Source organism: Pedobacter sp. HDW13 (genome assembly GCF_011303555.1).
Classification (GTDB): Bacteria; Bacteroidota; Bacteroidia; order Sphingobacteriales; family Sphingobacteriaceae; genus Pedobacter.
Window position 1 is genome coordinate 1441790 of sequence record NZ_CP049868.1, and the last position, 57671, is coordinate 1499460.

49 protein-coding genes, 2 tRNA genes and 2 pseudogenes (2 of these 53 running past the window's edge) are annotated in these 57671 nt (G+C 40.0%); 19 read left to right on the forward strand and 34 right to left on the reverse strand.

The features are described 5' to 3' along the window. The 9 genes from G7074_RS05985 to G7074_RS06015 all read right to left on the reverse strand — a co-directional run. On the reverse strand, positions 1–242 hold the beginning of the coding sequence (locus G7074_RS05985) for a cellulase family glycosylhydrolase (RefSeq protein ID WP_205944163.1). It extends 1339 nt beyond the left edge of the window; only the first 242 of its 1581 coding nucleotides appear in the window; the start codon lies at positions 240–242; its stop codon lies beyond the left edge, outside the window. A gap of 187 nt (positions 243–429) precedes the next feature. Beyond that, a complete protein-coding gene (locus G7074_RS27560; protein ID WP_255456784.1) occupies positions 430–1398 on the reverse strand; it encodes a glycoside hydrolase family 30 beta sandwich domain-containing protein in 969 nt (322 codons plus the stop codon). Continuing rightward, on the reverse strand, positions 1365–1832 hold the full coding sequence (locus G7074_RS27565; protein ID WP_255456785.1) for a hypothetical protein: 468 nt from the start codon (positions 1830–1832) through the stop codon (positions 1365–1367). The genes G7074_RS27560 and G7074_RS27565 overlap by 34 nt, the downstream gene beginning before the upstream one ends. Positions 1833–1920: 88 nt before the next feature. Continuing rightward, positions 1921–3447 carry a RagB/SusD family nutrient uptake outer membrane protein gene (locus tag G7074_RS05995; protein WP_166207401.1) on the reverse strand — a complete coding sequence of 509 codons (1527 nt, stop codon included), beginning with the start codon at positions 3445–3447 and terminating at the stop codon, positions 1921–1923. A gap of 12 nt (positions 3448–3459) precedes the next feature. Further along, entirely contained in the window at positions 3460–4491 is a 1032-nt protein-coding gene (locus G7074_RS26525) for a TonB-dependent receptor domain-containing protein (RefSeq protein WP_205944164.1), read from the reverse strand. Between the two features lie 125 nt (positions 4492–4616). Continuing rightward, entirely contained in the window at positions 4617–6581 is a 1965-nt protein-coding gene (locus G7074_RS26530; RefSeq protein WP_205944165.1) for a SusC/RagA family TonB-linked outer membrane protein, read from the reverse strand. Positions 6582–6843: 262 nt separating this feature from the next. Continuing rightward, positions 6844–9762: a triple tyrosine motif-containing protein gene (locus G7074_RS06005; RefSeq protein ID WP_166207404.1), complete on the reverse strand. Its 2919-nt coding sequence runs from the start codon at positions 9760–9762 to the stop codon at positions 6844–6846. A 285-nt stretch (positions 9763–10047) separates the two neighbouring features. Then, positions 10048–10710 carry a GDSL-type esterase/lipase family protein gene (locus G7074_RS06010; protein WP_124561643.1) on the reverse strand — a complete coding sequence of 221 codons (663 nt, stop codon included), beginning with the start codon at positions 10708–10710 and terminating at the stop codon, positions 10048–10050. Between the two features lie 207 nt (positions 10711–10917). After that, entirely contained in the window at positions 10918–13011 is a 2094-nt protein-coding gene (locus tag G7074_RS06015; protein ID WP_166207407.1) for an FUSC family membrane protein, read from the reverse strand. A gap of 409 nt (positions 13012–13420) precedes the next feature. Between G7074_RS06015 and G7074_RS27835 the strand changes: the two genes are divergently transcribed. The 8 genes from G7074_RS27835 to G7074_RS06055 all read left to right on the forward strand — a co-directional run bounded on the left by G7074_RS27835 (position 13421) and on the right by G7074_RS06055 (position 20006). Beyond that, on the forward strand, positions 13421–13567 hold the full coding sequence (locus G7074_RS27835; RefSeq protein WP_124561641.1) for an AHH domain-containing protein: 147 nt from the start codon (positions 13421–13423) through the stop codon (positions 13565–13567). Then, positions 13548–13709 (forward strand): hypothetical protein, encoded by a 162-nt coding sequence (locus G7074_RS06025; protein ID WP_158674091.1) that lies wholly within the window; start codon positions 13548–13550, stop codon positions 13707–13709. Before G7074_RS27835 ends, G7074_RS06025 begins: the two co-directional genes overlap by 20 nt. Positions 13710–13724: 15 nt before the next feature. After that, positions 13725–13943 (forward strand): hypothetical protein, encoded by a 219-nt coding sequence (locus tag G7074_RS06030; protein ID WP_166207410.1) that lies wholly within the window; start codon positions 13725–13727, stop codon positions 13941–13943. A 262-nt stretch (positions 13944–14205) separates the two neighbouring features. After that, the gene (locus G7074_RS06035; RefSeq protein ID WP_166207413.1) at positions 14206–15285 is read left to right on the forward strand and encodes an FISUMP domain-containing protein; all 1080 of its coding nucleotides are present in this window, start codon (positions 14206–14208) and stop codon (positions 15283–15285) included. A gap of 380 nt (positions 15286–15665) precedes the next feature. Further along, a complete protein-coding gene (locus G7074_RS06040; protein ID WP_124561638.1) occupies positions 15666–16316 on the forward strand; it encodes a DUF4279 domain-containing protein in 651 nt (216 codons plus the stop codon). 41 nt (positions 16317–16357) lie between these two features. Next, positions 16358–16714, forward strand: a complete 357-nt coding sequence (locus G7074_RS06045) for a hypothetical protein (RefSeq protein ID WP_166207416.1) — start codon at positions 16358–16360, stop codon at positions 16712–16714. Between the two features lie 65 nt (positions 16715–16779). Then, positions 16780–17187, forward strand: coding sequence for a hypothetical protein (locus G7074_RS06050; RefSeq protein ID WP_205944166.1), 408 nt, complete (start codon positions 16780–16782; stop codon positions 17185–17187). Between the two features lie 71 nt (positions 17188–17258). After that, positions 17259–20006, forward strand: a complete 2748-nt coding sequence (locus G7074_RS06055) for a DEAD/DEAH box helicase family protein (RefSeq protein WP_240916474.1) — start codon at positions 17259–17261, stop codon at positions 20004–20006. A 238-nt stretch (positions 20007–20244) separates the two neighbouring features. Here G7074_RS06055 and G7074_RS06060 read toward each other — a convergent pair whose 3' ends face one another. The 4 genes and pseudogenes from G7074_RS06060 to G7074_RS06080 form a co-directional block, all read right to left on the reverse strand. Next, positions 20245–20607, reverse strand: coding sequence for a hypothetical protein (locus tag G7074_RS06060; RefSeq protein ID WP_124561636.1), 363 nt, complete (start codon positions 20605–20607; stop codon positions 20245–20247). 164 nt (positions 20608–20771) lie between these two features. Continuing rightward, positions 20772–23218 (reverse strand): annotated as a pseudogene (locus G7074_RS27840) (outer membrane beta-barrel protein). A gap of 80 nt (positions 23219–23298) precedes the next feature. Further along, entirely contained in the window at positions 23299–25041 is a 1743-nt protein-coding gene (locus G7074_RS06075; RefSeq protein ID WP_166207425.1) for a PspC domain-containing protein, read from the reverse strand. Positions 25042–25058: 17 nt separating this feature from the next. Next, positions 25059–25394, reverse strand: a complete 336-nt coding sequence (locus tag G7074_RS06080) for a PadR family transcriptional regulator (RefSeq protein ID WP_124561633.1) — start codon at positions 25392–25394, stop codon at positions 25059–25061. Between the two features lie 395 nt (positions 25395–25789). On the opposite strand from G7074_RS06080, the gene G7074_RS06085 reads away from it, so the two are divergent. Both G7074_RS06085 and G7074_RS06090 read left to right on the forward strand, forming a co-directional pair. Next, positions 25790–27244 (forward strand): amino acid permease, encoded by a 1455-nt coding sequence (locus tag G7074_RS06085; protein WP_124561632.1) that lies wholly within the window; start codon positions 25790–25792, stop codon positions 27242–27244. Between the two features lie 227 nt (positions 27245–27471). After that, positions 27472–27636 carry a hypothetical protein gene (locus G7074_RS06090; RefSeq protein ID WP_158674090.1) on the forward strand — a complete coding sequence of 55 codons (165 nt, stop codon included), beginning with the start codon at positions 27472–27474 and terminating at the stop codon, positions 27634–27636. 15 nt (positions 27637–27651) lie between these two features. Here the strand turns inward: G7074_RS06090 and G7074_RS06095 are convergent, their stop codons facing one another. The 6 genes from G7074_RS06095 to recO all read right to left on the reverse strand — a co-directional run bounded on the left by G7074_RS06095 (position 27652) and on the right by recO (position 31558). Continuing rightward, positions 27652–28548: an NAD(P)/FAD-dependent oxidoreductase gene (locus G7074_RS06095; protein ID WP_124561631.1), complete on the reverse strand. Its 897-nt coding sequence runs from the start codon at positions 28546–28548 to the stop codon at positions 27652–27654. 68 nt (positions 28549–28616) lie between these two features. Then, positions 28617–29243, reverse strand: coding sequence for a class I SAM-dependent methyltransferase (locus tag G7074_RS06100; protein WP_166207428.1), 627 nt, complete (start codon positions 29241–29243; stop codon positions 28617–28619). 84 nt (positions 29244–29327) lie between these two features. Continuing rightward, entirely contained in the window at positions 29328–30239 is a 912-nt protein-coding gene (locus G7074_RS06105) for a UbiA family prenyltransferase (protein ID WP_124561629.1), read from the reverse strand. 299 nt (positions 30240–30538) lie between these two features. Continuing rightward, positions 30539–30616 (reverse strand) — tRNA-Val (locus tag G7074_RS06110). A gap of 45 nt (positions 30617–30661) precedes the next feature. Next, positions 30662–30739, reverse strand: a tRNA-Val gene (locus G7074_RS06115). 93 nt (positions 30740–30832) lie between these two features. Next, the gene (recO, locus tag G7074_RS06120) at positions 30833–31558 is read right to left on the reverse strand and encodes a DNA repair protein RecO (RefSeq protein ID WP_166207431.1); all 726 of its coding nucleotides are present in this window, start codon (positions 31556–31558) and stop codon (positions 30833–30835) included. Between the two features lie 121 nt (positions 31559–31679). Here recO and G7074_RS06125 point away from each other — a divergent pair, with 121 nt between their 5' ends. Further along, positions 31680–34031 carry an RND family transporter gene (locus G7074_RS06125; protein WP_240916476.1) on the forward strand — a complete coding sequence of 784 codons (2352 nt, stop codon included), beginning with the start codon at positions 31680–31682 and terminating at the stop codon, positions 34029–34031. Positions 34032–34066: 35 nt separating this feature from the next. Here the strand turns inward: G7074_RS06125 and G7074_RS06130 are convergent, their stop codons facing one another. The 9 genes from G7074_RS06130 to G7074_RS06170 form a co-directional block, all read right to left on the reverse strand. Further along, positions 34067–35923 carry an STN and carboxypeptidase regulatory-like domain-containing protein gene (locus G7074_RS06130; protein WP_166207434.1) on the reverse strand — a complete coding sequence of 619 codons (1857 nt, stop codon included), beginning with the start codon at positions 35921–35923 and terminating at the stop codon, positions 34067–34069. A 3-nt stretch (positions 35924–35926) separates the two neighbouring features. Continuing rightward, positions 35927–36883 (reverse strand): FecR family protein, encoded by a 957-nt coding sequence (locus G7074_RS06135; protein ID WP_166207437.1) that lies wholly within the window; start codon positions 36881–36883, stop codon positions 35927–35929. 4 nt (positions 36884–36887) lie between these two features. Continuing rightward, a complete protein-coding gene (locus G7074_RS06140; protein WP_124560454.1) occupies positions 36888–37454 on the reverse strand; it encodes an RNA polymerase sigma-70 factor in 567 nt (188 codons plus the stop codon). 51 nt (positions 37455–37505) lie between these two features. Further along, positions 37506–38297 carry an SDR family oxidoreductase gene (locus G7074_RS06145; protein ID WP_166207440.1) on the reverse strand — a complete coding sequence of 264 codons (792 nt, stop codon included), beginning with the start codon at positions 38295–38297 and terminating at the stop codon, positions 37506–37508. 204 nt (positions 38298–38501) lie between these two features. After that, positions 38502–39506, reverse strand: a complete 1005-nt coding sequence (locus G7074_RS06150; RefSeq protein WP_124560456.1) for an SDR family NAD(P)-dependent oxidoreductase — start codon at positions 39504–39506, stop codon at positions 38502–38504. 1 nt (position 39507) lies between these two features. Further along, a complete protein-coding gene (locus G7074_RS06155; protein WP_166207443.1) occupies positions 39508–40182 on the reverse strand; it encodes a DUF6134 family protein in 675 nt (224 codons plus the stop codon). Between the two features lie 136 nt (positions 40183–40318). After that, positions 40319–40687 carry a glyoxalase superfamily protein gene (locus G7074_RS06160; protein ID WP_124560458.1) on the reverse strand — a complete coding sequence of 123 codons (369 nt, stop codon included), beginning with the start codon at positions 40685–40687 and terminating at the stop codon, positions 40319–40321. Between the two features lie 311 nt (positions 40688–40998). Next, positions 40999–41271, reverse strand: a complete 273-nt coding sequence (locus tag G7074_RS06165; RefSeq protein ID WP_124560459.1) for an isoleucyl-tRNA synthetase — start codon at positions 41269–41271, stop codon at positions 40999–41001. 3 nt (positions 41272–41274) lie between these two features. Continuing rightward, positions 41275–41457, reverse strand: coding sequence for a hypothetical protein (locus G7074_RS06170; RefSeq protein ID WP_124560460.1), 183 nt, complete (start codon positions 41455–41457; stop codon positions 41275–41277). 84 nt (positions 41458–41541) lie between these two features. Here G7074_RS06170 and ileS point away from each other — a divergent pair, with 84 nt between their 5' ends. From ileS to G7074_RS06205, 7 genes are all read left to right on the forward strand, one after another. Next, entirely contained in the window at positions 41542–44943 is a 3402-nt protein-coding gene (gene ileS / locus G7074_RS06175; protein ID WP_124560461.1) for an isoleucine--tRNA ligase, read from the forward strand. Positions 44944–44973: 30 nt separating this feature from the next. Beyond that, positions 44974–45357, forward strand: coding sequence for a TraR/DksA C4-type zinc finger protein (locus G7074_RS06180; protein ID WP_039481375.1), 384 nt, complete (start codon positions 44974–44976; stop codon positions 45355–45357). Then, entirely contained in the window at positions 45357–45959 is a 603-nt protein-coding gene (locus tag G7074_RS06185) for a lipoprotein signal peptidase (RefSeq protein ID WP_124560462.1), read from the forward strand. The genes G7074_RS06180 and G7074_RS06185 overlap by 1 nt, the downstream gene beginning before the upstream one ends. A 192-nt stretch (positions 45960–46151) precedes the next feature. Then, the gene (locus G7074_RS06190; RefSeq protein WP_166207446.1) at positions 46152–46823 is read left to right on the forward strand and encodes a hypothetical protein; all 672 of its coding nucleotides are present in this window, start codon (positions 46152–46154) and stop codon (positions 46821–46823) included. Beyond that, positions 46820–47386, forward strand: a complete 567-nt coding sequence (locus G7074_RS06195; protein ID WP_124560464.1) for a hypothetical protein — start codon at positions 46820–46822, stop codon at positions 47384–47386. Before G7074_RS06190 ends, G7074_RS06195 begins: the two co-directional genes overlap by 4 nt. Continuing rightward, positions 47383–47928, forward strand: a complete 546-nt coding sequence (locus G7074_RS06200) for a DUF4269 domain-containing protein (RefSeq protein WP_124560465.1) — start codon at positions 47383–47385, stop codon at positions 47926–47928. The genes G7074_RS06195 and G7074_RS06200 overlap by 4 nt, the downstream gene beginning before the upstream one ends. Before the next feature lie 185 nt (positions 47929–48113). Continuing rightward, a complete protein-coding gene (locus tag G7074_RS06205) occupies positions 48114–48797 on the forward strand; it encodes a DUF1080 domain-containing protein (protein WP_124560466.1) in 684 nt (227 codons plus the stop codon). A gap of 110 nt (positions 48798–48907) precedes the next feature. Here G7074_RS06205 and G7074_RS06210 read toward each other — a convergent pair whose 3' ends face one another. From G7074_RS06210 to G7074_RS27025, 5 genes and pseudogenes are all read right to left on the reverse strand, one after another. Next, positions 48908–49267, reverse strand: coding sequence for a DUF2809 domain-containing protein (locus G7074_RS06210; protein ID WP_166207448.1), 360 nt, complete (start codon positions 49265–49267; stop codon positions 48908–48910). A gap of 106 nt (positions 49268–49373) precedes the next feature. Beyond that, the gene (odhB, locus tag G7074_RS06215; protein WP_166207451.1) at positions 49374–50600 is read right to left on the reverse strand and encodes a 2-oxoglutarate dehydrogenase complex dihydrolipoyllysine-residue succinyltransferase; all 1227 of its coding nucleotides are present in this window, start codon (positions 50598–50600) and stop codon (positions 49374–49376) included. Positions 50601–50697: 97 nt separating this feature from the next. Continuing rightward, positions 50698–53493 (reverse strand): 2-oxoglutarate dehydrogenase E1 component, encoded by a 2796-nt coding sequence (locus G7074_RS06220; RefSeq protein WP_124560469.1) that lies wholly within the window; start codon positions 53491–53493, stop codon positions 50698–50700. A 258-nt stretch (positions 53494–53751) separates the two neighbouring features. After that, complete coding sequence (locus G7074_RS27845; RefSeq protein WP_370526639.1) at positions 53752–54348, reverse strand: FAD-binding domain-containing protein; 597 nt, start codon at positions 54346–54348, stop codon at positions 53752–53754. 240 nt (positions 54349–54588) lie between these two features. Beyond that, positions 54589–55025: pseudogene (locus tag G7074_RS27025) on the reverse strand (deoxyribodipyrimidine photo-lyase); the annotation flags it as partial. Positions 55026–55194: 169 nt separating this feature from the next. Between G7074_RS27025 and G7074_RS06230 the strand changes: the two are divergent. Continuing rightward, positions 55195–56100 (forward strand): TIGR01777 family oxidoreductase, encoded by a 906-nt coding sequence (locus tag G7074_RS06230; protein WP_166207454.1) that lies wholly within the window; start codon positions 55195–55197, stop codon positions 56098–56100. A 669-nt stretch (positions 56101–56769) separates the two neighbouring features. Here the strand turns inward: G7074_RS06230 and G7074_RS06235 are convergent. Further along, positions 56770–57671, reverse strand: partial view of a hypothetical protein gene (locus G7074_RS06235; protein WP_124560472.1) — the 3' portion only. The gene runs 370 nt beyond the window's last position; 902 of the gene's 1272 nt are visible here — the last part of the coding sequence; its start codon lies beyond the right edge, outside the window; it ends in the stop codon at positions 56770–56772.

A 57671-nucleotide genomic window follows, 5' to 3' on the forward strand; every position in this document is an offset into this window, starting at 1 on the left:
TTTTCGAGCCAGGTATTTTTACCGGCTACCGGCTCCTGATCAACAGGTAAGGTATAAATATTATAATGCATGGGCAACCGGATCGAGTTAAAACCCCAGCGTTTCATCGAGTCTACATCTGTTTTACGCATGTGGTTAGCTAGCCAGACGTCGTAAAACTCCTGCGTTTGCTTCGGTCCCATTAGCTCCGTTATCCTTTCGCGGATGCGGTATTGCTGCGCTTCTTTATTAATTTTAAGCATGTAGCCTTCCTGCAACATCCAGCCCCAAGACCAATGCCACGCAACAACACATTCCGGCCCTGGCCATCAACAATTTTTGTGCCCGATGCTTTTAAAAAACCCTGACTAAAACCGGTAATTGAAATGCTGCTAAAGAGAAAAATATATAAAAGTGATTTTTTTAAAAACATAGTTGAGACGATTGATTTTACCAGAGATAAGTGGCTACCGCGCCCTTATCGAGCGTTGCAGCGTATGTTTTGCCGTTCTGACTGATGTTAAATGCAGCAGCATCTTTGCCTGTATTGGCCACAACAAGTACATATTTACCATCGGGCGTTTTAAAGGCAACATTGGCCAAACCGTTTAATTCGTTAGACGCAATGCGTACCGAGCCAGGCCTCACAAATTTCGAAGCATGGGCAATAGAAAAATAGGCCAGGTTCCGGCTATAGTTGTCACCATTAATGGTAACCGCGCCCTGGCACATCGAACAACCTCCTCTATCGGTATAAGGCTTGTTTTGCGGATCGGCAGCAAGGTTCCACTCCAGCACGTTTTTGCTCCAGTTGCGGGTAGCGCCAATAATTAAGCGTTTTACCGGGTTAACGATATTAATGGTTGCCGCATCAGGCTGTTCTACCACCATTTGCTCAGAGAAGTAGATATTTTTATCGGGATGGGCGTTGTGCACATCGGTTAGCGCTTCGATTTTACCACCATACAAGTGAAAGGCAGAGCCAGCTATGTATTTCTTTGCTGCCGGATCATCCAAAATACTGATTGGATAATCGGGCCGGTCGGCATTGTGATCGTACACAATAATTTTAGTTTTAATATTGGCTTTTGCGAATGCTGGGCCAAGAAACTGCTTTACAAAAACAGCCTGATCTGGTGCTACCATAAGTAAGCTGGGGTTATTACCCGGATGTAAAGGCTCGTTTTGCACAGTAATGGCATCGATAGGAATACCTGCCTTTTGCATTTCCTGTACATAACGTACAAAATATTTGGCATAAGTACCATAATATTCAGGTTTTAGCATACCGCCGCGGGCATCGTATGTTGTTTTCATCCATAAGGGAGGAGACCATGGCGAACCCATAATTTTTATTTTAGGGTTAATGGACAGGATTTCCTTCATTACCGGAATAACATCTGCCTTATCTGGTCCCAAATCAAATTTAGCCTGCTCCAGATCGGTTCGCCCTCGGGAAGGTCGTTGTAAGAAAATACTTTTTCGTTTAAATCGGATGCGCCAATACTTAACCTTATGTAACTTACCCCAATGTTGGTACCATTGGTTGCAAACAGTTCTTTAAGCAAAGCTGCCCTTGCCGGTGCCGACATTTTAACGATATGCTGGGCGCTTCCGCCGGTTAAGGCATAGCCAAAACCATCAATACTTTGAAAAGTTTCTTTATCGTTTACAAAAATGGTGGGCTGCTTATTTTTAGCAGTGACCGGGTTTAAGCCTGTAGCTTGCCGGGTAAATAAGGCTGTACGGTCGGCTTTCGTTAACCACACCTCTGGCTGGCTTTGTGCCATAACAGCTGCCGAAAAAGTAAAAGCACAACCCATTATGAGCCCAAAGGACTTGGTGAATAGCATATAAAAAAGATGAGCTGATAAAAAACAGGAAGAAAGACTTTGCTTTCTCCCTGTAACAATTAAACATTAAGGATATATAGACGGGAATTTATTTAGAGCCGCCCCACTCTTTACTCTGTAAAATTTTAGAATTGGCCAATTCTCTTTCCGGAACGGGTAATATTTCATTTTTACCTGCAACAAAACCTTTTGAAGAGAGTTTTGAAGCGGCAAGACCCCAACGTACCAGATCAAACCAGCGTTGGCCTTCTGCAGCAAGCTCAATCCTTCTTTCCTTCATAATGTTATCTATGGTAACCGCAACCGGATTTAAGCCAACCCTCGCCCTAACAGCATTAAACATGATGTAGGCTTTAGTACCGGCACCAACTGCTGTGCCACTTTTTAACAAGGCTTCGGCTTCCATCATATAGGTATCGGCCAAACGGATTTCGTACATGTTTTGGCCAAAGTTTAATTCCAGCTGACCTACAGCTGCTTTGGTTGAGGTACGGCCTGCAAATTTTTCGACAAAGTAACCAGTATTGGCGTTGGCATGTTTATAGCTTACAATACCCGCTTTTTCTAAACTGTCTAAATTGGCAACAGTAGGTTTATTTCGTGGATCGAAATGAATTAAATCGAAAAATTCTTGTGTAAACGGCATTACGCTCCAGCCCGAAACATAATCGGGAGCCTGTGCAGCAATTTTTGGCACATAGTTACGCGGGCCAACCAAAATGCCCATAACGTTACCTTCGCCGCTACCCACATTGCCCCAACCCATGTTTGAGGTGGTATTGTAGGCAAGCTCGAGTATAGATTCGGAGTTGAACTTATTGGTTACTTTCCACAAATCGGCAAAGTTAGGCAGCAATTTATAACCATAGGTACTTGCACCGGGTGCTGCCCCATTTACCAAAGCAAATTCTGATGCCGCCTGTACCCATTTCTCCTGCCATAAATAAACCTTACCCAAAACAGCATGTACTGCACCTTGCCCTAAACGCCCGGCTTCTGCTGTGGGTATGGTAGCAGGCAAAGCTCCTAATGAAGCATTTAAATCTGCTTCAATCTGTTTGTAAACATCGGCAGGTGCTGCTTGTACCACATTGTACATGTTATCCTTATCTACAGGCTCTAATAAAAGCGGCACATTTTTAAAAATACGTACCAAATCGAAGTAGAAGATAGCACGTAGCGCTTTGGCTTCTGCTATATACCTGTTTTTGGTGTTGGCATCCATGCCTATACCTTCTATTTTCTTCAACAACACATTTGCACGGTATATGCCAGTAAAGCCTTTGCCCCATAAATAACTCGGCGCACCCGAAAGTGAATTTACGGTATAGTTATTCATGGCCTGTAAATCGCCCAAATCGGAAGGCGAATCGCCCCCGGCAAAGTGATCGTCAGAGCCCGAAGCAAAAATATTTAGCTTGGTTAAATAACCCGACGACTGATTGCCCAACTGATCGTAAACAGCCACTAAACCATTAAAAGCCTGTTGTTGGTTCACGTAATAACCGCTCTCCAGAATACGATCTCTTGGGTTTACGTCCAATTGTTTTTGGCACGAAACCAATTCCTGACTTGCAACTAAAAGCGCTGCATAAAATAAAATATTCTTTTTCATCTTCTACTTAAATTAAAATGCAACATTTAAACCAACCATAAATGAGCGTGCCTGCGGATAAACACCCCTGTCTACTCCCAACACGGTACCACCGATTTCTGGATCGTAGCCGCTATAGTTGGTAATGGTCCAAAGGTTTTCGCTCATTAAATAAACACGGAGTTTCTGTGCGCCAATTTTTTGTGTAATTTTTGAAGGAAGATTATAACCAATCTGAAGGGTTTTCAATCTGAAGTAATCGCCCTTTTCAAGATATTTTTTAGAGAATTTGGTATTGTTTCCGTTCGGATCGTTTTCTACCACTCTTGGAACTGTAGTAGAAGGATTGTTAGGTGTCCAGCGATCTAAGATCGAATGCTGCCAGTTGGCATAAGTCACATCTAGACGTCTTAAGCCCTGGAAAATCATGTTACCTGCAACACCGTTTCCGAATATAACCATATCAAAACCTTTGTAGGCCAGGTTTACGGTTACACCATAGGTTAATTTAGGTAGCGGACTGCCAATGTAAGTCCTGTCCGATCCCGAAATGGTTTCATTGCCGTCTAAGTTGGCATATTTAATATCGCCTGGTTTTGCTGTTGGCTGAAGTATAGTGCCTGCCGGACCGCGGTAAGCATCAATTTCTGCCTGCGTTTGGAAAATACCCAGCATTTCGTAACCATAAAATTCGTTAAACGATCTGCCTAAACCAGTTCTGGTAAAGTTACCCATGGTTTGAAACGATTGAGCGTTATCTTCGATAAAGCTTTTGCCAGGCAATAATCTGGTTACCTTGTTTTTTAAGGTAGAAAGGTTTGCGTTAACACCCAGGTTAAACTCGCCGATCCTTTTTTTGTAACCAAGCTCAAACTCAAAACCTGTATTCTGCATATCACCCACGTTTTCTGCCGCACCACCTGCTGCACCAACATAAAGTGGTATATCTGGTGTTTGTAAAACGCCCACAGTTTTTTTCTTGTAATACTCAGCCGATAAACTGAAATCGTTAAGCAAGGTTAAATCGAAACCGATATTGGTTTGGCGGGTTTCTTCCCACTTCAAATCAGGGTTTGAAAGTGCAGCAGGACTCCATCCAATGGTGCTGATATCAGTAGTACCGAAAGAGTAGTTACGTCCGCTTTGTACCAGCGCAATGTACCTGAAATCGCCAATTGCATCGTTACCGGTTACCCCGTAACCCCACGGATTTTTAAGAAGTTGATGACTTTATTTTCTTTCCAGAAACCTTCTTTGCTCGGTACCCAACCCAATGAGAATGAAGGGAAATAACCAAATCTGTTGTTGCTACCAAAGCGGGATGAACCGTCACGGCGGATAATACCAGTAAATAAATATTTTTCATCATAATCATAAGTAACCCTGGTAAACAACGAGTTAATGGTATGTGGTGTACCATCGCTACCATCGCTGGTTCTATCGCCGGCAATTGGCTTATAGTTCATATTGCCCTGATAAAAATCGGTTGCAATTACGTTGGCAAAGTTTACGTTAATGCCACGGTTGTTGTTATCCAGATAATAACCCTGACCTAAAATGGCAAATGCATGGTGTTTACCAATGTTTTTGGTATAACTCAGCGTATTTTCCCAGTTATAATTTAACACCGTATTTATTTCCCTGTAAAATGATGCTTTATCGTTTTTATTAGAAGATGTTAAATAAAACAATGGTGTAAAACGGTCTTCGCCGTAGAAAGCTACTTTAGTTCCAAGCGATGACCTGAATTTAAATTCGGATGTTGGCTGGATTTCGGCAAAAACGTTACCTACAATATTATGGTCCCAGGTATAATTGCCCAAACGTGTTTGCATGTAAGCCAGTGGATTACTCATTTCCTGCCCTACAACCGAAGATAAACCGTAAGGAAAACCTGTAGCCGGATCTTTTAAAACATTGGGTAAGGTATAAGGTGAAGCACCAATAATTGCTGCATTGGTTTCAATTGCAGGTGTAATTGGATCTAAGTTAATTGCCGAACTCAATGGCCCGCCAAACTCACTGTTGGTGTTACCTAAACTGCTTGATACTGCATGGCTATAACCCATGTTTTCGCCAAAGGTTAACCATTTTGCTGGTTTAAACGTAGTGTTAATCCTTACGTTGGCCCTGTTCCATTTAGAAATAGGACTGGCCACAATACCATCCTGATCGATATAACCGAAAGAAGTGTAATAATTGGCTTTGTCGTTTCCACCAGAAACACTGAATTCATGTGTTTGTCTTCTGGCATCGTTGTTAAAAATTACAGACTGCCAGTCGGTTCCTTCGCCAAATGCAGCCGGATTTGTATAAGGCGCTGCTTTACCAGCGTTTACTGCCGATTCGTTTCTGATCGTGGCATACTCAGTAGCATTTAACAGATCTAATTTTTTAGCTGGTGCCGAAGTACCATAAAAAGCATTGTAGTTGATGTTTAAACCACCTGTTTTACCTTTTTTAGTAGAAATGATAATAACGCCGTTAGCTGCACGTGCACCATAAATGGCCTGCGAAGCGGCATCTTTTAACACTTCAATGGATTCGATATCCGATTGGTTCAGGTAGCCTATACCGCCGTTATCAACAATTACCCCATCAACAACCCAAAGCGGATCGTTATTACCTGATGATGCAAATGAAGTGTAACCCCTAACCCGAACGGTTGAAGAGGTACCCGGCTGACCGTTACCACTAGCAATGGTTAAACCAGATGTTCTGCCTTGTAATGATTGCTCGATCCGGTTAATTGGCATGGTTTCCAAATCTTTGGCTTTTACACTTGAAATAGATCCCGTTACCACACTTTTCTTTTGCGTACCGTAACCTACTACAACCACCTCAGTTAAGTCTTTCGAATCGGCAGTAAGCGTTACATTAATACGGCCACCTGCTGGAACAGTTACCGTTTGCGCTGCCATACCAATTAAACTGATGGTTAACTTTGCCCCTACCGGAGCCTGAATGGTAAATACACCATTGGCATCGGTCGATGCTGCTTTTGTAGTTCCATCTAACTTAACTGTTACGCCTGGTAATGGTGAACCATTTTGCTCTGTTACCTTTCCTGTAACTGGAATGTCTTGTGCCAATAAGGCGAGCGGAAAAGCCAGGAGACAGTAAATGAAGAATACGAATGTAAATCTTCCTCTCATAGAAATTAGTTTTTAGTTAATGATATTTGGTTAGTTCATGAACACAGTCTTATTGGCTGCTGTTCATAAATCAAATCTAGAGGCGTGAGGAGCAATAGCACAATTTACCACTACTACACCAACCATACACCAACCCTCAAACGGGCTAAAAAACAGAAAAAAAGGGCCTACATAAGCCCTACAACAGAATTGTAAAAAACTGTCTTACAGCTATTTAAATTTTTTAACAAAAAAAGTCAACAATTGTAACAAAAACACCGGTTTAAGGCGTTTTTTGGCGTGCTATTTCGATCAGGAACTCGTATAAATTGGTTTCGGGCTTTAGCTGAAGCTTCTTTCTTAGGCGATAACGGCCTACTTCGATAGCCTTAATGGTTACATTCATCAGCTGCGCCATTTCTTTTGAAGAAAGGTTCATAGATAAATAAGCACAGAACTTCAGATCGTTCTGGCTCAGATCGGGATAAAGGTCTTTAAGCCGCGTAAAGAACTCGGTGTTTACGTGGTTAAAGTGCACGCTCATGTGATCAAGCTCCTGGTCTTTCTTTTCTACATCTTTAATCAGCCTGATCAGGTGCCTGAAACTTGGCGAGCTTTCGTTAAGATCGTGGTTTTTAATTACGGCCGATATTACTTCTTTAATTTTGGCCAGCACCTTGCCACGCTGTACCAGGTGCATGGTCATGGTCGAAAGTTCTTTGTTTTTATAATTTACATCAGCTTCGAGCTTTTCGTTCTGGAGCCTTACAATTTCTTTTTCGTTCCTATCCAGCTCCAGCTGGTGCAAGTAGCTCATTCGTTCCTGTTCCTTAATGTGTTTCTTTTTTTGCCACCTGATAATCAGTCGTAAAGCCATGACAATTAAGATCAGGTAAAAAATCCGCATCCAAATGGTATTGTACCAGGCAGGCAGTACTATAAAAGTATAGCTCACCACTTCCGATTCGTTATTTACCTCTGTACTGGCCTTAATATTAAAGGTATATTTTCCGGCAGGTAAATTGGTATAGTCTTTTTCGCTTTTAGTACCCCATGCCGACCATTCGCTGTCAAAGCCGATAAGCTGGTAACTGAATTTAATATTCTTATCGTGCTCAAAAAGTGTAGAGGCATACTCGAAATGGATCGAATTTAAACTGTAAACGTATTCGGGTATCTCGTGCAGGTCCTGCTTACCCACAATAGTGCCCTTGTTTACAAAATAGCCCCCAAAAACCACACTGTCTTTATTGCCCATTAATTTAACAGTGCCCAGCACTACATTTGGCCGGGTTATATTCTGAATGTATTTTTGGTAGTTGATGTGATAAGCCCCTTTATTAGCCCCAATAAATATGTTTTTGCTATCGGGTGTATATATCGATTCGAAACCACCAACCACTTTGCCATTTAGCTCGGGTAAGTATAAAATACTGAAGGCATTTTTGCCCTGGGGCCTGTGAAAATCGATTACCCCTACCTTTTTGTTGGTAACAAACCAGATATTGCCGTCGTTATCTTCTTTGAGGTATTGAATGGGAATTCCATTTAGTGCCGAACCTAACAACTTAAACCGGATAAACTTTTTACTTGCAGCATTGTATTCAAAAATACCGCTGGTGGTTGCAATTACTACCCTGTTTTTAATGTGGAACACGTAATTATAGAGCTTTGTAGGCAATCCATCCCGATCGGAGAATAACATAGTACGCAGGATGCTTTTATGATCGGACTTTAGTTCTATTTTATACACGCCATGATAAGGGTGCGAAGCCCAGATCTGATCGGGATTATTATTATCGGCAACAATAAAGCGCAGGGTTTCGTTAATTCCAGCAATTTTACCACCACTAACAAAGCGGTTTCCATTATAGGTTATTTCCTGCAACCCAGCGTAGGTACCGGCTATAACTTCTTTGCTCGGATAAACATTATCCATGGTTTGGTACATCCAGGTGCCAATCAGGCTGTAAAGCGGGGTCGCGATATTATCTTTTACCAACAGGGTACCGTCTTCATGTGCCATTAGCAGCTGGTTGTTAATTTCATCCAGCCCCCACACCTGCCCTTTGCTGTTCTTTACTTCCTCAAAATTGGCCGGCGAATAGCTTAAATCGGGCATAGCCGTATTAATTTTTGCCCTGTACAAACCATTAGAGGTACCAATGTATATAGACTGATCATATTTACGAAAAGCGTAACTGGTAATTTGCTTATTGCGGTCGGGGAAAATGCTTTTAACGGCACTGTTTATGGCTACATAGGCAATTCCATCATCGAGGGCCAGCCACATGTTCTTATCCTTATCGAGCAGTATTCCCCTTACATTATTGTTTTGTAAGCCTTCTTTATAATTGTACTTCTGCACTAGGTTGCCCTGCTTGTTCATGATGTACACCCCGCCAGAAGTGGTGGCCACACCATATAAATCGGGACTGATTTGAGTGGTAAAATAAATCCGTTCGTTTAAAAAAACCTGATCTAAACTGGTTTTTAAAGGCTTTAACTGATGGTTAACCACAAGAAAGAATCCCTTTTTTAACATCGAAACCAATAAAGTATCGCCACCATAAGGCAGCACCGCTGTAATACCCGAGCGGTTTAAAGCACTGTCTACACAAAATGGCTTCCACATCTCATGGTCGTAAATCATCAGTCCCGAATCAGAAGATTGCGAAAAAACCTTGCCTCTTGCAGCGCCCATAAATAGCCAGGTGGTATTGGTTTTATAGCTTTTAATTACCCCGTCTTTATAATGCAAAATAGCATGTATCGACCTAAAAAACACTTCATCGCGAACGATAGAAACGCCCCAGATATCGGCCAGTTTCCGCATGTTTTCTGGCAACAGGTTTAGCAGCGAAGTATATTTTAAAACACCTTGTGCATTGGGATAGAAATAACCAAATTCATCCTGACCGCCTACATAAATGCGGTTTTTAGAATCAATGCCCACCGAACGGACCGAAGTAAAGTTGGGTAACCTGAACAGGTTCCAATAGCGGCCGTTAAAAGTAAGTAAGCCCTCGTTGTTACCAAAATAGAGTATCCCGTTTTTATCTTGCTCTACATCCCAGTTCTGAATACCGCCATTGTACTGCTCGTTATTGTAATTTACTACCTGCGGAATGCCCAATAATACCTGGGTTCGGGCACAATAAGCAATTAGCAAGAATAATATAGCTAGTAGAGGTTTCTTCATTTAGGTTAGGGGACGGTTAAAACGCAATAATAAATATATAATTTTAATTCCGGTTAGCCGTGTTTAGATTTCGACCTCAGATTGCCTGCTTGCGCGCATACTATTGGTCGGGATTTTTAATTCCGGCCAGAGACATGTCACCTAAGTCCATTTCCGCTTGCGCGCGTTTCTAACGCGTGAAGAAATAGCTTAACGATTTTATCGTACCAATCATTTTTTACCCCCCTCAGACACCTAAGAACACCCAAGTTTTCTGCTTTAGTCTTTTTGCTTTAAGCTTTCAGTTTAGTCTTTCAACAAGTGTGGCTTAACAGCTTTTTTCCAGATCGCGTAACCGGCGGCATTCATGTGCAGCATATCGCCAACAAACAGTTCGGGACGCAACTGGCCATTTTTGGTGAGCATTAATGGGTATATGTTAACAAATTTGGTATTGGCTTCGCCAGCAAAAAACTTTTGGATTAAAGCGTTTGAGGCTACAGCTTTCTCTTTAAATTTATCGCGACTGGGACTGGGTTTAATCGAAATATATACAATAGGTACTGTTGGCAATTTTGCCCTGATGGCTTTGTATAGGTTAATGGTTCGGTTCAATACCGTATCGGGTGTTACAGCATCGTTAGGCAGGTCGTTTTCGCCTACATAAAGCACGATTTGTTTAGGTTGATACGGAAAAACAACATCGTTTAAATAATAGGTGATGTCGTTAATTACTGCGCCTCCAATTCCGCGGTTTAAGGCATTGTATTTAGCAAAAAGCTGAGTACAATCGTCCCATTTGCGTATGGATGAGCTTCCTACAAAAAGTACGGGGTTTACAGGTGGCTTATACATTTGATCGTACTTTTTAATCACCTGAACATCATCCCAGAAATTGGGTTTGTTTTGGGCAAAGGCTGTTAGGGTTAAAAAAGAGAGGCAAAGCAGAACGAAGGATAATCTTTTCATATTATTTTGTATTAAACCGGGCACAATATAGCATTATACCGGTGGCGGTGGTTAAATCAAACAAATTTATTACGGCTGTTTTATTGGGGTTGCTACGGATACAGGGATTAGACACGGAAAGAACAGAGAAAAGCACAGAGGGTACAAAGTATAATAGATATAAGGGCGCAAAAATCATCCGTGTTACACCGTGCACCTGTGTCTGTTTTAACCGCAAAGTACGCTCCGTGTCACAGCCTCATTAAAACCCGCTGATAAAGCGGCAATATGCGCTAGTTTTTGTGGAGTAGAGTGCTCATTGTAAAGCTCAGTTTCGGCCATTGGCAAAACTTTAATTTCCTTTGCATTACCGCCATCTGGCCCGCCTGTTAAATCGGCTACAATCTGCCCTACCAAAAGCAAATCGGTTTGTTCTGCCTTGTGGTTAAGCGAAAGGTATATTGAGGTAATGATGGCATTGATCTGGTAAATGGTAGATTGGACACCATAAAGTCCGTTAAAATCGATGTGTTTCTGCATGGGCTCCTGCCGGGCCGATTCGATCGCCTCGCTCAATGCCGACAAGCTCAGATTCGCATTTTTACGAGCCATACGCGACTGATTTTCATCGCGTTCGGCCCTGTTTTGAATGGCTACCTGCAAATAATTACGACTGGCCTGCGATGCGTTGACAATTTTAGCCTTCAGCTGAAGGCCATCCCATATCGGAAACAGGTAAGTGGCAAAAATGGCAATTACACAGCCCATCAGCGTAAACATAATGCGATCATGTACAATATGATCGAAATGCCCCTGATAACTACCCAGTGTTAAAATTACTGCAGGGGTAATAAACAGTACGCTAATGGTGTAGTTTAGACGGTTAAAAGCATAAAAGCCGAGTAAAAAGATTACCGAAAAAGATAGCAGCACCACCGGGCTTTTAACCAGATAAACCAAAACCAGGCCAATAGCCACCCCTCCAAGGCTTCCTTTTAAACGTTGCAGGTTGCGTTTCCAGGTAATCGAAAACTTGGGCCTTGCCACAATCACCAGCGTTAAAAACAGCCAGTAACTATATTTGCTGGGTTCGAGCTGCCAGATCAATAAAAAGCCAAAAAGGAAACAGATGGCCAGCCGCAGCGAAAACCTGAATATCGGCGATTTTAAGGTAAGATGTTCTTTAACCGAAAAGCGGTCGCCGGTAATAAACAAGGGGTATGCAATGGTATCGCTCAGTTCCTGTAGGTGTTTTTGGGGCATGCGCTCATTACCTCGTATCATTTCGATAATGCGTACAATATCGTTCATGTTGGCCATTACTTTGAGTACAATGAGTCGCTGGGTTTCGTTTAAACGTTCCAGCTCCTGTAACAGCAGTACCCGGTTTTGGTGGTAGGCCATATTGGTGGCTACCTCGCCTTTGTAAGCTTTGGCCGAGCGCACATGTCGCCCCAGTTGCTCCAGTTCTTTGGCTAAAAGTTCAATTAGTGTGGCAATCAGTTGCAGGCTTTGGCCCCCATCGAGGGTTTTGCGTACCAGGCCATAATCGTAATGCACTGCATTTAACTGCTCGTATAAATCGATCAGCAAACGGGCCCTTTCTAACAGCAACTGCCCTTTTGCATTATTGGGGTTCATGGCATACTTATCGGTAAGCAGCAAATTGCGAATCAGCTCGTGTTTCTGGTTTACCTTAATGTGCAGCTTAATGGCTTCTTTTTGTTGCAAATCGAGCGGTACGTTTACATCGTAATTTTTAGCTTTAATATGCAGAAACTCGGCACTGCTCATTAAGCATTCGAAAATGGCGTGGTGCAACGAGCGGTAAGGCCTGATGAGGATCTGGATTAAACTGATTACATAATACCAAACCCCACCTATTAAAATGCAGGTACTAAAATACAGTGGACGGGCGGGTTGTAAGCCCATGATAAAGGTGCACACAATTAAAGCCATAGTACCAATTAACGCCAGTTTCTGCCCGTAAACAGCAAACATCGAAAAGCTAAAGGCCGCCAGCACCACCACAGTAGCACTGAGATACACCCGATCCAATACCGACGATACTACCAGCGTGGTTAAAAAGAATACCGAAATACTCCACAATGCGGTTTTGAGTTTGTTTAAACGGTTATCGGGTAAATCAGTCAGGCTAATAAGCAAAGCCCCTACCCCAATCCCCTTTGCGGCATCGGGATTACCCAGATAAAAAAACAGGATAATGGGCAACACAACTGTAATGGTGGTGCGCAGTGCATCAGAAAAATATTCGCCCAAAAAGAAATAGGTAATGGTAGAGCCGATACTGTTTTTGCCCATGTATTAATGTAATGAATGCTGATAAAGTTATAAACACTACAAAGGTACAGATTTATAATGCATGCATATTAAATTGTGCCATAAAACCAGATACTGATTCGTTCTTTGGACTTTTGCAAAATTCAGATCTAGTGAAAAGGTTAACTGTTTAAATTGGTTAAGCGGTTAACTGTAAAAGGCAAGCTGTTAAGTCTGCGTTCGCACAGATTATCGCAAACCTTTCTCTGCGTACTCCGTGTCTTTTTCTCTGTGTGCTTTGCGGTTAAAAATGATACAGGCACAACTCAACCCCAAAGCTCCTCTTCTTCATTATTTAGTGAAAGGCGATCTAAGACAAGCATATCATTCCATGGGCAAAATCCGGGCATAGAGCAATTCAAAAAGCTGCTAAATCAAAAAAAATTTTCATATGAATGAGGCTTTGAACGGAATTCTCTTAAATTCCCTTGTTCATAATGGGAGCCATGCCAATTATGATAACTTAGTACAACTTAAGCTTGATCAGATTAATGTTAATCTCTCTCCTAAAGAAACATATGATGAATACCCCCTTTGAACAAGCCAAACTGGCCTTTGATAAACTTTGTGCCTTATATAACCTACCTAAAATACCCGAAGATTTGGCACAGTTTGAAGCTTATTATGAACATAAGGGAATTGATGCACCCACTCAGTATATGAGGAGGCTGCATTGTTAAAATTTCTCGAACCACATGACGACCCCAGAGGGGGTAATATTGCTTGCCGTTTTCCATATAAAAAATGATATTGGTGTTGATTTGAAGGATGTTTTTATACAAGCGTTTGGTAAGTTACCCGCAATACCAAGATTAGGAATAAAAGGCGAAGGACTTGATACCGAGATTATTTTTATAAAAGACAATGAAAACTGGTTTGATTTAGGCTTTAAGGTAATGATGCAGTTAAGTTAAGCATATACTTTAACCGTCAGAAACACGGAAAATATTGCTCAAACTACCATCAATGCTCGAGTTTAGGTGAGACATTAAGTTAAACTAATTCATGCCCGCTCTTCAAAGAGAATTTAAACCATATTGATGTATTAAGCTTACATGTGCTGAAATGCCTTATATGCCCCCCTGACTTCGAACTAAAAAATATACCCATTAAATGGTATTGATGCTGAGTAGGGTGTTTGGGAAATTTGCCTGCAATAAACAAACAATTTAGGGCATGAAAATAAACAAACTCCTGCTAATGGCACCAATGCTTGTGCTATTGGCAACAGCCTCGGGTATAGTGGCGCAGGTAAAGAAACCGGCAGCCAAAGCAGCTGTTCCGGCTAAAACCAAATACGGGGCTTTAGCGATCGACCGGTCAAATGGTTTTTATTATGGCTTTTCATTCGATCAGCCAAACCTTGCCGAAGCCGAAAAAAGAGCTGTTCATGAATGTAACAAACGTGGCGGAGCTTGCAGTATTGTACTTACTTACTCGGGCACGGGTTGTGCAGCTTACCGCACCATAAATGGTAATGTAGGTACAGCATTTGGCTGGGGCATAGCAAAAACCAAAGAAGAAGCTGATGCAATAGCAATTAAAGAGTGCTTAAAAAGAAGCGGCGGCATTCAACCCAATAACTTTGTGTGGAGTTGTAATGCGGCACAAGCTGCTCCGTTAAAAGAAATATACAATGCCTCGCCCGAAATTACTGGTCCGGTAAAAATTGGTAACCAGGTGTGGACAAGCACCAACTTAAATGTGAGCACCTACAGAAATGGCGAGCAGATTTATTATGCGGCCAACCAGAAAGAATGGGAAAAAGTAAGCAGGGAAAAAATTCCGGCTTACTGTTACCTTAATTTCGACAGCAGCAATGATAAGAAATATGGAAAGCTTTACAACTTTTATGCAGTTACCGATCGTCGCGGTTTAGCACCGGCGGGCTGGCATGTACCTACCAGTAATGAATTCGTAACGCTTATTTCGGCCCTGGGCGGCGAAAAGGTAGCAGGTAAAAAAATGCGTGGTACTAAAGGCTGGGACATACAAGATTCGTACAAGTTTGCACATGGCAATGGTGATAACTCATCAGGCCTTAATTTACTAACCAACGGAAGTGCCGGCGGCGATGAATATGGCGGTGGCCAATCTTTCAAATACGGCATATGGTTAAGTTACTGGTGGTCGGCCAGTACCAAATCAATTGGCGACAGCTTTGCCTATTACCTTGATTTTAACAAATACAGCGAACCGCGTGTAACCGATTACAGCAAAACCACTGGCTGTGCTGTAAGGCTGGTAAAAGATTAATTGCCCGTATCGCAATAATGCTCAGATTTCGTAACCATAAAGGGTAGAAATCGCCTAATCAACCGGAAATGTTCAAAGATTTCCGGTTGATTTTGTTTAGGGGGATGACCAAATCAAACACCAGTGATTAATTTACCAGGTAAGGCATTGAAGCAAATAGAAGTTGATATGCGGCTTGCCTTATGCCCTTTATCGTCATGGTTTGTAACGAGGACGACCAGGAACAGCGATTTTATCGCTCGCTAATTCCTAATCATTCTTCCGGTAATGCCACAATTAATTATACCGGGCTTTACCACAAACCATTTCGCAAAAATCACCTAAAATCTGCGGGAGAATTTACGGCCTAAATAGTTAACTTTATACTCCAACGCTCATCCATGACAGACGAACAGGTAACAATACTTATTGAAGAAGAATTTAAGGAAAAAACGTTTGCTGTAACCGAACAGTACCTCGAAATCCATCAGCCTATCTATCTCGACAATAAGCTAAAAATTGAAAGAATTGACCGCGATCGCAGCGACAATATCATTGTAGCTTACTTGCCCATACTAAACGAAAGGTTCTATTTCGCAGTGTACCTGAATGGTAAATCGGGCGAAATCATCAATATCGAAACAGAGCCCTACCATTGCGTATATTTTTTCGTTACTTCAGAAAAACTGACAGCCGCAGAGCTTAAATCAATGACCACCCTGGCAATTTCTACAAGTTGGAATAAAGGCGATTTAAAGCCCAATGGTCGATCAACTTACCAAGTTAGTGCATTGAAAATAATGCCCAACACTGAACCTGATGAATTTGAAGATAAACTGGATAACTTGTTAACCTGTTTAGAAAAAGACAAAGCAGGCATTACAGAACTGGTAAGCAAAGCGAAGGGCTATATTCAGGTTGCCATGGATATCCACAACGGAAACGGATTAATTGGTGGGCCGCATCTCGATAAAAAAAGTATAGCCAGAATGAGTGACTTAGGCCTATCGATAGATTTCGATCTGTATGTTGGTGGCAAGAGTTTCAAATAAAATATTAGCTTCCATATTTTTTACACAGAATAAAATTTAATATGAGTTGGGACATTGTAATATTTAATTCAAAGCAAAAAATAAATGCCATTGAAGAAGTAGACGAAGCATTACTTGTGGACATAGATTTTAATGCAATGCTAGAGCAGCATTTTAATAACATTACCCGAGACAAAAACCACCGGACAATAAAAGGAGAGAACTATATTATAGATTACTTTACTCACGAAGAACCAGTCAGCAATACAATTTTTCATCTCTATGGTGAACCTGCATTATTTGAATTAATAGGTGTCGCTAAAATTTACAATTGGCAAATATTCGATACAAGCCTTGGAGAAATGCTGATCTTGAGCATCCGGAAAAGAATGGATATAATGATTTTCAAAATTATTTAAAGAAAATAGTAGAAAGTGAAGAAAAGGATTCTTAATAACGTAAGAAACAAGGTTTAAAATAAGTTATGAATATCAATCGGGGAGAATCTTTTTTACGACTAAAGGTTATTTGGAAGGATAGTGATATGTTTCAACTAGCGGTTACAGCAACAAATGGAAGATATGGTGGTACAACGGAGGTTTATGATACATCAGCTTCACTTTCGAGCTTTGCAAGATCGCTACTGCATTACCCTACAGATAAAAAAACATTATCACACGAGGCAGGACAAAAAGAATCTTATGCTTACTTTGGTATGAGATTTTATTCGATAGGCAAGACAGGCCTTGTTGGGGTCGAGGTGCATCTGGAAGAATATGTTGCTACTGAGTACCGGGCAGAAGAAAAGGATAAAGTAAAGCTCGAGATTTTAATAGAACCAGCTGCAATTGATAATTTTCAAAAGGGAATTAATCCAACTCGCAATAAGTGAAAACGGTATGGCTACCCTTAATGGCAATAACCATGTGATGCAATAACGCTGCAAATTTTACCTTTTAAACCATGATTGAAGTACCTAAGGCTCCCGTAAAACTGACAACTTACCCAAAAGAAATACAATTTATATCCAGCTGGCGCAAATACCAGCAACGCATACTCGATCATTTAGACGAACATATTGCCGACAGGCATTTGCATATCATAGCCCCACCCGGATCAGGAAAAACTATTTTGGGACTCGAAGTAGCCATCAGGTTAAACAAACCAACCTTAATTCTTGCGCCTACCATTGCTATCCGCAACCAATGGATACAACGTTTCTGTGAACTTTTTCTCCAGGTAAACACCATTCCAGACTGGATTTCGAACGACATCAGAAACCCTAAATTTATGACTGTAGTAACCTACCAGGGATTGCATGCAGCCTGCAACAATCTACAGGAGGACGATAGCGAAACTGAAGAGGAAGAAAATATTTCCCAAACCATAAAATCTTCTAATCCCAATCTGGATAATATTGTAAACAATTTAAAATTACAGCGGGTAAAAACTATTGTAGTTGATGAAGCCCATCACTTAAAAAATGAATGGTGGCAAAACCTAACACAAGTAAAAGAGAAGCTGAAACCGGTTATTGTCGGCCTAACAGCAACACCTCCGTATGATGTTAGCCCAAACGAATGGCAACGTTACATAGCATTTAACGGATCGGTTGATGCTGAAATATCGGTACCTGAACTTATTATAGAAGGCGATTTATGCCCTCATCAGGACTACGTTTATTTCACCTTCCCAACCGCAGCTGAAAACGAAAAAATAAGCGCATTCAGAGCGCACATTGAGCAACTCTTTCTGGAGCTCAAAACGGATAAGGTATTAATAAACGCAATTGAAAATCATCCGGTATGGATAAATCCTACTGAACACCTGGAATGGATTTACACCAACTTAGCCTGTTATTCGGCCTGCTTAATTTTTCTTCACGCCAATAACAGGGAAGTAAACCAGCTGCATATTGAAGTAATCGGCGATCAAAAACTGAAAATCCCAACGTTAGATTATAATTGGATGGAAACCCTTCTTGATTTCTATTTATATCAGGAGAAAATACATTTTAAACTTTTTGATGAGCACCGCAAACAGCTGGAAACCAAACTTAAACGTTGTGGAGCCATGGAGAAAAGACAAATCAACTTTAGCAACAATAAAGTGGTAAGCCATTCGCTCACTTCGAGCTTAAGCAAGTTAAACGGTATTGCTGCCATTGTTGATTTTGAATTTAATCAACTGGGGCATGATTTAAGAATGGTTATCTTATCCGATTATATCCGCAAAGAATTTTACCCGAATACCTCAGAGAATAAACTCGAACTGACCAAAATCGGCGTAATTCCAATTTTTGAAAAACTGCGCCGTCAAAATACCATGGGCAGAAAAATTGGAGTGCTTACAGGGTCGATGGTCATTATTCCGGCTTCTGCCTGCCATGTATTTGAAGAAAAGGCCCGGGAACGCGGTATTGCACAAATCAGTTCTACTCCTGTAGCTTTCGATCCAAACTATCACATTATTTATCAGACTGAGCAAATCAAAAATGATTTGATTTATATTGTAACCGAAATTTTTCAGCAAGGGGAAATTGAAATTTTAATCGGAACCAAATCTTTACTGGGCGAAGGCTGGGATGCGCCAGCTATCAATGCTTTAATACTTGCCAGTTTTGTCGGCTCTTTTGTTTCTTCTAATCAAATGCGTGGCAGAGCCATAAGAACACAGCATGGTAATACCGGTAAAACGGGTAATATCTGGCATCTGGCTACAATCGACCCCACATCTGTAACAGGTGGCAATGATTTTGACTTGTTAAAGAGGCGTTTCAGAAGCTTTGTAGGTATCTCGTTTAAAAAGGAGCCTGGAATTGAAAATGGTATAGACCGTTTAAATTTACCAGAAAACATTATTGAGGAGGCAGAAGCTTTAAAAAAGAACAGCGAAATGTTTGCTTTTGCCGCAGATCGCGTAAGCCTGAAACAGCGATGGCAAGCCGCACTCAGCGAGGGCACAAATTTGGTTGAGGAAATTAAAATTCCTTTCCGCGAAGAGCAGCCTTACCAAGAAGTTAAAGCCATGTACCTCAAGAAAACAATTGCAAATTTGCTGGCAACACTTGGTTCGGGGCTACTGGGTTTTGGTTTCGAAAGCCTCGAAATCCTCGCCCAAAGCGGGAGACATATCAAATCGACAGATCAACTCTATTTCATCCTCGGGATTATCGGCACATTCGGAATACTCATTTTCGGCAGGCTAACCTTCAAAACCTTAAGGCTTTATTTAAAATACCGGGATATTTCAAAAGATATCCAACAAATTGGAGAAGCATTGTTAGCTGGCTTATTAAAAACCGGAATTATCCAAACCGATATTTCGAAAATATATGTTCAAAGCACAGTAGATGAACATGGAGCCATTTTTTGCCATTTGGAAGGTGCATCAACCTTTGAAAAATCGACTTTTATAAACGCACTGCAAGAAATAATTGCGCCAATCGATAATCCACGTTATGTGATCATCAGGAAAAACATATTTATGCTTTTTGCAAAACAAAAAGATTACCATGCCGTACCAGAACTGATTGCAAGAAATAAAAACCTGGCCGAATACTTTAAGCAACAATGGGAGAAACACGTAGGTTCTTGCGATCTGATATTTACCAGAACGCTGGAAGGCCGAAAAATGCTTTTAAAATCAAGAATAAAATCTTTATCAGCACAGTTCCAAAACAAGGTAGAACATGTAAATAAATGGAGATAATGATTAATGAATTATTTATTCTCCTAAAATAGAGCCAATGATGCCCTCCATCGTCATCGTTTGTAACGACCGGAAAGAGCGATTTTATCGCAGGTTTCTCTATTTCGATTACTTATTTAATGGAGAGACCCTGAAATAAATTCAAGGTGACGATTGAAAAAGGGTTCAACCCTGGATTTTCACCGCCATGCATAAGCACCCAGCCTTCGGACCTCCGACTCCCGACTTCGGACTAAGTTCACTCTGTTAACTTCTTCTTAATCCCTTCAGTTAGCTTTTTAATTTGCATGTATCCTGCCAAAGAGCTATTTCTTTTATCGAAACTGATGCTCAACGAACCTTTTTGTGCTTTCAGATTAAACTTATCGCTGCCGTTTAAATTAACAAACAAATCGATATGCTGATCTAGTGGAAGTTCATTATCCAGGGCACTATCGAGGTATTTCTCCAGCTTAGCTGTTTTATTTTCGGCGTATTTGGCTTCAAACTTAAAGTTAGTGTCATTATCCGTGGTACTAAGGGATAAGTGACCACCGCTATTGCGACAGCCAAAGGTTAAAGCAGCAAATAAGATTGCGATGAGATGTAGTTTATATTTCATAGTTGTATCGGTATTTGGTTAATTGTTGAAATTGGTTAATTGTAGTGCGCGTGTTTTTCATACCCCTGCCCCTTCAAAGGGGGACAAGATCCCGGATAATAAGTTCCCGATTATCGACTCAAGACTGGTGACTCAGGACTCCAAGCTCTGAACTCCAAACTTCCCTACTCTCCTGCCCGGCCTTTAATATCATCCGTAGCGGTATTTCTCGATCGGGCAGATTTTACATTCTGGTTTCCGAAGTTATAACTGATACTGAAATTGGCCCTACGACTGGTGTAGCGGTTCACCACTTGCATGTTAATGTTCTGGTAAACCAACTTACCTTCCCAATGGTTGGTGAGCAGGATATCATCCATGTTTAAGCGCAGTTTCAGCTTTTTATCCATTAATGTTTTTTGTATCCCTGCATTTAGAGCGCCTTGATAAATGGTAGTTTGCTCTACTCCGCTTACCCTTGGCGAGTTAAGCCAGGCGCTAATTTCGAGACTAAAATTCTGTGGCAGTGTAAAAGAGTTGGAAGTATATAAGTTTACTGCAGCTTTGCCGGCGCTGAAGGCTGCACCTTCGATATTACCATCATTAAACTTGCTGTAATAAACACTTATATTGTTTTGTATGTTCCACCATTTGGCTACCTTAACCGGCACATACAAATCGGCCGAATAGTTTTGTGAGCGGCCCAGGTTCTGACGAATTACGCTAATTACCCGGGTAGCATCATCTTGCTTACTAATTTGCGTAATCATATCGCGGGTATCCGAATAGTTTAAAGAGAACGAAATCTCTTTGTAACTGTAGCTAATCTGGTAGCTATTGGTAAACTGTGGTTTCAGGTAAGGGTTTCCCTGATCAACCGCTAGTGGATCCATATAAAAAACAAAAGGGTTTAGCTGCTGGTAATTTGGCCGGTCTACCCTACGCCCGTAAGAATACCTGATATTGTGGTTTTCGCTAATCTTTTGGTTTACAAATACCGTTGGAAATAAAGAGAGGTAATTGCGTTCAACCGATTTATTATCGGTAACCGAGGTACCGTTAGAGTGGGTATGCTCGGCCCGTAAACCCAGCTGCATTTGCCACAATTTCCACTCTTTAGAGAAACTGCCATAAACCGCATTAATATTTTCTTTGTACACAAAGTTGTTCGATTTGCCCAGGTCGTTCTGCCATATCCCGCAATCAGCTGCTCTGAAATGAAGTCGTTATTGGTGATTACATAACTACTTTTTAAGCCTGTTTCTAACTTCGTAGTTTTAGAAAGTGGCAAAGTAAAATCTGTTTTGGCTGCATATACTTTAATTTCAGCATCGGTATTGTTGCGTAAGCTGGTTTGGTTGGTTGGGTTGCCGCCTGAATTTAAGTAATTGGCTAAAAAATTCTCGTCCTTTTTATTGCTGAAGCCCGAAAAATCGATGTCGAAAGTTAAGCTCTTACCTTTCTTATCAAAATCGTGCTTAATGTTAAAGTTAGCGGTTAAGTTGCCCACGGGCGAGCTCGAATTGGCATCCTGTAAAATATAACTCTGACTGGCAGCACCGTTTTGCATAGCATTAATATCGGTATTGCTAAAATTGGTCAGCTTTGTGTTTACAGTATTGGCATCGAGCATTACACCAAATACTGTTTTTTCTGAAGCATAATAATCGGCCCCTATTTTCCCCTGAAAACCAACGCCCTTATTTTTACGGTCGAAATTCTGGGTTAAAGCACTTGCCAATCCGTTTGATAAGGTAGTACGGGTTAAAAAGGTGTTGTTAAACTGCGCTTTCCGTGCTACTGCACCATTACCAAAAATATTCCATTTACCTTGCCTGTGGTTTAAATTCAGGTTTACACCGGCACGGAACAAATCGCTGGGCGAATCGGGCATAATACCCTGCCCGGTATTAAAAGAAACCGTTCCATTGGTGCCATAGGCCTTATTTCTTTTTAGCCTAATGTTAATAATACCCGCATTTCCGGCCGCGTCGTACTTAGCCGAAGGGTTGGTAATCAGTTCTATCGTACCAATCTGGTCGCTGCTCATGTTGCTCAACAAGGTGGTAATATCAGCCCCCGAAAGGAAATTGGTTTTGCCATCAATCATCACCACTACACCGCTCTTGTTGTTCAGTTTAATCTGGTCGCTGTTCCGGTCGATTTGTACACCCTGTGCTTTTTCTAAAACTTCTAAAGCCGTACTTCCGGTAGCGGTAAGGCTATTTTCTACATTTAAAACTGTTTTATCGATTTGGTGCTCAATAAATGGCTTACGCCCCTGCACACTTACCTCTTTAAGTTGTTTGCTTACACTTTCCATCGCAATGGCCGGTAATTGTAAATCTTCTTTAAGCAAAAAACGATCTGTTTTTTTGTTTTTAAAACCCACAATTGATATTGATAACAGGTATTCGCCCTCCTTTAGCCCGGCAATCCTAAATTCACCGTCAATATTAGTCGATACACTTTTTGCCAAAGCGGTATCCGGATATTTCAGCACCCGAACCACAGCAAACGACACCGGAACGGTCTTTTCATCAACAACCTTACCTGAAACTGTATTTAATTTTTGGGCAAAAGAAACCCCACATGCCAGCAGGCATGCAATTAGCGTAAATAATGTTTTCATGGTTTTTTCTTTTTAGGTATGTTCGTCATTTCGATGCGATAGCTATCGTATCGAAATGACGAACTCTTTAAGTAATGTAACTATTGTTCTGTTTCGATACCCAACTGTTCTTTAACTTCCTTCATCCTGTTCGATACAGAATCCTGGTAAATGGTATCTGTAGTCCTATCCTTGAGCTGTAATTTTAAATCATGTAATTCTTCTTCCAGTTTTTGCTTTTTAATTGCTTCTTCTTTTAATTCAGCAACGCATTTCAAACCATCATCGGTCATTACCCAAACACTATAATTGTTATGGTCGTTTTCGGTATTGTTACAGCCCCAGGTCCAATAATTGTTAATGTAGCGGTACGAATCTTCTTTCAAAATTAACCTGGTACCTACAGGCACTTCGAGTATTAACCGTACTTCCTGGTTGCGCCAAATGGTTCCTTTTCTCAATTGAAACCTCGGACTAAAAACTAAGGCAGAATCTTTCAACTCGTAAGCATAACTGATGTTCTGGGCATTCTGCAATGCGTTAGAAAAGGTTTTGCCTTGCGATTCATATTTCTGTGTTAAGCGCGAAACACCAGTTTCGCTCTTGTTGATTTCGATACGAATGTGATTTGGCGAAACAAATGGCCCGTCTTCTAAATCTTCAACTACAACCTGGTGCCTGTTATTGGCATCAAGGTGGTAAGCAATGCTATCTTCTTTACTAAAATACTTGCTTTTATCAATATCGATTACATAGGCACCATAGGTTTTCAAATCAACGGTCTGTGTTAATTCTGCATGCTGTTTAAATTCTGATGATATTTTTGCGGCCTGGTACCCTGTAATCGCCACGCCTACCAACCAGATAATTAACAAGGCAAAAGAAAGTGTTTTATTAATAGCCTGTTTGTTAAAGGCCACCCTGATAGAGAAAAGCACCAAAGCTAAAATCGGAATAAACAACACAATAAAAGCACCAAATAAAATTATCCCACGGTTGCCGTCATTTACAATCGAGAATGGGAAATATTCATAAATGCTCGAATCCCAAAAGCCCTGAAAAGCGGCAGTGGTAACAATTAGCGTTAGCAGTAAAAAAGCACCGAAAACCACAATAAAACCTGCAATTACTTTAAAAATCACTTTGCCGGTGCCCGATATAAAACGGCCAAGCCACTCAAAAAACTCACCGATAAAAATACCTAAGCGGGCAAATAAGGGTTGTGCATGTTTGTTAACTTCGCTTAAACGCTCCTTAACCGCCTGCAGCTCTTCATCCAGGTTCTTTTGAAAACCCTGCAGGTTGGCCGGCTCACCTTTCATCTCCATTCTTTCAATGCGCGATTTCGCCTTCGGCATAATAATCCAAAGCAACGCATACACCAACAATCCCGTACCACCCAGAAAAACCGTTAAAATTGTTGCTAACCTAATCCATTTTGCATCGGCATTAACATAATGTGCAATACCGGCACATACCCCTGCAATAACCCGCTCATCCATATCGCGGTATAATTTCTTCTCTGCATACTGATATTCATAAGCACTTTGCGCAACAGGTTCTTCGTCGCCTTCGGCCGTGTTATCAAAATCCTGTACCCTGCCCATCTGTGCAATAACCGAATTTACATTGGCTGCATCAACAACCTGCTTTTTCTGCTCTTCCAGTTGCTCGGTTAACAGTTCGGCAATGCGGTTTTCAATATCTGTTACAATTTCCAGATCGTCGGCATGGTTGGCGAAATACTGCTTCACTTCGTTCAAATACGCCTTTAAGAGTTCGTAGGCACTTTCTTCAATGTGAATAATCGTGTTCCCTATATTTATGATGATGGTCTTTTCCATTTCCTTGTTACTAATGATTATGAATTGGCTCCTTGTTGCGAAACACCTACAGCATAAGCCAGCTCCTGCCAGGTTTGATCTAATTGCGATAAAATGCCTTTGCCTACTTCGGTTAGGGTATAATATTTACGGGGCGGGCCTGAGGTAGATTCTACCCAGTTGTAGCTTAACAAACCATTGTTTTTAAGCCTGGTTAATAATGGATATAATGTGCCCTCAACCACCAATAGTTTTGCCGACCTTAATTCAGCAATAATATCAGAGGCATAAATCTCGCCTCTCGAGATGATTGATAAAACACAGTATTCCAGAATTCCCTTCCGCATTTGTGTTTGCGTATTTTCTGCTATCATAATACAAAGATATATGTTTTATAAACTACCATGCAATACATAGTACTAAATAAAACCTAAACATACTCACAAATATCTGATTATTAGAAAATTAATTTTTAATAAAATTTTTGAGATTCAAGAAAAAATCTGAAAAAGATGTAGATTTAGATTATTTTTAGCAAAGCAAGACCAGTAATTCTTCGGTTTCAACAGTCCTGCTATTGCCCATAGTCCCGATTTTTTTTGAAGAAAAAAGCCGGAAGCTATATGCCGCCATCGGGTTTAGTTTGCAGGTCCGGTTGGGCTTGGGTTACAGGTTAGTTAACCAATTTAAACAGTTTGAATAGTTAAACTATATAAATACTATAGAATTAATATATTTTAATAATTTTGCAGCGTCTTAACTTATTTTCATGAAAAAGTCTATTGCCAGCATTGTTGCTGAAGCAAACCAAAGCGGCGAAGGCACGCTTAAAAGAACATTGGGTCCTGTTAACCTCATTTTAATCGGTGTGGGTTTAACCCTCGGTGCCGGTTTATTTTCCATTACCGGTTTAGCGGCCGCCAACCACTCAGGTCCAGCAGTTACCTTATCGTTCGTAATTGCAGCATTAGGTTGTGGTTTTGCGGCGTTGTGTTATGCTGAGTTCGCCTCTATGATTCCCGTTGCGGGCAGTGCTTATACCTACTCTTATGCCACCATGGGTGAGCTTTTTGCCTGGATTATTGGTTGGGATCTGGTGCTCGAATACTCAGTTGGCTGTGCTACCGTGGCCATTAGCTGGTCGCAGTATTTAACCAAATTCTTAGCCAGCTTACATATTTACCTGCCCGCACAGCTCACCCTATCGCCGTTCGAAACAGCTAAACTGGCTGATGGTTCTACCGTAAACGGCATTATTAATATTCCGGCCGCCCTGGTAGTAGTACTTATGACAGCTATCCTCATTCGTGGTACGAAAGGATCGGCTATTGTGAATGGTATTATTGTGTTTTTAAAGGTGGGCGTTGTACTGGTCTTCATTGCACTGGGCTGGCATTATATCGATCCTGCTAATTATCATCCGTACATCCCTCAAAATACCGGCACTTTTGGTCAGTTTGGCTGGAGTGGTGTATTGCGGGGTGCAGGACTGGTGTTTTTCGTATTCATCGGTTTCGATGCTGTAGCTGCTTCAGCTCAGGAAACCAAAAACCCAGCCCGCGATTTACCCATCGGTATTATTGGTTCTCTGGTAGTATGTACTGTTTTATTTGGTTTGTTTGGCCACGTGATGACAGGTTTGGCCAATTATAAAGAATTTGCCAACAGTGGTGCACCTGTAGCCATCGCTATCGAAAAAACACCTTATGCCTGGCTGAGTCAAGCTATTATTTTAGCCATTTTAATTGGCTATACCTCCGTAATCCTGATCGATTTAATGGCGCAATCGCGCATGTTTTATTCTATCAGTAAAGATGGACTGCTCCCCAAAATGTTTTCGGATGTACATACCAAATTTAAAACGCCTTATAAGTCCAACATCATTCTTTGCGTATTTATCGGGTTGTTTGCTGCATTTGTACCCATGAACGTGGTTGGCGAGATGACCAGTATTGGTACGCTATTGGCTTTTCTGATGGTGTGCGTAGGCATACTAATCTTGCGAAAAACCAATCCCGATGCTAAGCGTCCTTTCAAAGTTCCATTGGTTCCGCTAATTCCTATTCTGGGTATATTAACCTGTATTGCTATGATGGTATTTTTACCATGGGAAACCTGGTTAAGACTGGCAGTTTGGTTAATTATTGGATTGGCCATTTACTTTTGGTACGGTAAAAAGAACAGCAAACTGAGGGCAGGCAATGATGAAGTTTCGCCACTTTAGCATCAGCATTTGGGTTCTTAATAAATTCATTATCATATACACGATGCGATTAAGCTGTTTGGTTTTCTGTACAGCTTAATCGCAATATTTTAGTACCATTTCCAATGTGCTTGCGTAAACTGTAAATCGTTGAACATAAACTGCGTAAGTTATTCACAATTCCACATTTTTTAGTTTTTTTGGCTTGGGTTTTGTCTTAAGGTATTTAACCTATAAAACTCAATCTCATGCTCATTAAACTACACACCCCCATATTCAGGTTTTCCAGGCATAAAAGCGAAACCATAAAAAAAACTCCTGTACAGCTTACTAGGGCGCAATGGATTACCGCCGATAGAATTGTAATTGCTGTAATGTTTATTGCCACCATTTTAGGTGCAATTTTATTCTAAATTTCAGATGGACAATCAAAAATCTTCTGAAATCATTTCTTTATTCAGCATTACTGCAGCCATAGTGCCTGTTGCTGTTATTACCGACAACGACCTGAACATGGTTGTGCAATCTCCTGCTGCATAAACTCCTTTTGCAGTAGTTTGCTGCTGCTCATTAACCTTTATCGTATTCAATTCTGTTAGTTCAAAATTTAGCTGCTGATCAAAATCTACCTGCTGTTTTACATCTGCCCTTGCATACACTGCTTTTAGTGCCAATTTTTCTCCATTAGCAAATACTACCTGCTGCAAATCACCATTTGTATGCTCAAATTCAACAATTTCATCTTCTACAATCTGAATTGACTTAGCTTTTAGCTTTTCTGTTTGCTCGGCTGTTAACTCCGATTTACCATTGGTAAGCAGGGTTAAATCCTTATTCCATAAATGGAGGTTTTTAGCCATATCAAAGGCGTGCTCTCCATTCATCATTAATCCAATCTTTTCTCCCTTCACTTCGTAACCATGACAGTAAGGGCAATGGATTACCGAGATAGCCCAGCATTCGGCTAAACCTTTAATATCTGGCAATACGTCTTTTAAGCCTGTTGCAATAATCAATTTTCTAGCCGAAAAACTTTCGCCACTCTCCTGCCCAACTGTAAATCCATTAGTTATTTGGCTGGCGGACGATGCTTTACCTGCCAAAAATTTTACCGTCGGATATTTCAATACCTCAGCTTTGGCCTGGGCCGCAATCTCGGCCGGTTTATCGCCATCGTGTGTTAAAAAATTGTGCGAATGTGGGGTTTGCCGGTTACAGGGCTCGCCACTATCGATAATTAATACCGTTCTTGTTGCCCGGGCTAAAGTAAGCCCGGCAGATAAACCGGCATAACTACCGCCAATTATAATTACATCAAAATCCATATCTATTTCTTTGAAACAAAAATCAGCAAAGACTTTATTAAATGCAATAAAGTTGCACTAAACAAGTGTCATTTTTTAAATACCGTGGCCTTAATGAAGCTTCCGTAGTAAAAACGCACTTCCTTCACTTCATAATCTTTACTTAAAAAATAAGGCTGCATATCAATCAGGCTACTGGCTTCTACAATGCGCAGCAGTTTAAAAAACCTATACATCAATTTAAGCAACAGCAATTTCCACCATTTACCATTGTTTTTGTTCAGCGCAAAATCAACTAAAAACCATATCCCGTTTTTCTTCAAACATCCATCTAACAATTCAAATACCTTTCCGGCCCTTTCCATCGAAAAATTATCGAACAGAAATGGAGTAAGCACCACATCAAATTGTGTTTCGGTTGTAAATGTTTCTATGCCCTGGTTTAAAAATACTACTTCGGTGCCGCCATAATTTCTGGCTTTCGAAAGCGCAATCATTTTAGCTGAAATTTCTACATAAACTATTTTTAGCCCGTCGGGGTACACTTTTGCCAGTTCTTCTAAAATCCAACCTGTTCCACCACCTACAATCAGCACATTACTATTTTTTTGGATATAATGCAGTTGATTGACCTGTGCATTTACCTGTGCCTTAAAAAACACCAAACGGCTTAAGGTATCGTAATGTCTGGCTATTCTATCGTAGTTGTTATTCATGTTGGTTAATTGTTTAAATTGTACAAATCGGTTAATCCTATTTACTAAAAATTAACCCGTTAACCGATTACAACAGTCAACCATCTACCTTACAAATTGCATCCCTATTATTCCGCAAAGCGCTTTAAACAAAATTAGTCCATCAATTACCATTAAATAATAAAGTATGTTTTTTCGGCGGTGCATAGAATAGGCCACATAAATGGTCAATATAAACGGTAGCACATTACAGAAAACCAATGGCCAGGCAAAACCTTTATAACTGGCAAATATACCCAGAGATATTAAACCGATAATTAACAGGGGGATCAGGATATTGAAAATAGTTCTTCTTAGTCCATAGCGCACTACAAAAGTCCTTAAATGCCTGTTCGCGTCGGTTGGGTAATCTTTAATATCGAAAATGATGGCATTTACGGTACAAAACATCCAGTTTTTAATAAATAGCCAGGTCCATAATATAGAATCGTGGTAACCTATCCCCGTTTCGATTTTGAGCATGATAAGCGGCAGTACATTGGCACAGCATGCCCATACAAAGCCAATAACAAAAGCCTTTAACCAGCCGGTATTGCGCAGGTTAAATTTCAAAAACGACCGTGGTAACAAGCCATAATACAATCCTCCGGCAGTTACAATAATCAGTATCGCTATCCAGTAGCTTAGTGGCAAGGCCAAAAAGTGATTTAAATTCTGATAAATGAGGTTTACAGCCAGCAACATACAGCTGATAAAAAGTACTGCCTGACTGTAATTAATAAACCGTTTATGCTTAAAATACCACTGGTTACGCGGATTGGTTGTAGATGGCTTTGTAGACACCTTATTATAGGCATAAGTATAATAAATTGTTGGTGCCAGGAAAAGCAGGAGATAATAATTTAACGAGTTAAAAGGCACCCTCAGCTGTACAGTAGCTTCGATGGTTAAGGCAACAGCCAGAATACCAACAAAGTAGTTTCCGAAAAATATGAACCTAATTATTTTACCGAGCATTGCAGCTGTTCTTTATCCGGCCAATTTCGGATATATAATTGAATAAGGTAAATAATTGGGTTAAAATATAACGGATTAGGTTGATGTGTTGCGGCCTTATGCAAATCTCGTTCTCAAATACCGTCTCGAAGTCTCGTCATTTCGAGCGAAGTACAACGCAGCCGAGAAATCTTTTATAGATCTCTCCCCGCCTGTACGGAGAGGCATTCTACTGTGCTTCATCCGATACCAATCAGATCGAGATGACGTTTACCTGGAAAAATCCACAAAAAAAGCCTTCCAGTTATACTGAAAGGCTTTGGTGGGAAATGAGGGGTTCGAACCCCCGACCCCCTCGGTGTAAACGAGGTGCTCTGAACCAGCTGAGCTAATTTCCCTGGTGAGTATTGCAATTAAAAATCTTTTCAACTCCTTGAAAAGATTGGTGGGAAATGAGGGGTTCGAACCCCCGACCCCCTCGGTGTAAACGAGGTGCTCTGAACCAGCTGAGCTAATTTCCCTTTTGTATTTTGTCAATTTAATGCCCCGCTCTCCGTTTGGGAATGCAAATATAGCGCTATAAAACTGTTCTGCAAATCTTTTTTTCTTTTTTTTCAGCTAAGCAAAGTTTCGAGGATTTTATGCGACTGAACAGCGCCAAACGACGCCGTATGTAAGGTATAGAAAACCAATATCTTATCTAACAAAAACCTGCGTTGGCTATTGGCTAATTTTATTTCAGAATTTTTTTCGAGCGGGGTATTAAAAAGCGTAATAAACTGTAAAGCATCGTCTAGTTGCAGGTAATTGGCATGAATGGGCACCCGCGAAAAGAACTCTCCCTCCTGCAAATCGAAGTAAATCTGGTCAGTTCTTCTTTTTTCGTTTGGTGCAAAACCTAAAAAACGGGTCAGCTTTAGCAAAAACGACAGGTGAAAATTCGGACTGATTTCTTCTACCTCATCAAACCAGGCCACCGAATTGAAAATATAATCAAACAGATCTTCATCTGCCGATTGTTGCCTGATGCTCTTATACAATACTTCGTTAAGGAAAATAACGATACTAGTTTTCACCATATCGTAAGGAATGCTCTTAAAAACCGGCGTTTGTCGCACTTCCGATACCCGTTGCATATTGGTATTGGCTTTGTGATACACCACCATATCGAGCAAATGGAGCGACTGGAGCATGTTCATCTTAATCTTCGCCTTTGGCTTTTTAACGCCATTTATCAGGTAAGACTGCATGCCAAATTTATCGGTAAGTACCTGCACAATCACACTACTTTCGCTGTAATTGGTAGTCTTTAAAACAATCCCTCTAACTTTATGCAACATGCGTTTAAAACATTTTTTTCAAAAGTATGTTATTTGTGCAAATTTAATTGTGCAAAAAGTAATCACGTTTTACAAATAAGATTAGTTTTGCCGTTAATATTATCATTAAAAAAAGCTGCACATGTGGGTTAAGCTATCGAGATTTATTCTTCAGAACCGTATCGCAATCATCGTATTTTTTGTTCTCGGAACCATTTTCATGGCCTATCAGGCCAAAAACGTAAAACTCTCTTACACAGGAAGTAAAATATTACCCGTAACCGACAGTGCATTTATTAAATACAATGCCTTCAAAAAAACCTTTGGCGAGGATGGGAGTGTGATGGTTGTGGGGATACAATCGCCCGACATTTTTAAAAAAGATGTTTACAACCGATGGGTAGAACTTTCCAACAGCATCCAGAAATTAAAAGGGATTAAGCAGGTATTATCCTCAGGTAGGATTTTTCAGCTGGAGAAAGATACCGTAAATCAAAAGTTTGTTTTAAAACCAATACCGGGTGGTTTGGTTAAAACCGATATGGAGATGGATTCGATCAAAAATACCATCTACAACAATCCTTTTTTCGAAGGTTTGGTTTATAACCGCCAGAATGCCACTTTAATGGCCATTACTTTCGATACCAAAATATTAAATACCGCCGCGAGAAACCCGATTTTAAAAGAAATTGAGGCTAAAGCAAAAGCTTTCCAAAGCAAAACCAAAATACAGGTACATATTTCGGGATTACCTTACATCCGTACTGCGGTGAGTAAACTGGTAAGCAACGAATTTGTGCTGTTTTTAGGATTATCGATTTTAGTTTCCGCCCTAATTTTACTATTTTTCTTCAAGAAATTTTATGCCGTTTTCTTCCCGATTTTAGTAGTGGTAATGGGGGTAATCTGGAGCATTGGCACGTTGGTGCTATTCGGTCACGAACTAACTATTTTAACCGGACTTATACCGCCACTTATTGTAATTATTGGTATTCCGAACAGTATTTTATTGTTAAACAAGTACCAGAACGAGCTTAGAAAACACGGTGATAAACAATTGGCATTAAGCACTACCATCGAGCGGATTGCAATTACCACCTTAATTGCCAACATTACCGCAGCTATTGGTTTCGGAGTATTGTACTTTACCGGCAGTGAGTTATTGATGCAATTTGGTAGTGTGGCCTCTATTAACGTAATGGTTACCTGGTTAATGTGCCTGTGCTTAATCCCGATTATTTTCAGTTACCTGCCTGCGCCAAAACTGAAAGCACAAAACCATGTTGAAGAAGGATTTTTGCATAAATTACTGGTTAAAACAGATCTGCTGGTACAGCAAAAAAGCAGCTTAATTTATATCGGAACCATTGTCATTTCGATTATTGCATTTATAGGTGTAATGAAAATCAATGTTAATGGTTACGTAGTTGACGATTTACCCAAAAACTCAGAGATTTTAACCGATTTAAAATTCTTTGAGAAAAACTTTGAAGGGATTTTACCTTTAGAAGTTAGCATAGATACCAAGAAAAAGAATGGTGTTTTCAACTTAACCAACCTGAAAAGAATAGAAAAGCTGGAAAAAATGATTTCTGCTTATCCGGAGTTTTCGCGTTCTATTTCGGTAAACATGGGCTTGAAATACGCTACACAAGCCTTTTATAATAACGATTCTACATTTTTCCGTTTGCCTGATAACCTGGAGAAGAACTTCATTCTGGCTTATATTGCTAACGGAGGCAAGGGCAATTCCAGCTTGTTAACCAATTTCATCAGCAAAGGCAACCAAAGCACCAGGATTAGCTTTCAGATGGCCGACGTAGGTTCTAAACGCCTGGATGCGATTATGGCCGAGCTGAAACCGCGCATTGATAGCATTTTACCTCCGGCAAAATTCGATGTAGAACTTACAGGTTCAAGCATTATCTTTTCTAAAGGTACCGATTATATGTTGAGGCATTTGGTAGAAAGTATCGCCCTTGCCATAGTGTTAATCTCACTGTTGAGGCTGGCCCAGTTTAAGAGTTTGGGGATCATGTTTATTTCATTGTTGCCTAATATTGTGCCTTTAATTATTACGGCAGGTATTATGGGTTATTTTGGTATTTCGTTAAAACCTTCTACCATTTTAATTTTCACCATTGCCTTTGGCTTAGCTTCCGATCAAACCATTTATTTTCTTACCCGTTACCAGCAAGAATTAAACCTGACCAATTTCAGCGTACCTAAAGTAATTACCGATACGATTACCGAAACAGGTGTAAGTATGACTCATATTGCTTTAATCTTATTCTTTGGCTTCGGGATCTTCACTGCTTCTACCTTCGGTGGAACGGTAGTATTAGGCCTACTCTTATCGATCACTTTATTGGTAGCCTTAATTTTTAACCTCACTTTACTACCTGCTCTGGTATTATGGTTAGATAAAAAGAAAATTAGAAAACTGGTTTCTGACGAAGAAAGCGCGAAGAACGCGAGTGAGTTTGATCATTAATTAATATAGGTTTGGGTTTAAACCCAAACCTATATTTACAAAACCACCAGCCCAACATTCCAGCCAATCCAACCGGTATATCGTTGATTGCTAAAAGAAAAATCCTGGTGTTTCTGCTGTAATAAACCAAAATTGCCGGTTGCATTATTTTGTCTGGTGTAATACACATTTATCGACGGACCGCCTTGTATAGCCAGCCATTTATTTAGCCTGATATTTAATGGCAATTCGAATTTATTTAGCAAGTTTAAGTAATCCCAGCTGCCCTGGTAGACATATTGGCTACTGATTTCTGGATTTAAAGAAAGCTTACTGAAAAGTCTCATTTCTTTTCCAAAGCCCAAACCTGCAGTATATATTTTCTCTCCAGCTTTACTGTTCATTCCGAACATCAACATATTGTACAGGCGTTTGCTGCCACCTTTATAAGCCACATTGTAGGTAGTGCTTTCGTTAGTAGCCAGGCTAAATTTATGATAACCGTTTAAGGCAATATTGATCAAACCTATTGAATAACCATCGTTCTGTGCTGAAATATTTATAATCCCCAGTTGTGCACCTTTTAATTTGCCTGCATAATTAATCACCCCGGTTTGCAATCCCCTGGCTGTATTTGCGGCGTAATTACCCAATACAGCAACATTCACCCCTTCTGATTGTTGGTTTAAATTGGCAATGCCTGCAACCTGCATCCCGCTCGATTTGCCATTAACCAGATTAGCACCTACTCCTATCTGAAGACCTTCTTGTTTTTCTGCAACCAGGTTTAACGCTCCAACCTGAAAACCACTTAACCTTTTGCCAATAGCATTTAACCCAACGGACACCTGCATCCCGCTAAAATCCTGACGAACCCGATTGTAAATGCCACCAACCTGTAGACCTTCAAAACTTTTACCAACCGCATTAAAGCCCAATGCAATTTGCGCTGCCTTAACCTCACCAATTACCTGATTAAAAAGACCACCAATCTGAGCTCCCCGAACATTGCCCCCAACCAGATTGAAGGCACCGGCAAACTGAAAATATTGCACATTGCTTTTATCAATATTGAAAATTAAACCAATTTCTCCGCCATCAACACCGGCACTGTAAGCACCAATGGCATTGAAAGAAAACTTGTTTACCACCTGCCCGCTTAACGAGCCGTGAGAATTTAAGCCGGGAAGTAAAGCAAACTGAAATGGTGCTTTAGAAATAAAACCGCCAATATTAATCGACTGGATTTTTTGTCCGGTTGTAACCAGCGCATTGCCCAGCCATGTTTTTTCTACCTGATCCAGATTACCGCTAATAAAACGCTCGCTGACCTGATCTTTTTTGTGAATTACATTAACCTCGGCCAAAAAATGGGTAACAGTCGATTTATAATTTTCTTTGCTAACGGTTAAAGATATGGGCTGGGTAATGTTTTTTAATCGCATCGAAAAATACCCGTTACCATCTGAAATTTCGGAAACCAGCAGGTTCTTTTCATAAATACTGGCGTCGGCTATTGGTTTTTGCAATTGCTTATCTACAATTTGCCCGGTAATGGTATATAAATCGGCGTTGCCTACCGATTCGTTAACCAGTAAAACCAGCTCCAAAGGTGCATACCTGATGATGATAAAATTTCCAGACTGCCGGTATTCGAAACGATGGTTTAAGATTTTATCGAGCGCCTCTGAAATATTTAAACTATTATCATGAATACTAACCAAACTATCTGTTGGCAATATATTACTGTTGTAAGAAAAGTGGAACGCTCCCTGCTCTTCAATCATGCTCAGTACCTTACCCAGTTTTTGCTTTTCAATGTTGAGTGAAATATTCCTGGCTAAAAGCGATTGTGCCTGGCTCGAAAAACTGAAAAACAGCAACAAAAAACAAATCAGCTTTATTATCCGCATTGCCTATTTCAGTTTAATGATTCCCTGACCATATTCGACATTAATTTTTAAAGTTTGGGCCACTACGTCTAAAATTTCGTTTAACTTTTCGTTTTTAAAGGTGGTGCTAATCGGCAATGTTTTAATAGCTGGATTAACAATTATGATATTGGCTTTGAACTTTTCGTTAAGCACCGGTACCAGTTCGCCAAGAGGTGTACCATTACAAATCAACTCGCCCGTGTAATAATAATTGTAGAGTTTACCCTGGCTTTCGCGTTTAAATAATTTGGTTTGATTTTGGGTAACTTCTACCTTCTCACCAGCGGTTAAACGTACACTGTCTTGTTGATTGTTTACTTTCACCACACCACTTTCTACAATCACCACCGTTTGTTTATTGCTGCTTTTTATGTTAAACGCGGTACCTACAACCGTTACCCGAACCTGGTTAACATCAATAATAAAAGGCTTTGCTTTATTGGCACTCACTTTAAAAAAGGCCTCGCCTCTAAGCTTTACCTGCCGGGTTTTATTGAAAAAACCACCCACAAACGACAAAGCGGATTGCTTGTTCAGGATCACTGTAGAGCCATCGGGCAATACCTGGGTTAAAGTTGTGGCACTGCTTGCCACTTCAATTTTATTCGCCACCAAATTTTTATAAGCAAAAAGGCCTGCAGTAAAAACAATAGCAAGAACAGCTACCCAAGGCAAAAAAGTCTTATAACCCCAAATTTTGGTTTTAGCCTCTCTTTCTAAACGAAGGTTTAACCGCGCTAAAGCATCCTGCTCGTTAATTCCTGAATCAGTATGTAACTTACTTTTCTCCAGGATTGTCTTGAAATCGGTTAATTGTTTAAGGTTTTCGGGAGCCGATTTAGCCCAACGTTCTACCTGCTCGCTTTCGGGCACAGTAGCCTCACCAAGCAGGTATTTTGCCAGTAAATCTTCATTTATAGGTGTAGAATTTATATCCATAAGCTTATTTTAAAAGAATAAAAATGAGGATCAGGAAATCGGCAACGCGGTGGCGTAAAATTTTTAAGGCCTTGCCCATTTGGTTTTCTACAGTTTTAACTGAAATGTTAAGCGCAGCGGCTATTTCCTGATATTTCATCTGATCGAACCTGCTCAGCTGAAATACATTGCGGCATTTCTCGGGCAGATCATTAATTGCCGAATGGATATTTTTCTCCAGTTCGGTGACTGCAATTTCTGTATTTAAATTTCCCATCTCGTTTTTTACAGCATTGGCATAATGTACATTGAAATTCGATCTCACTTTCTGATGTTTGAGGTAGTTTAAACTCTCATTGTGTACAGCCCGATACAGAAACGATTTTAAAAAGCCATCTGCTTTAAGTTGTTCGCGACGGGCCCAGATACGTACGAACACATTCTGAACAATCTCTTCGGCATCATCGCGTTCTTTAACTATTGTAAAAGCATAAGCATGCAGATTTTTGAAATGCATTAAAAACACTTCGTCGAAGGCCTGCTTATTACCGCTTTTAATTAAACCGAGAAGATGAGTACCGTTACTTTCCATAAAATTAAACCTGCAGGGTTTTAAAAAAACTTACAGGTTTCTGATCTAAATCTATGCTGTTAAAATCGACTTCAATTTACGCCTTATTATAATTTCTTTTAAAAAGCCGGGGATTATTTTATCCAGCACAACTAAAAAGCGGTTGGCAAAACCAGGAATTATTTCCTTTTTTCGCTTAAGCATCCCATCAATAGCTGTTTTGGCAACATAATCGGCTTCTAAAATGGTGGCTTTGGCAAAACCTTTTAAAGTATGGTTCATCACCAGCAATTCGGGTTTGGTATTAATCCCCCCCGGACTAAGTAAACTAATGTGCACATTGGTACCACTAAGCTCGAGCTGCAGGCAGCGCGTAAAATAGCCAATAAATGATTTGGTAGCTCCATAAACCTGCTTTTTGGGCACGATAAAATGGCCACCTAAACTCCCTACATTTAAAATATAGCTTTCATTAGCTTTATCAATATGGTTTAAAAACAATCGGGTTAGCAAAACAGTATTGGTAATATTAAGATCGATCTGTGTGCGGTAAAAATCGGCGTTTTTATCTTCAAACCACGACCAGTTACCCAAACCGGCATTGTTGATTAAAACATTTACTTCAATCCCTCCTGTGTTCAATCTTTGGAATATCTGGCTGGCCGAAGTACTTTCGGTTAAGTCTATTTCGATACAATACACCTTGCTGTTAAAATTAACCCGCAGGTAGTTTGCCAAATATTCAAGTCCGCTGTTTGGCAAAGCAACCAACACCAGATTAAGGCCACGCCGTGCCCATTCAATGGCAAAAGATTTCCCTAAACCTTCGCTTGCCCCCGTAATTAATGCTGTTAACTGTTTCATTTTTATTTTCTTTTCGTTCTCTTCATTCTATTTTAGCCACGGATTGCACGGATAAACACTGATTTAATTCCTTATCGTTCCAGTTTGTAACGAGGATTCACGAGCTTGTCGATCGTATCGACTATAGGCATTTTAGCCACGGATTGCTCAGATTAACACGGATTTAAATCCAAATTATCTGTGTTAATCCTTTTTCATCTGTGGTTAATTTCGCTGAAAATGGCTAACTGTTTTTCCCAATCCAACGGCAAAGGGTGTAATGTGATAGTTTAATTCGGCAATGGCTTTATTGCTGCAATATTGCTGATTACACTTTAAACGGTCGGCAAATTCGGGAAGAAAAAATGGTGTTAAGTTAAAAAGCCTGTTTTTTAAAAATTCGAGCATGCTATATGCTTTAATGATACTTACTGGTATTTTATACAGGTTGTGTTTTTTCCCCGTTATTTGTTTCAGTGTATTAAAAAAACCGTTAAAAGAAACATCTTCGCCACCCAAAATATACCTTTCCCCATTTCGGCCATGCTGCATTGCGGCTATATGCCCGTTAACCACATCATCAACAAATGCATAATTGGCAATGGCTTTTCCATCGCCAGGAATAAAATGCCAGGTACCGCCAATATAGCCGGTAACCATTTTGCTCACGGTATTGCTATCGGTTATCGGCCCATCGCCGTACACACGTGAAGGATTTACAATAACCACTTCAAGCCCTCGCTGCACAAAAGCCTTTACCTCCAGTTCGGCCAGGTATTTGGTACGTTCGTAGCTAATCGGAAAACCTACTGCCCGTGGATCATTTTCGGAAACCGGAAGGTTAAGCGTTGGGCCCCAAACACCACAGGTTGAAGTATGCACCACCCGGTCTACCCCCATTTTAAGGGCACAACTTAAAACATTAGCGGTACCGGTTACATTTACATCGTAAAAATCGGTTTCGTTTTTACACCACATTTTAGCCATTGCGGCGGTATGGTAAACCTGAGCACAGCCTTTCATGGCTTTTTCTAAACTTTTAACGTCTAAAATATCGCCTTTTACAAAGTGGATATTGCGGTGCCTGATCAGATAAGGATGTTCGGTATCGCGGCAAAGGGCAACCACATCGTAACCTGTTTCGGCTAGACTCAGGCAGAGTTTACGGCCAATGAAACCCGAAGCACCAGTTACCAGCACCCTGAGGTATTTATGATTAATTGCTTCCATACTAAACCAGTTCCATTTTTATGGTGTATAGCGAATGATTAACAACTACCAGCTTGCACACTCCGTTTTCAAAATAATAATCGTTATAATTCCCATCGGGCAAATTAATCCGGTATTGGTGTGCTGCCTGTTTTTTGATGGGCAAAAAGCATTGAAAATTATCTGAATAAACCTGGTTGATGAACACAGGCTCGGTGGTATAAAGCAACATCATATTAAAAGCAATGGTCTGACTTAAACTGTTGAATTTATTGCCCGACTGCAACTGATAAACATCGTTTTGGAAAATGGTTTTCTTACGCTCTTTTGCTTTACCGTTAACCGAACGACTTACAGCTGATGAAATTAACCGGCCATTTTTAAAGTGGGCCAGATCTTCAGTCAGCACATCGATTTTGAATACAAAACGGGTACTTACCTGCGAGGTAATTTTAAGGTAGGTATTTTCGCCATCGGTATTTTGACTGAAAGCAAGTTTACCGATAACCTCGCCATTGTGCTTAATGTGATAAACCTGACTAAAATTATGCGCAAATGCAGAAAAATTTAAGGCAAGCAACAATATCGCCAGAGTTGCCGGCTTAGAAAACCGTGCGGCGCTGCTTAAACTGCTTTTTTTGTTTAACCTTGGCAGAATGTATTTCTTACACAGCCAAATTACTAATGCTGGAATCATATTTTCTCTGTTTTTAGAGCTAATACAACTCAAAGGGATTTTACCCCTACGCAACTTTGATTATTTTTTTAAAGAATGTGATTTTTCTCTTATAGTGGCACAAATAATTTCATAACGCCAGGTTAAAAGTTTGCGATTAGGCTATATATTGACAATAACGTAGCGTATTGCCATCTAGATCGGTCACATAAAATTCCCGCCTGCCCCAGGTTTGATCAACTGGCCCCTGATGCACAGGCGATCCGCTTTTCCCTTTTAAACCACGGCTCACAAATTTGGCAAATAAAAAATCTACGTCCCGAACATACACATAAACAACTGAACCAAATAGACTGTCGCTTTCGTAGGTGGTAATTTGCAATTCCATGTTTTCGTGACCAAGATCAACGACCGGCGAATCCGTCGTATCATCAGGCCAGGTCATGCGAAAATCCAGCACTTCGGTATAGAACTGAATCGCTGCGCGCATATCGCGGACTTTAAATAAGGGGATGAAACTGTTCATATTCAAAAATAAAAAATAGTTGACAGCTATGCATACGATATCTCCAAACACCACACAACAGCAAATAGGTGCGCTACTAAAATAATTAGCCGTTAAAAAAGAAATCTACAAAAAAATTGTGGCTGTTGAAAGGTGCAAGATTAGGTTTGCTCTACAGGCTGAAGTAAATTAAACCTGATGGCAGTGGAAAGCCCGCAATCCCGATTTTTTCATCGGGAGAGAACTTGTAGCGAACAGCAGGCTGAACGTTAAAATCAAATACTGACTTTGATTTTCTAATGGATGATAAAATTATACGCTGAGTAAACAACCTACTCTTTTACCGGCTTATCTTCTTCCTCATCTTCGGGAATTTCTACTGTTGGGTCGGTAATAATTTCGGCATTGCCATCATTATCTTTTTTGGCAAAAAGAATGGGGTACAACATCCATAAAGCGCCAGCCATAACCAAAACCCCGGCCAGCATTTGTACGTAACGGCTACCACTTACCTCGTAAGTTTCTAAAATTTTATAGGCAATGTAGGTTAAGATGCCTAAAACGAGCACCCAAACTGCTTTTTGTAACTTTAAGAGCCTGATCATGAATTATCTTTTTTTAAGTTTTATGATATGTATTAAAACAAAGATTAACCCAATTAGTTCGAGCAAGCCGCAGAAATAAAAAGCATAAAGCACAAAATCGCGGTTTAAAGGGTTTACCACCGCAACAATTGGCAAGGCAATTACGGCCATCACCATCATTGCAAGCCCGATATTAAATAATTTCACGTTAAAAGTATTTACATCAAAACTACCAAAATCCGGTCAATTCTGTTAACTTTGCAACCTTTAATTTTTTGAGGTACTTGATTGATGTATAGCGAATTTAAACAACTGGAACTTGCCAAAATAGGGCAAGAAATACTGGATTTCTGGAAAAAGGAAAATATCTTTGAAAAAAGCATTTCATCCCGCCCGAAATCTAATCCATTTACTTTTTACGAAGGTCCACCTTCTGCCAATGGCATGCCGGGGATTCACCACGTAATGGCGCGAGCGATTAAGGATATTTTTTGCCGTTACAAAACAATTAAGGGCTATCAGGTTAAAAGAAAAGCTGGCTGGGATACCCACGGCCTACCCGTTGAATTGGGGACCGAAAAAGAATTGGGCATTACCAAAGAAGATATTGGCCGAACAATTTCTATTGAAGACTATAACGAAGCCTGTAAAAAAACAGTGATGCGCTACACTGATGTGTGGAATGATTTGACTGAAAAAATGGGCTATTGGGTAGATATGGATGATCCGTATATTACCTACAAGTCGAAATATATGGAATCGGTTTGGTGGCTTTTAAAACAGATTTACGATAAAGGATTAATCTATAAAGGTTATACCATCCAACCGTATTCGCCAAAAGCCGGAACTGGCTTAAGTTCTCATGAAGTGAACCAGCCAGGTGCTTACCGCGATGTTACAGATACCACGATTGTTGCTCAGTTTAAAGCAATAGCAGATACTTTACCTGCCTTTTTACAATCATTTGGCGATATTTATTTAATGGCATGGACTACAACTCCATGGACTTTACCATCGAATACTGCCTTAACCGTAGGGCCAAAAATCGACTATGTTTTAGTTAAAACTTTTAACCAGTATACCTTTTTGCCAACGAATGTAATTTTGGCAAAAAACCTGGTTGGCAAACAATTCAGCAAAGTTTTCTTTGAAAGCACTGAAGCCGGAGATTTTGCAAATTTTAAAGCTGGTGATAAGAAAATACCTTACAAGATTCTGACTGAATGTAAAGGATCGGAGTTGGTTGGAATCAGATATGAACAACTTTTAACCTACGCATTACCTTATCAAAGCCCTGAAAATGCTTTCCGGGTAATTTCTGGAGATTTTGTTACCACAGAAGACGGTACCGGTATTGTACATACTGCACCTACCTTTGGTGCGGATGATGCTAAAGTTGCTAAAGAAGCGATTCCGGAAATTCCACCCATGCTGGTTTTGGATGACAACGAAATTGCGGTTCCTTTAGTCGATTTGCAAGGACGGTTTACCAAACATGTTGGCCCTTTTGCAGGTAAATATGTAAAAAACGAATATTATAATGCTGGCGAAGCTCCTGAGAAATCAGTAGATGTAGAAATTGCCATCTTATTAAAGGAAGAGAATAAAGCTTTTAAAGTAGAAAAATACGTACACAGTTATCCACACAGCTGGAGAACTGACGAGCCTCTTTTATATTATCCTTTAGACTCCTGGTTCATTAAAGTAACTGATGTTAAAGACAGAATGTTCGACTTGAATGAAACCATCAACTGGAAACCAAAATCTACCGGCGAAGGCCGTTTCGGAAACTGGCTCAAAAATGCGAACGACTGGAATTTATCCAGATCGAGATATTGGGGAATTCCATTGCCTATCTGGAGAACGGAAGATAAAAAAGAAGAAGTATTAATTGGTTCGGTTGAAGAACTTTACAACGCCATTGAAAAATCAATCGCAGCAGGTTTCCAGAAGGAAAATCCATTTAAAGGATTTGAAATCGGAAACATGTCTGAAGAAAATTATGACCTGATTGATTTGCACAAGAATGTTGTTGATGGCATTGTTTTGGTTTCTCCATCAGGCAAACCCATGAACCGCGAAAGTGATTTAATTGACGTTTGGTTTGATAGCGGCGCCATGCCTTATGCGCAATGGCACTACCCTTTCGAAAACAAAGACACCATTGATGGCAATGAAGACTTCCCGGCAGATTTTATTGCTGAAGGTGTAGACCAAACCCGTGGATGGTTTTATACCTTGCATGCAATTTCTACACTTGTTTTTGATAAAGTAGCCTACAAAAACGTAGTTTCGAATGGATTGGTGTTGGACAAAAACGGACAAAAAATGTCTAAACGTTTGGGCAATGCCGCAGATCCGTTCCAAACGATAAACGAATATGGTGCTGATGCTACGCGTTGGTACATGATTTCTAATGCGAACCCATGGGATAACTTAAAATTCGATATCGAAGGGATTGCAGAAGTTCGCCGTAAATTCTTCGGTACGCTTTACAACACCTATGCTTTCTTTGCCTTATATGCAAATATCGATAAATTCGAGATCGACAAGAATAACCTGAGCAAGGTTGAAGACCGCACGGAACTGGATCGTTGGATTTTATCGCTGTTGCAAAATTTAATCAACGAAGTTGATGAAAATTACAACACTTACGAACCTACAAAAGCTACCCGTGCCATTCAGGCCTTTGTCGATGAGCATTTGAGTAACTGGTACATCAGGTTAAGTCGCCGCCGTTTCTGGAAAGGTGAAATGACCGATGATAAGCGTGCTGCTTACGAAACACTTTATACCTGTTTGGAAACTTTGGCCCAGTTAATGAGTCCGGTTGCGCCGTTCTTTGCAGATTGGTTATACAGAAATTTAACCATTACTGATGCTTACGCTTCAGAATCAGTACACTTAACATTATGGAATGACGCCGATGAGAACTTAATTGATAATGCACTGAACGAAAGAATGCTATATGCACAGGATATTTCTTCGATGGTTTTATCATTGCGTAAAAAATCGGGCATTAATGTACGTCAGCCTTTAGCTAAAATCTTAATTCCTTCGCTAAACGGCGATTTTGAACAAAAAATCTCAAAAGTTGCCGATTATATTCTTTCAGAAACCAATGTAAAGCATATCGAGTTTATTACCGATACACATGGCATTGTGAAGAAAAAACTGAAACCTAACTTTAAATCGTTAGGTAAAAAGGTGGGTAAGGATATGGCTACCGTTAAGGAAGCTTTAGAAAATGCAAATCAGGATGATATCCAACGCTTAGAAGTTGATGGTTTTATCGTTGTAGTTGGCAGCAATAACATTCAGCATGCTATCGATTTAAATGACGACGTAGAAATTTTTGCGGAAGATATTCCGGGATGGCAGGTAACCAACCTGGGCAGTTTAACAGTAGCACTTGATGTGACCATTACTGAAGAACTTAAACAGGAAGGTATTTCGCGTGAGCTGGTTAACCGCATCCAGAATTTACGTAAAGAATTGAATTTTGAAGTAACCGACAGGATTAAAGTTTCGTTACAAAATGATAACTTGGTGGCGAATGCTGTGGCTGGTAACAAAGCCTACATTTGCGACGAAATCTTAGCTGATACACTAGAATTAACAGATACTGTAAATAATGCAAACAAAATCGTGATAGATGATGTTGAGTTAAGCATTTCGGTAACTAAAATATAAATCCATATATTAGAAAACTAAATTACAAACATGGAAAACAGTAATAAAACGCGCTACTCAGACAGTGAACTTCAGGAATTTAAAGAATTAATTCAAGATAAATTGCGCATGGCAAAAGAGGAACTTAATGCATTAACTGCATCTTTAAGCAATCCGAACGCCAATGGTACAGAAGATACTTCAGGTGCTTACAAAACATTAGAAGATGGTTCGGCAACAATGGAGAAAGAGCAAATCAATCAATTGGCTGCCCGTCAGAAAAAGTTTATCGATAACCTGGAGAATGCCCTGGTACGTATTGAAAACAAAACTTATGGTATTTGCCGCGAAACCGGTAAACTGATCCAGAAAGAACGTTTACGTGCTGTACCACATGCTACTTTAAGTATGGAAGCTAAACTAAAGCAGGGTTAATGAAAGGCTATACAAAACCTTTAATTGTTATCTTTTTGGTTTTATTGGCCGATCAGCTGATTAAAACCTGGGTAAAAACACATATGTACCTTGGACAGGAGTTCCACATTATCGGAAAATGGTGTATTATCCATTTCACCGAAAATAACGGGATGGCCTTTGGAATGGAGTTTGGCGGCGAATTTGGTAAACTGGCTTTATCGCTTTTCCGCATTGCAGCGGTAGGTGGTATTGGTTATGGCTTACACTACTTAATTAAACATAAATACCACCGCGGATTGATCTTAAATGTGGCCCTGATTTTTTCGGGTGCATTGGGAAACATTATCGATTCGGTTTTTTATGGCAAAATTTATGGCTACGAAAGCTGGTTCCATGGTCGTGTGGTAGATATGTTCTATTTCCCGATTGCTGAAGGACATTTCCCTACCTGGTTACCCATTTGGGGAGGCGAGGAGTTTGTTTTCTTCAGACCTGTTTTTAACCTTGCTGATGCAGCCATTTCGATTGGTGTAATACTTATCCTGATCTTCCAGAAAAACTACTTTAAAGAAGATGTAAAGGATGATGTGAGCATTAACAGTGAGATTGTAGAGGATTAATCTCCCCGATCGTCATGCTGAACTTGTTTCTGCATCTTAAAACTTTTAAATAAAACATACAAAGCCCGTTTCTTAACTGAGACGGGCTTTTTTTATGTGCTATTGTTTGGTGTCATATCAACTAATAAAAACCAAATTATCTATTTTTATCCTGCATTAAACTTCATCTTCCTCCAGCTACTGATACAACTTATGAAAAAACTACTCCTTATAACACTGCTCTTCGCCGTTGAAAATATCTTCGCTCAAGAAAACGGAACCAGCTTAAGCTTTTATAACATGGAAGCTGTAGATACCTTACGGAATTTCAATCCAAAAACTTACGGCGAGGACATTAAAAAAATAAATGATAACACCTATATCACAACTAAGAGCGAAAGTGGCGACGGTTTTTTCCTGATCAGAAAAACAGGTAGTAAATATATTCTATTTGATCCAAAAACATTTTCTGAGGCTCCTGCTTTAGATGAAATAAAAATGACCAGGAATTTCATTGTTTTCGAAAATACCAGAGGTGGATCAGCACGCGAAACTGTTTGGAGAACATCCAATTATGTGATCATTAATACACTTAATTCGAAATGTATTGAATTTGAAAGTGAGTACGAGCGGGAAACCTGGCACATGCCAGAACAAAGACCGCATGAAAGTGATGATAATTATTTTAAAAGAACAAACAAAAAAGCCAAAACCCGTGTAGAAAGCTGCAGATCGCAAATCAAATTCGATGGACTTTATTTAAGGGTTTCGAGAACTTTTAAAAACAATTGCAGAGAATGTTTAGCGCCTGGAACCTATCGGCTGATAAATGAGAAATTCGTTAAATTAAAAAGTTCGCAACATAAAAAACAATTCAGGCCATGAAAAAAATCTCTTTTTTAATTGTGTTTCTAATTTTAAATGTTGTACAGCTATACGCACAATGCTTATGTGCAGATATTAAATTCCGTTTACTGCTACCTGATCTTCAATTCAAGAATGGCACTTCAAATTATTCCATCAAAACTTTGGTATCCCCTTCATTTATTCCGAATGGTGTAGAACAGAAATTGAATAAAATACAATTTAAAAAGGATACACTTAATTTGCAATTTAGAACCAGTGGCGGCATAAAAGAACTAACTTTTGAAATTAAAAATAACAATACGGGCGTAGATATGTTAATAACCGCTCTGAATATGCAATACGATATTCCTTATGTGATAGATTTAACCACCTTTTCTGCCGGACATTTTCTATTCGACTGGAAAGTAATAAACAAGTGCCAAAAAGAAAATCGTTCGAGTGAACTTATAGCCTGCGAAGGTTTAAAATTTTATCAAACAGGATTGGCAGAAACTAAACAGGTTCAATTTCCTAACGGTTTTGTAAGTAGTAAAATCAAAGTATTCGATCTGTCTTATTTTAAAATAAAAGAAACTAAATGATCAACTTCCTCAACATTTCCTATCTCCAATCCGGGAACGAAAAGCAACAGCAAGCTTATCAGGTTTTGACCGCACATCAGATACTCGAAAAACTAACGGCCTTCAGCCCTATTCTCACCGGCACCATCCCGATAAACATCGATATAGAAAGCAGCGATTTGGATATTATATGCTATGTGCAGGATAAAGCAACATTCACTAAAATATTAACTGATCTCTTCCAAAACGAAAAAGGCTTTATGATTACCGAAAACCCAAGCTTTCAATCCATCAAAGCCAATTTCTTTATTGAGGGTTTTGAATTCGAAATCTTCGGACAATCCATACCAACAACTCAGCAAAATGCTTACCGCCACATGCTGATAGAACACCAGATTTTGTTGGAAAAGGGCGAGACCTTCAGGCAGGAAATTATCAGCTTAAAAAAACAGGGCATTAAAACCGAACCTGCCTTTGCACAACTGCTCGGTATGACCGGAAATGCTTATCAGGAATTATTGAAATTAGCATTGAGTGGTGAAGGATTTAATATTAAAACATAGTCCTCGTTTGCAACGAGGATTAACGAGCTTCGCATTTCTAATGCGATATCTTAAATAACAATCGCCATGCTCAGTCATCCTCGTTACAAACGAGGACGATAAAAGGATACGACCGCTCAATTAATTAGTCTAATACTTATTCCCTTAAAATCTTATATTTGAAATAACCAAAACCAAATATAGCTATGAAATTATACACCATCCTGCTTCTATTCGTTACTTTTAACTTATCTACATTTGCTCAAAAGAGCCTTTTTAACGGCAAAGATTTAAAAGGCTGGCATGTAGATGTACCTGCAATGGATAAGAAACCAGACACCATTAATCCGTTTATTGTTCGCAGTGGTATGCTGGTAAGTTTAGGCACACCAGGTGGTCATTTAATAACCGATAAAATTTATAAAAACTACCAATTAACCGTACAGTACCGTTTTGCCGGCAAACCTGGCAACTGTGGTGTTTTAGTACACGCCTCAACCCCAAGGGCATTATACGGCATGTTTCCAAAATCTTTAGAAGTACAAATGCAACATAAAGATGCCGGCGATTTCTGGTGCATTGAAGAAGACATTACTGTACCCGATATGCTTGCCAGACGTGGGCCAAAAGAGAACTGGGGCGTAAACGGCGATAAACTGCGCCGCATTAAAAACCTAACCGATGGCAGCGAAAAACCACTTGGCGAATGGAATACCATGATTATCCAATGTTTAAATAACGAAGTTAAAGTTTGGGTAAATGGTGCCCTGGTAAATTATGGCACCAATTGTACCGCAAGCAGCGGGCAGATTGCCTTGCAGGCGGAAGGCAGTGAGGTAGAATTTAAACAACTGGATATTAAACCCATTAAGGAATTATCTAAATCTTAAATAAACCGTCATTTCGACCGTAGTGGAGAAATCTTTTTATTAAACCCTGAGAAAAGATCTCTCCATTCCGCTTTGCTCCAGTCGAGATGACGACACAATGCAGATGCAACTTAATCTTTAAAACACAAACAGATCAGGTAACCTGCAAAATAAGCAAGCAGATCGTACACACTAAAAGACGTACCCATGAGCGTGCACATCAGCTTATTATTTTCCAAACCAAACCATGCAACATAATTTACCTTTTGGAGAAACTCAATAATAAAAGAAAAAATTAAGACACCTAAAGCCAGGTTCTTGTTATTGACTTTAAGGAAAATCCTAAGGAAGGCATAAATCAGGACAACAACCAGCACATCGCCACCAAACGGCCGTATGAAGGGATCGTTGAGATACTTGCCGATTAAAACCTCAATTATAAAAATAGTGAGAGTAATAAAAAGGAATTTGGAGTTGAATGTTAATTTCATCATTAAATACAAAAGAAGTCAAGTTTTATAGCACAATGACTATAAACTTGACTTCTCTATCAATAAAAGACCCTGAAATAAATTCAGGATGACGAATCCTCAAGATTTAAACGCCTAGTAACAATCTAGCCGGATCTTCTAATAATTGTTTCACACGAACGAGGAAACCTACAGACTCACGTCCGTCGATAATTCTGTGATCGTAAGATAAAGCAACGTACATCATCGGACGAATTACCACTTCACCTTTTTCAGCAACCGGACGCTCAACAATGTTGTGCATACCTAAAATAGCCGATTGTGGCGCGTTAATAATCGGGGTCGACATCATTGAACCAAATACACCACCGTTGGTGATAGTAAAGGTTCCGCCAGTCATTTCTTCGATGGTTAATTTGCTATCGCGTGCTTTTAAAGCCAGCTCTAATACCGATTTCTCAATCTGTGCCAAAGTCATGCTCTCTGCATTACGGATAACCGGAACTACTAAACCTTTTGGAGCAGATACGGCAATTGAAATATCGGCAAAATCATTGTAAACCAATTCTTCGCCTTCAATACGACCATTTACAGCAGGGAAATCTTTTAAAGCTTCGGTTACAGCCTTAGTAAAAAAGCTCATAAAACCTAAACCAACACCAAATTTCTCTTTAAACTGATCTTTATATTTTCCGCGTAAATCCATAATTGGTTTCATGTTAACCTCGTTAAAGGTGGTTAACATTGCGGTTTCATTTTTAACAGCAACCAAACGTTTTGCAACTGTTCTACGCAACGGCGACATTTTTTCGCGACGCTCGCCACGGCCACCAGCAGGTGCTGCAGCAGCAACAGGAGCGCTGGCTTTAGGAGCTTCGGCTTTTTTACCAGCTTCTGCTTTAACAGCATCATCTTTAGTAATACGACCATCAACACCAGTACCTTTTACAGCCGATGCATCGATGCCTTTTTCGGCAAGGATTTTACCAGCAGCAGGTGATGGAGTACCTGTAGCATAGCTTTCACCTGATTTTTCAGCAACAGGAGCTGCAGTTTTTTCTTCAGCAATAACCGCTTTCTCTTCCGCTTTTGGCGCATCAGCTTTGGCAGGAGCTGCACCACCGTCTTCAATTTTACAAACTACTGCACCAATGGCTAAAGTATCGCCTTCGGCTGCTATGGTTTTTAAAGTTCCAGCTTGTTCTGCAGTTAATTCGAATGTAGCCTTATCCGATTCTAATTCGGCTATCACTTCATCCATTTCAACAACATCACCATCGTTTTTTATCCAACGTGATAAAACAACTTCTGTTATCGACTCACCTACAGGTGGAACTTTTATCTCTAAACTCATAATATAAAATATGTCTTTATTATCTTTCTAATGATCAAATTTCAATAATCAATTATCAAGACCTAACGCCATGCCCTAAACGCTTAGCGCAATGCCTTTAATCGATTTGAACTAATTTTTTTGTTGCTTTTTTAGCAATATCTTTCACATCTTCTGTTACCGGAATTTCGAAAGCTTTAGCTAAAATATAAGCTTGCTGGTTGGCATGTTGTTTTGCAAAACCTGTAGCTGTACTGCTGCTCTCTCTTCTCGAAATTACATCAATACCTTTCAAGGCAGTTTTGTACAACTTGCGGAACAAGTATGGCCATGCACCCATGTTTTCAGGTTCTTCCTGTACCCAGAAAACTTCTTTGGCATTTTTATATTTTTTCTGGATGGCTTCCATCTGATCAACCGGAGTAGGATACAATTGCTCTACACGAACAAGTGCTACATGCTTCAATTTATCAGCTTGTTGTTTCTCCAGTAATTCGTAGTAAATTTTACCGCTACAGAAAACGATACGGTTTACATCTGCAACTTTAGCGTTTACATCGTCAATTACCTCTTTAAAACCACCTTCGGTAAATTCTTCTAATTTAGAAACACAGGCCGGATGGCGCAATAAACTTTTTGGCGTAAATACAACCAAAGGTTTACGGAAATCGCGTTTAAACTGGCGACGTAAAACGTGGAAGAAGTTAGCCGGAGTAGAACAGTTTACAACCTGCATGTTATAATCTGCACAAAGCTCCATAAAACGCTCAATACGTGCTGATGAGTGCTCTGGTCCCTGACCTTCGTAACCGTGAGGCAATAACATTACCAAACCGTTTTCACGTTGCCATTTGGTTTCGGCACTTGCGATATACTGATCGACAACAATTTGCGCACCGTTAAAGAAATCGCCAAATTGTGCTTCCCAGATGGTTAAAGCATTCGGGTTAGCCATGGCATAACCATATTCGAAACCTAAAACACCATATTCTGATAAGTGCGAGTTGTAAATATCAAATGCAGCCTGCTGATCTGAAATGTTAGCCAATGGTACATATTCTTCCTCGCTGTCTTCTAAGGTTAAAACCGCATGACGGTGAGAGAAAGTACCACGTTCTACATCCTGACCACTTAAACGAACACGTTTGCCTTCTGACAACAAAGTACCATAAGCCAGTTGCTCGCCCATTGCCCAATCGAAAACATGTGTTTCGTTAACCATTTTGGTACGCTCAACAAATAGTTTTTCGATTTTTTTGAAGAACTTTTTATTTGATGGTAAAGTGGTAATGCGTTTACCAATTTCAAGTAAAGTTGTTTTTTTAACAGCAGTAACCGGAGAAACTTCGAAATCTTTAGGCGTAGCCATACGTAAATCTGCCCATGCACCACCAAATTTAACTTCGGTGTTGGCGGCAACAAATGCCTTGGCTTCATTTAAACGTTCCTGCAAAATACCACGGAAATCTTTTTCCATTTCTTTTGCCAAACCTGCCTCCAGCGAGCCTTCTTTAGTTAACTGCTCAATATAAATTTCCCTTGGGTTAGGGTGTTTTTCAATTGTTTTGTACAATAAAGGCTGAGTGAATTTAGGCTCATCAGACTCATTGTGACCGAAACGACGGTAGCAAAGAATATCAATGAAAACGTCGTTTTTATATTTCTGACGGTATTCCATTGCCAGGTTAATGGCATAAACCAAAGCCTCAGGATCATCGCCGTTTACGTGAAAAACAGGCGATAAAGTTACCTTGGCAATATCAGTACAGTAAGTACTGGTACGTGCATCTTTATAGTTAGTGGTAAAACCAATCTGGTTGTTAATTACCAGGTGAATGGTGCCACCGGTTTTATAACCTTCCAAACCAGCCATCTGGATTACTTCGTAAACAATACCTTGTCCGGCTACTGATGCATCACCATGAATCAAAATCGGCGCTAAACGACTATTGTCGCCACCGTATTTAAAATCGATTTTAGAACGGCTCATACCTTCTACCACCCCATCAACAGTTTCTAAGTGCGATGGATTTGGGCATAAACTTAAGTGAACGCTTTTACCAGCATTGGTAGTTACATCGGTAGAATAACCTAAGTGGTATTTTACGTCGCCACCAAATGGGGTATCAGGGTTGTAGCTTTTACCTTCAAACTCGGCGAAAATATCTTTATAGGTTTTTTGCATGATATTGGCCAACACGTTTAAACGACCGCGGTGAGCCATACCAATTACAAACTCTTCAATACCCAATTCTGCACCTTTTTCGATTACCGAATCAAGTGCTGGGATTAAAGCTTCTGCTCCTTCTAATGAGAAACGTTTTTGTCCTAAAAATTTTGTACCCAGGAAATTTTCGAAACTTACCGCTTCGTTTAATTTACGCAGGATGCGTTTTTTCTCTTCGATAGAAAAATTAGGCGTATTGCGCACACTTTCCATTTTTTGCTGAATCCAGTTCAACACTTCAGGAGTACGCAAAAATTTATATTCGGCACCAATAGAGTGCGTATATGTTTGTTTTAAAACAGCAACAATATCCTTCAGTTTTGCTGCACCAATACCAAGTTCAACACCAGAGTTGAAAACGGTTTCCAAATCAGCATCAGATAAGCCGAAGTTAGAAAGTTCTAAAGTTGGTAAGTGTTTGCGTCTTTCGCGTACCGGGTTGGTATGCGTAAATAAGTGACCGCGGCTACGGTAGCCATCAATCAGGTTAAGTACATTAACCTCTTTTAAAAATTGTTCCGGAGTTTCTACTGTTACTGCGGTGGCTTCCGATCCTCTTCCAAAATCGAAACCTTCAAAAAACTTTTGCCAACCAAACTCAACTGATTCAGGATCCTGCTGATACGACTGATATAAAGCATCTATATATTCGGCATTTGCGCCGTTAAGATAAGATAAACTACCCATTATTAACTGTTTACTATAAGCATTACAAAATTAGAATTTTACCTTACATTATCGGCAAAAAACTGCATTAAAAATCATATTGATGGAATTTAGAATTATTATTATCAAACGATTGAATTATTGAATGACTGAATTTAGAAATGATTGAATTACCGAACGATTAAATGAGTGATTTTTTAAATTTACCATTAGATCAGATCTTTTACACTAAGTAAATCAACTATGCTATCATTCAAAACTCCATCCTTTATTCATTCCCTACGAAGCCCAGATGGTAGCATAGTTACCTTTCGGATCGAGGTTCTTAATGTTTTTATCGAGATCGAAAACACTTTTCGATTTTTGATCGTTACCAACCCCTGCCACATTGGCCCAATTACCCCAGTTACTGGCCGGATTGTAATCGATCAGTTTTTCTTCAAAATAAGCCGCTCCAAAAATCCAGCTCACCTCCAAATTATTAATCAGGTAAAGTGCGGCTGTTTGGCGGGCAATGTTCGAAATAAAACCTGTTTGGTTTAACTCCGTCATTACTGCATCAACTACCGCAAAGCCTGTTTGTCCACTACGCCATTTATTAAAATTCTCCTGTTCGTTTGATACATCGACCAAACCCTGGCTTCCAAATCCATCCGGATTAAAAAAGGTATTGCCATATTTCTTAAACATGAAACGGAAATAATCTCTCCACAACAATCCCAATAAAATATGGTTAAACATGGCTTTGGTATTAGGCACACCTTCCATTTTTTTAATTTCCCAGTACACCTTACGCGGCGATAAGCTGCCCATGGCCAGCCATGCCGATAATTTCGACGCTAAAATTAAATTCTTGGTAGTAGCAGCCTGTTGCATGGCTACAATAACCTTTTGTAAATGTACCAATCCCTCGGCCTCACCACCTGTAAACTCAAAATCAGCACGCTGGTCTTTTTCCTGCACCAAAAGGTTAAGTTCTGCAAGCGATGGCAAGGTACCCCAGTCAATTACTTCCGCTACATTAATGCGATCGGGCGCAGCAAAGCAAGGTTTAATAATCGAATCGCGTTCAATTTTCTTTTTAAACTGGTTAAACGCGTCGGGGATATCTTTAATCGGAAAAGGTAAATCTTCTTTATTATATAAGGTATGGCCAATAAAATGTTTAAGGTTAATGCGCAGTTTCCACAAGGCATTTTCAACCAGGGTAGATACATGTGTTTCTTCACGCGCTACCTCACGGTGGTGGTACACTTCGGTAATTTCGTATTCCTGCACCAGTTGCGGAATAATATCTTCGGGTTACCTGCAGCAATTAGTAAGTTGCCACCAATCTGTTTTAATGAATTGCGTAAGCCTAAAACGCTTTCTAAAATGAACTGCGCCCTAATGTTGCCGGTTTTCAGGGTACCATATTTTGTTTCTCCGAACAAGCGGTGATCTAAAATATAAACAGGCAAAATCGAATCAGATTTAGCAATCGCTTCAACCAACATTTCATTATCATGTAAGCGAAGATCGTTTCTAAACCAGACTAAAATTTTTTTGGACATCTTTTATCGAAAAGGAGTATAAGAACGCGTTTACAAATTTATTTTATTTTTCCACTCCATCAAACCCTTAAACAATTCTTTACAAACAGGTAACAAAAGGATCATCAGCCTTTTAATCTCGTTTTAATCTCTGTACAAAACCCTTTTGTATCTTTGGTGTTTTAAACTCATGGCGAAGAAGATACTGATTACGGGGGCTACCGGACTTGTTGGCACAGCACTGAAAAAACAACTGTTAAGTAAGGGTTATGAAGTGAATACCCTGTCGCGGAAAAGCAGCAAAGATCCAAATAATTTTATCTGGGATGTTTATCAGGGAACAATCGATGGTGCTTGCATTGCGGGTGTAGATGCAGTGGTGCATTTAGCCGGCGAAGCGGTTGCCGATAAAAAGTGGACAGCTGAACGCAAGCAACAGATTATAGATAGTCGCGTAAAATCGACCGAACTACTTTTCAGTGCCATAAAATCGACTCCTGTCCATCAGATCAAATCTTTCATTTCTTCATCGGCAGTAGGGTATTACGGCGATTGCGGCGATGAAATATTAACGGAAGAAAGCCCGAACGGTTACGGTTTTTTAGCTGAATGCTGTAAACTTTGGGAAGATGCTGTAGATGAAGGAAAAAAACTTAGCCTGCGCATTGTTAAATTACGTACCGGCATTGTGTTGAGTACCCAGGGCGGCGCATTGCCACAGCTCGACCAACCGGTAAAGTTATTTGCCGCCGCAGCTTTGGGCACAGGCAAACAATGGACGCCGTGGTTGCATATTGATGATATGGTTGAAATGTATATCGAAGCCATCGAAAACCCTAAAATGGAAGGGAGTTACAATGCCTGCGCGCCTTTTCCGGTTACCAATAAAGCACTTACCAAAGCTATTGCCAAGCACCTGCACCGCCCTTTCTGGCCAATACACGTACCAAAGGCGATACTAAACTTATTATTAGGCGAGCGTACTGAAGCCGTTTTAATGAGCAACAATACATCTGCGCAAAAAATTCTGGATGCTAGCTTTACATTCAGGTTTACACATTTGGATGATGCACTGAAGGCGCTTTACGGAGGTTAATTCTGCTAATTGTAGGCAACATTGTCATGCTGAGGGTTAATTTATTTCATAAAAATCAATATTAGTGACAGCGCCTTCGGAGTCGTCATTGCGAGGTACGAAGCAATCTTACTACTATGGGTGGATAAAAGCATCTATTTAATTTCAACTAGCGATCGTTGTAAGATTGCTTCGTCGTTCCTCCTCGCAATGACGGTTCTTCTATGGAGTTTGTCAATGGTAGTGCAACGAAGCATCTCTTGCATCATCTTCAATCTAGCCACGGAGGCACGGAAAACACGGAATTTATAACGCCAAAGCTGTCATGCTGAGTGCAACGAAGCATCTCCTGCATTATCTTCAATCTTGCCACGGAAAGCACCAAATACCCAAGGCGCTCAGCTGAGGTGATCGTCATTCCCGCGAACGCGGGAACCTTAATGCCTTCGCTACTACAGTCAAACAGAAAGTACCAGGTACTCAATATGCGCATACCAAAGATTAATACTTCTATTTTAAAGCAAACTGTAGTCATTTTTACCTTGCCACTAAAAACGACTACAAAAATGTAGTCAAAATTATTGTAGTCGTTTTTTTGACTACACCACCATCGACTACAATATTTAATGAAGAATAAATAATACCTATATATAGGTGTATCAAAACGTTCTTTTACCTGCAATACTAGTGTTATTTAATTGGTGCAGCCTTTGGTCGCGTTTTATAGGCCAGCGTAATCAGCAAACTAAATAAAACCAGTAAAGAGGCTGTCCAAACCAGGGTATTTAACAAATGCCTTTCGTACGAAACATACTTATTTAACATATAGGTTGTTACAGGCAATAATCTTCTGGTGGTATCAAGCGGATTAGTTCCCGAATCGGTATAAAATTGTGGAGTCTTATCTATGCTTCCATTTACTTTTCCATACCAAACCATTCCCAAGGCATAATTGGTAAGCGTATCAGGCATGGTGATGCGCTGCTGATGTTCCAATTGTTCTTTATTAAGGGGAATCTTCAGCTTATTTAAATCGTTGTTATCGCAATTAATGGGCTCGTAGTGTTGGCCAGTCCAGTACATGCACTGCTCAATTGACTTTGCAGTATGAATGGCTTTATCCTCATTGTTTTTCCAGAACCAATAGCTTGTGCTAACCACAAAAAGAATAATAAAAGAACAGGCGACTTTAAAGAGGGTTGAAACAGGAGGTTTAGGTCCATTTTTTTCACCTTGTAAACTTCCGCCATCATCATTTTCTCCGCCATTTTGCTGATGCCCCGCCACTCCATTTGAAGTTTCATCATTTTTTTGCGCACCATCCTTAGAATCTTCACCGCCCTTTAGTAAAGTTTTTCTTTTATCTTTTTCCTCATCATCCGCTTTGTCTTCTCCCTCTTCTTTTGAAATGTCTACTTCATTTTTTCCCTCACCATCCTGCTGATCATCATTTTTTTCTTCTGAAGTTTCTCCCACATCTTTTCTTTCATGGATAAATCCTTCATTAGTATTTACATTAGTTTCAACACCTGCATTGGTCGAAGTATTTTTCTCTGAAATTGACCCCCTTCTTTTATCTTCAATTTCTTTTT

Bases quoted from the DNA above. Each gene is read 5' to 3' on its own strand.
- G7074_RS06055 (WP_240916474.1), top strand. From the start codon at position 17,259: ATGATTGAAGTACCTAAGGCTCCCGTAAAACTGACAACTTACCCAAAA.
- G7074_RS06040 (WP_124561638.1), top strand. From the start codon at position 15,666: ATGACAGACGAACAGGTAACAATACTTATTGAAGAAGAATTTAAGGAA.
- G7074_RS06140 (WP_124560454.1), bottom strand. From the start codon at position 37,454: ATGGAAAGTAACGGTACTCATCTTCTCGGTTTAATTAAAAGCGGTAAT.
- G7074_RS06030 (WP_166207410.1), top strand. From the start codon at position 13,725: ATGACGACCCCAGAGGGGGTAATATTGCTTGCCGTTTTCCATATAAAA.
- G7074_RS06160 (WP_124560458.1), bottom strand. From the start codon at position 40,687: ATGAACAGTTTCATCCCCTTATTTAAAGTCCGCGATATGCGCGCAGCG.
- G7074_RS06125 (WP_240916476.1), top strand. From the start codon at position 31,680: ATGTGGGTTAAGCTATCGAGATTTATTCTTCAGAACCGTATCGCAATC.
- G7074_RS06185 (WP_124560462.1), top strand. From the start codon at position 45,357: ATGAAAGGCTATACAAAACCTTTAATTGTTATCTTTTTGGTTTTATTG.
- G7074_RS06090 (WP_158674090.1), top strand. From the start codon at position 27,472: ATGCTCATTAAACTACACACCCCCATATTCAGGTTTTCCAGGCATAAA.
- G7074_RS06200 (WP_124560465.1), top strand. From the start codon at position 47,383: ATGATCAACTTCCTCAACATTTCCTATCTCCAATCCGGGAACGAAAAG.
- G7074_RS06230 (WP_166207454.1), top strand. From the start codon at position 55,195: ATGGCGAAGAAGATACTGATTACGGGGGCTACCGGACTTGTTGGCACA.
- G7074_RS06195 (WP_124560464.1), top strand. From the start codon at position 46,820: ATGAAAAAAATCTCTTTTTTAATTGTGTTTCTAATTTTAAATGTTGTA.
- G7074_RS06060 (WP_124561636.1), bottom strand. From the start codon at position 20,607: ATGAAATATAAACTACATCTCATCGCAATCTTATTTGCTGCTTTAACC.
- recO (WP_166207431.1), bottom strand. From the start codon at position 31,558: ATGTTGCATAAAGTTAGAGGGATTGTTTTAAAGACTACCAATTACAGC.
- G7074_RS06135 (WP_166207437.1), bottom strand. From the start codon at position 36,883: ATGGATATAAATTCTACACCTATAAATGAAGATTTACTGGCAAAATAC.
- G7074_RS27845 (WP_370526639.1), bottom strand. From the start codon at position 54,348: ATGCAACAGGCTGCTACTACCAAGAATTTAATTTTAGCGTCGAAATTA.
- G7074_RS06220 (WP_124560469.1), bottom strand. From the start codon at position 53,493: ATGGGTAGTTTATCTTATCTTAACGGCGCAAATGCCGAATATATAGAT.
- G7074_RS27565 (WP_255456785.1), bottom strand. From the start codon at position 1,832: ATGCTATTCACCAAGTCCTTTGGGCTCATAATGGGTTGTGCTTTTACT.
- G7074_RS06015 (WP_166207407.1), bottom strand. From the start codon at position 13,011: ATGGGCAAAAACAGTATCGGCTCTACCATTACCTATTTCTTTTTGGGC.
- G7074_RS06130 (WP_166207434.1), bottom strand. From the start codon at position 35,923: ATGCGGATAATAAAGCTGATTTGTTTTTTGTTGCTGTTTTTCAGTTTT.
- G7074_RS26530 (WP_205944165.1), bottom strand. From the start codon at position 6,581: ATGAGAGGAAGATTTACATTCGTATTCTTCATTTACTGTCTCCTGGCT.
- G7074_RS27835 (WP_124561641.1), top strand. From the start codon at position 13,421: ATGAATGAGGCTTTGAACGGAATTCTCTTAAATTCCCTTGTTCATAAT.
- G7074_RS06145 (WP_166207440.1), bottom strand. From the start codon at position 38,297: ATGAAACAGTTAACAGCATTAATTACGGGGGCAAGCGAAGGTTTAGGG.
- G7074_RS06010 (WP_124561643.1), bottom strand. From the start codon at position 10,710: ATGAAAAGATTATCCTTCGTTCTGCTTTGCCTCTCTTTTTTAACCCTA.
- G7074_RS06045 (WP_166207416.1), top strand. From the start codon at position 16,358: ATGAGTTGGGACATTGTAATATTTAATTCAAAGCAAAAAATAAATGCC.
- G7074_RS06180 (WP_039481375.1), top strand. From the start codon at position 44,974: ATGGAAAACAGTAATAAAACGCGCTACTCAGACAGTGAACTTCAGGAA.
- G7074_RS06080 (WP_124561633.1), bottom strand. From the start codon at position 25,394: ATGATAGCAGAAAATACGCAAACACAAATGCGGAAGGGAATTCTGGAA.
- G7074_RS06155 (WP_166207443.1), bottom strand. From the start codon at position 40,182: ATGATTCCAGCATTAGTAATTTGGCTGTGTAAGAAATACATTCTGCCA.
- G7074_RS06100 (WP_166207428.1), bottom strand. From the start codon at position 29,243: ATGAATAACAACTACGATAGAATAGCCAGACATTACGATACCTTAAGC.
- G7074_RS06050 (WP_205944166.1), top strand. From the start codon at position 16,780: ATGAATATCAATCGGGGAGAATCTTTTTTACGACTAAAGGTTATTTGG.
- G7074_RS06150 (WP_124560456.1), bottom strand. From the start codon at position 39,506: ATGGAAGCAATTAATCATAAATACCTCAGGGTGCTGGTAACTGGTGCT.
- G7074_RS06035 (WP_166207413.1), top strand. From the start codon at position 14,206: ATGAAAATAAACAAACTCCTGCTAATGGCACCAATGCTTGTGCTATTG.
- ileS (WP_124560461.1), top strand. From the start codon at position 41,542: ATGTATAGCGAATTTAAACAACTGGAACTTGCCAAAATAGGGCAAGAA.
- odhB (WP_166207451.1), bottom strand. From the start codon at position 50,600: ATGAGTTTAGAGATAAAAGTTCCACCTGTAGGTGAGTCGATAACAGAA.
- G7074_RS06025 (WP_158674091.1), top strand. From the start codon at position 13,548: ATGATGAATACCCCCTTTGAACAAGCCAAACTGGCCTTTGATAAACTT.
- G7074_RS06095 (WP_124561631.1), bottom strand. From the start codon at position 28,548: ATGGATTTTGATGTAATTATAATTGGCGGTAGTTATGCCGGTTTATCT.
- G7074_RS06210 (WP_166207448.1), bottom strand. From the start codon at position 49,267: ATGAAATTAACATTCAACTCCAAATTCCTTTTTATTACTCTCACTATT.
- G7074_RS06005 (WP_166207404.1), bottom strand. From the start codon at position 9,762: ATGAAGAAACCTCTACTAGCTATATTATTCTTGCTAATTGCTTATTGT.
- G7074_RS06105 (WP_124561629.1), bottom strand. From the start codon at position 30,239: ATGCTCGGTAAAATAATTAGGTTCATATTTTTCGGAAACTACTTTGTT.
- G7074_RS06165 (WP_124560459.1), bottom strand. From the start codon at position 41,271: ATGATCAGGCTCTTAAAGTTACAAAAAGCAGTTTGGGTGCTCGTTTTA.
- G7074_RS06075 (WP_166207425.1), bottom strand. From the start codon at position 25,041: ATGGAAAAGACCATCATCATAAATATAGGGAACACGATTATTCACATT.
- G7074_RS05995 (WP_166207401.1), bottom strand. From the start codon at position 3,447: ATGAAAAAGAATATTTTATTTTATGCAGCGCTTTTAGTTGCAAGTCAG.
- G7074_RS06205 (WP_124560466.1), top strand. From the start codon at position 48,114: ATGAAATTATACACCATCCTGCTTCTATTCGTTACTTTTAACTTATCT.
- G7074_RS06190 (WP_166207446.1), top strand. From the start codon at position 46,152: ATGAAAAAACTACTCCTTATAACACTGCTCTTCGCCGTTGAAAATATC.
- G7074_RS06085 (WP_124561632.1), top strand. From the start codon at position 25,790: ATGAAAAAGTCTATTGCCAGCATTGTTGCTGAAGCAAACCAAAGCGGC.